This window comes from Streptomyces verrucosisporus, from assembly GCF_017114865.1.
GTDB lineage: Bacteria > Actinomycetota > Actinomycetes > Streptomycetales > Streptomycetaceae > Streptomyces > Streptomyces fenghuangensis.
Genome location: NZ_JADEYH010000009.1, coordinates 112,427 through 168,683 on the forward strand (window position 1 = coordinate 112,427; position 56,257 = coordinate 168,683).

The following is a 56,257-nucleotide window of genomic DNA, read 5'->3' on the forward strand; positions in this document are numbered from 1 at the left end:
GCGGGCCGGCCGGCTCCGACAGCCCCTCGTCGGTGACCAGGGAGTTGGCCGCGTACACCTCCGGCCGCTCCTGGGGCGGACCGAGGTAGCGCTCGGTGTAGTGGGTGTCGTACAGCCGCCAGTCGGTGACGGGAGCGCCGGCCACCGCCGCGTGGAAGACGTCGGGGCGGCGCAGCACGGCCAGCGCGGCCAGGTAGCCGCCGTAGGACCAGCCGCGGATGCCGACCCGGCCCAGGTCCAGGGGGTGGTTCTCGGCCAGTGTGCGCAGGGCCTCGACCTGGTCGTCCAGGGTGGTGCCCGCCAGATCGCCCGCGACCGCCTTCTCCCAGGCGGGGGAGTTGCCGGGGGTGCCGCGGCCGTCCGCGACCACCACGGCGAACCCCTGGTCGGCGAACCACTGCGAGGTCAGGTGAGGGTTGTGCGCGGCCACCACGCGCTGGCCGTGCGGGCCGCCGTAGGGGTCCATCAGGACCGGCAGCGCCCCGTCGCCGTCGCGGTACCCGGTGGGCAGCAGTACGGCGGCCGGAATCCGCCGGGCGCCCGCGCGCAGCAGCCGGGGGCGGGCGGTCAGCACGGGCGTCTCGGCGTGGGAGGCGATGACGGCCAGCGGCGTCGGGGCGCCCTTGCCGGTCTCCGGCAGGCGCAGCGCCTCGGCGCGGGCGCCGGGCCGGTCCAGGACCGCGGTGGACAGCACCACGGTGTCCCCGCCGCGGACGGCGGAGGCGATGTGCGCGCCGTCCTCGTGACTCACCCGCTCCCAGCCGCCCTGGTCGCCGCTGCCGCGGAACCAGGCCCGGTAGACGGCGATCTCGCCCACGGGGGAGTCCTCCGGCGCCTCCGGCCCGGCCGAGGCGGAGAACAGCACGTCCTCGTCGCCGACGTCCAGTACCGCGCGTACGTGCAGGGCGGCCGAGGTCAGCGGCCGGTCACCGACCACCAGGACGCGCGCCCCGCCCTCGTCGGCGATCCGCACCAGGCGCCCGTCGGGCGTCCAGACGGGCACGCCGGGGAAGAGCTCCAGCCACGCCGGGTCCTCGTCGGCGTGCAGCGGCGCGGTGCGGCCGGTGGCGGTGTCGACGGTCAGGTAGAGGTGGCTGCGCTGGTCGCGCGACTGGACGAGCAGCAGGGGCGGCCCGGCGGCCGACCAGTGGACGCGCGCGAGGTAGGGGTAGCGGACGCGGTCCCAGACCACCTCGGTGCGGCCCGCCTCCCCGGCCGCCTCCCCGTCCCCGACGTCGAGCAGATGGAGCGTCACCTCGGCGTTGTCCGTGCCGGCGGCAGGGTAGGCCACCTCGGCCGGCTCGCTCTCGGGATCGGCCGGGTCGGCGATCCACCAGCGGCGCACGGGTGAGTCGTCAACCCGGGCGGCCAGCATCCGGGTGCCGTCCGGAGACCACCAGAAACCCCGGGAGCGGTCCATCTCCTCGGCCGCGGCGAACTCCGCCAGGCCCCAGGTCGTACGGCCGCCGCCGCGGGTCTCCTCCGGTCCGGCCACTGCCCGGTCGCCCCCGCCGCCGAGGTCCGCCACGCGCAGGGCGCCGTCCGCCACATAGGCGACGCGCCGGCCGCCCGGACAGGGGCGGGGGTCCACCACCGGGGTGGGGGTGGACAGCTCGCGTACGGCGGCCGTGCGCAGGTCGGCGGTGAACAGCCGCCCGGACAGGGCGAAGGCCGCGGTCTCCACCGCGGAGTCGGTCGCGTAGCCGACCACCCCGGCCGACCCCTCGCGGCTCCGCTCGCGCCGGGCGCGCTCCTCGGGCGAGAGCTCCTCGTCCGCGCCGCCGAGCAGCTCCGCCGGATCGGCCACCGCGCGCTCCCGGCCCCCGTCCCCGCCCAAGCCGGGCTCGCCGGGGCCGCCGAGTTCCCGCACCCACAGCAGGTTCGCCCGGTCGGTGCCGCCGCGGGAGCGGAGGAAGACGATCCGGGAGCCGTCCGGGGCCACGGTGAAGGCGCGCGGCGCCCCCAGGGTGAAGCGCTGCGTTCTGGCGTACTGGCGTGGAAACGACATGACCATGGGGCGAGCGTACGGCGTCGCGCGGCCGTGCTCCCGCGGTGCGCCCGTCACCGGTCCCCGGGCGTCCCCCACGCGTCTTCCGGGGGGCCGTCCCGGAGCCCCGGAAGGGCCTGCGGCCGGTCGGGGGAAGGGGACGTGTCCAAGGTCACACGGGTGTGCGCCCCTCTTCTGCACCCGTGCACCGATCCGTGCCGACTCACGGAAAGTTATGATCCGTTGCGCATGGTTCGCGGCGGGGTATGTAGCTTCAGAACTGCCCTGTCGTACAGGCATCCTGATTCCGTGTCGACTGCGCGCTCTTGGAGGTGAACCGCCGTGGCACTCTCGATTTCGGCGGTGGTGCTGCTGGCGATCATCGTCTTCCTGCTGATCAAGAAATCAGGGCTGAAGACCGGACACGCACTGGTCTGCATGCTCCTGGGCTTCTACATGGCCAGCTCGTCGATCGCTCCCACCATCAGCGAACTGACATCGAACGTCGCCGGCATGATCGGCAGCATCAAGTTCTGACACCGGCGGCGTAGGCTCGCCCTCATGACCGAGCTTCCCGCGCGCCGCCTGATGCTGGTCCACGCGCACCCCGACGACGAGTCGATCACCAACGGCGTCACCATGGCCCGATACGCCGCCGAGGGTGCGCTGGTCACCCTGGTGACCTGCACGCTGGGGGAGGAGGGCGAGGTCATCCCGCCGGCCCTGGCGCACCTCGCGGCCGACCGTGAGGACGGACTGGGGCCGCACCGGATCGGCGAGCTGCGGCATGCCATGCGGGAGCTGGGTGTGGCCGACCACCGCTTCCTGGGCGGCCCCGGCCGCTACCGGGACTCGGGGATGTTCGGCACCCCGGCCAACGAGCGCCCCGACTGCTTCTGGCGGGCGGACGTCGACGAGGCCGCATCACACCTCGTCGAGGAGATCCGCCAGGTGCGCCCCCAGGTGCTGATCACCTACGACCCGAACGGCGGATACGGCCACCCCGACCACATCCAGGCCCACCGGGTCGCGATGCGCGCGGTGGAGCTGGCGGCCGATCCCGCGTACCGCACGGAGCGGGAGGGGAAGCCTCACCGGGTCGGGCGCGTCTACTGGAACTGCGCGGCGCGCTCGGCGGTCGAGGAGGGCTTCGCCCGTCTGCGCGCCCCGGGCGGCACCCCCTTCCCGGAACTCGCCTCGGCCGGGGACGTCCCCGGTGTGGTGGAGGACGCGGAGGTGGACGCCGTCGTCGAGGGAGGCGAGGCGGAGGCCGCCGCCAAGGCCGCGGCGATGCGCGCCCACGCCACCCAGATCATGGTGGCCGACTCCCCGTCCGGGTCACCGGAGTCCTTCGCCCTGTCCAACAGGCTCGGTCAGCCGCTGCTGCACACCGAGCACTTCCGGCTGGCCGACGGCACGGGGGGCCCCGGCAGGCCGCTGCGCGACCTCTTCGAGGGGCTGGTGGGGACGGCCGGGGGCGCGGAGGAAGCGAGGTGAGGGCGCGCGGGGCGCGTATCGCCGTATACGCCGTACTGGCCGTGCTGGGCGGCGCGGTGGCCGTCGCGGGCGCCCTCGTCCAGGCCGGCTGGTTCCCGCTGGGCCCGCTGCTGGCGCTCGGCGGTTCCGTGGCGCTGTTCTACGGCGGCGCGCGGCTGACGGGCACGAGGGTCGGAGCGGCGGCTCCGGGGGCCGGCTGGACGCTGGTGGTGCTGCCGCTGACCACGTCGCGTCCCGAGGGCGACTTCGTGTTCGGCACCGGGGGAGGCACCTACTTCTTCCTGCTGGGCGGGATGTTCGCCGCTGTGGTGTGCGCCACGATCACCCCCTCCGGGCAGCTTCCGCCGACGGGAACCACGGGCCCGGCGGATCTCGTGAAGGGACGGTGAAACGACCGGAGGCGGTCGGTCTCCGGTCGACAACCGGCCCCCGAGTGGCCGAGAATCCGCGCGGCGATGTGCCGGCGCGGCATTCGCACACAAGGTCCGCCGGTGCGGTGATTCGGCACTCCCGGGACCCGGGGCGGTCGGCCCCCAGTAAGGTGGTGCGCGCCGGCGAGCCGCTCGTGCGAGCCGATCGGAACCATGACGGGCGGCGAATCCAACCGGGAGATCCTGCATTGAGCCGTGAAACTGACAGTCCGTCCTCCGGGCCCCAGGCGCGGGGCGGTACCGCCCACCCGCCGGGGGGCGAGCCGTACGCCGCACCGGCGGGCGAGCCCACCGCGCAGCCGGGCGAGCCGAAGACCGAGACCACGCTGACCACCCGCATCCGGATCAACATCCCGGGTTCCCGCCCCATCCCGCCCGTCGTCGTGCGCAAGCCCGTCGGCGAGGCCGGGGGCGACAACGGCGGTGAGACGTCCGGCGCCGACGGGAACACGGCGGGGCCGGGCGGTCCGTCGGGTACCGCGAACGGCGCGGCACCGTCCACGGCGGGCGCCCCGGGACCGAACGGGGCGCCGGGCAAGCCGGATTCGACCGCTTCCGGGAGCCCCTCGGCCAACGGGGGCGGAAAGCCGACCAGTTCGTGGTTCTCCCCGCGCAAGCCTCCGTCCGGCGGCGCGCCCGCCCCGGGGGCCGAGGCCCCCGCGGGACCGCCGCGGCAGCGCACCGACACCCCGTCCCACGGCTTCCCGGCCGACCGGGTGGACGCCACCGGCCCGATCGGTGCCGTCCGCCCGGGCGGCGCGCCGCCGTCCGGCCCGGAGGGCACCCCGCCGCACGGCTTCCCCGCCGCGCCGCCGGCCCGGGGCGAGGGCCCCAGCGGGCCGACCACCGGGCCGGCCACCGGCGGGATGCCGCTGCCGCCGCCGGGGTTCCGGCAGCAGGGCGGCGCCGTGCCGCCGCCCGGCCCGGGCGACACCGGGCCGCGGCCCACCGTGTCCCCGGCCCCGAGCCCCGTCACCGCGCCCGAGCCGCCGCGCACCGGCGGACCGGCACCGGACCTCGGCGGCCCCGCCGGCGGACCCGGTTTCCCGGCGGATCCGGAGGCGGTCCCCAGCCCCTTCGAGGGGCAGGACACCTTCGAAGGCCAGGATCCGTTCGACGGGCAGGGTCCCGGCCCCTCCCACGGCAGGGTCTCCGGTGACACCCTCGTCAGCGGCATCCCGCGGGTGCCCGCGGCCGACGACGACGGCCGGCCCGCCCCCCCGGCGGACGACCACGGCGCCCGGCCGCCCGCCCCCGCACCCGCCCCCGCCAAGCGGGGCCGCTCCAAGCTGGTCCTGCTCGGCGTCGCCGCCTTCGGCGTGCTCGGCATCGCGTACGGCGCCGGCCTGCTGCTGGACCACGCCGACGTTCCCAACGGCACCACCGTGCTCGGTGTCGACATCGGCGGCACGGGCAAGGACGAGGCGATGAACAAGCTCGACGCCGTTCTCGGAGAGCGGGCCCGCATGCCACTGGTCCTGGAGGTGGAGGGCGAGCAGAAGACGCTCAAGCCGAGCGTCGCGGGCCTGTCGCTGGACACCGAGAACACCGTGCGGGGCGCCTCGGGCCGGGACTACAACCCCGTCTCCGTGATCGGGACGCTCCTCGGCGGCGCCCGGCAGGCCGAGCCGGTCTTCAAGGTCGACGAGGAGAAGCTCACGGCGGCGCTGAAGGACCTGACCGGATCGTCCGGCGGCGGCGCGCCGCAGGACGGGACGGTGAAGTTCACCGGCGGCAAGGCCGTCGGCGTCCCCGGCAAGCCGTACAAGCAGGTCGACGCCGGCAAGGGCGCGGACATGCTGGAGGACGCCTACCGGACGCAGGTCGCCACCGGCAGGGGTGAGGCCGTCGAACTGCCGGTCGCCCTCCAGCAGCCCTCGGTCGACCGGAAGGAGATCGACCGGGCGATCCGGGAGTTCGGCGAGCCGGCGATGTCCGGACTGGTCACGGTGAGGGCGGGCGACAGGTCGATCCCGTTCAGCCCCACGGGGTCGCTGCCGAAGTTCCTGTCCATGAAGCCGGTGAACGGCAAGCTCGTGGACACCTACGACCTCAAGGTGCTCGAGGAGCTGTACGGCAGCACCTTCGACGGCGTCCTGATCACCCGAGGCAACGGGTCCAAGACGCCGGTCACCCCCCAGGACGTCGTCGGCGCGCTGCGCGAGGCGCTCCGCGAGACGGATCCGGCCAAGCGGGTCGGCGTCATCGAACTCGACCCGCGGTAGCGGGCGGGGCGGACCCCGGCCTCCGGCCGTCACCGAAGCCGCGCCGGCCGGGGCCCGCCCCGGCCGGCGCGGCTGGTGCCGCGTGGGTCGGGGTTCACCCCGCTCACCGCCCCCTGCCGGGGGCGCACCCGTGCCGCGTTGGCCCAAAGCCCGGGCGGGACGAGTACACGCGGCTTCCGGCCGTCCGGCCATCGCGTCCCCTCGGCTCCTCGGCCCTGCGGGCCCGGGGAGGCCCCGGCACCCGGGGGGCTCCCGGCCGGATGCCGGGATGCCGGGGAGGGGAGCCCCGCCACCGGGCAGACCCTGCCCGACACGGCACTAGTTGAGCCGGGAGCGGGCCGCCCGCGCCTCGCGGCGCACGGTGACCGCGGCGTTGGGCTCCATGGCGGCGACCATGTCGGCGTACTCCTCCAGCTCCCGCGCGCCGCCGGTGAAGTCGCCCCGCTCCACCAGCAGCCGCGCCCGCTCGTAGCGCAGCCGGGCCGGGTGATGTGGCAGCAGCAGGGACAGTTCCACCGCCCACAGCTGGACGTCGGTGTGCTCGGGGCGGGCAGCCGCCCACGCGCGGATGTTGTTCAGCACCCGCAGCACGATCTCCACCGGGCCGGCCGGCTGGAGCATCGCCTCCGACAGCGGCGTTCCCGCCGTGCTCGCCACCAGCAGTTCGACGTCCTGCCCGGTCAGCGGCAGACCGCCCGCGAAGGGGTCGGCGAGGACGTGCTCGCCGCGGGGATCGCCGAAGCCGACCACGAAGTGCCCGGGCAGGGCGACCCCGTACACCGGCGCGCCCGCCCGGCGCGCGACCTCCATCCACACCACCGACAGCAGGATCGGCAGCCCGCGCCGCCGCCTGAGCACCTCGTTCAGCAGCGAGGAATCCAGCCGGCGGTAGTCGGCGGGCACGCCCCGGAAGCCATGGCGCCCGCCGAGCAGTTCGGCCAGGGCGTGCGCCCACTGCGCGGGGGTGCGCGAGGGGGCGTACGGCAGCAGGCCCGTCAGCCGGTCCAGTTCGATCTGGGCGGCGTCGACGAGGCCGTCCACGCCCTTGCCGCCCTCCGTGCGTATGCCGGGGTCGGCCTCGGCGCCGATCAGCAGGCACAGCAGCGCCAGGTCGGGCCGTTCGGCCCGCGCGGCCCGTGCGAAGCGGTCCCGCGCCGAGTCGGTTCCCGCGGTGTCCGGACTGTCCATCAGGCCCTCCCTGCCCGGCTCAGCCGCGCGGCGCCCGGCGGTAGTGGTAGGAGTGGTGGTCGGCGAAGCCCATCCTGGCGTACATCGCCCGTGCGGCGGTGTTCTCCGGCTCGACCTGGAGGTAGGCGGCCGAGGCCCCCTCCGCCAGCGCGGCGCGGGCCAGCTCGGCCATCACCGCCGTGGCCAGCCCTTCGCGCCGGCGCCCGGGGGCGGTCTCGACGGCGGCGAACCCAGCCCACCGGCCGTCCACCACGCACCGCCCGATGGCCGCCGGGGCGCCGGAGGGGGCATCGCCCGGCACGGTGGCGAACCACACCGACGGGCCGCCGGCCAGTACCTTCAGCGCGTCGCCGGCCGTGTCCGGGGTCCCGCGGCCGTAGGCGGACAGCCAGGCGGCGTCCGGCCGCCGCGACAGCCGGACCCGGTCGTCCGGCTCGCGGTCGGCCAGCGGCGCGAGCGCCCCGGTGCAGAGGACCGCGAACCGCTCGGCCGCCCAGCCGCGCCGCTCCAGCCCGTCGGCCAGCAGTTCGTCGGCCCCGGCCGCGCCCGTCGCGATCTGGACCAGCGCGGGCAGCCCGCGCCCGCCGTACCAGCGCACGACCTCGGCCAGGGCGGAGTCCAGGTCCGTGCCGGGGTCGCCCAGGGGGAGGACGGAGTTGGCGCGGCCGGTGAAGCCGCCGGAGGCGCGCAGCAGCCATCCGCCCAGGCGGGCGGTCTCCACCGCGGGCCAGCCCCGCGCTGCCGCCTCCGCCAGCTCCCGCACCCCCGCCGCCGGGCCGCGGCGGCGGGCGGGCTCGGCGGGCACGGTCTTCCCCGCCACCAGGGCCGACTCCTCGATCGCCACGCTCTGTCCGCCACGCCGTGTGATGGAGAGCACACCGTCCTTCCAGGATGTGAGAACACCGACCGTGTCGGTGAAGGCGGCACCGGCGTCCGCGGATCCGGTCAGACTGCGCACGGAGACACGTTTCCCCACGTCGTCGGCGCTGATGCGAAGCTCGAGTCGTCCGCCCACGGTGAACTCCACGGTCGTTGTCACCCCTCCTGTTCGTCTCCTGCCCGGGAACGGAGATACTAGGGGCGGGCATCGACGACGCCGCGCTCCCGCGCGCCATGCGGCTCAGCCACAACCGGACCGGCTGCCCGCGCCCTACCGAGGAGGAACGACAGCGTGACCTACGTCATCGCGCAGCCTTGTGTGGACCTGAAGGACAAGGCATGCATCGAGGAGTGCCCCGTCGACTGCATCTACGAGGGCCAGCGGTCCTTGTACATCCACCCGGACGAATGCGTCGACTGCGGGGCCTGTGAGCCGGTCTGCCCGGTCGAGGCGATCTTCTACGAGGACGACGTCCCGGAGGAGTGGAAGGACTACTACAAGGCCAACGTCGAGTTCTTCGACGAGCTGGGCTCGCCCGGCGGCGCCAGCAAGCTCGGCCTGATCGAGCGCGACCACCCCTTCGTCGCCGCGCTCCCGCCGCAGAGTCACGACGAGTGACCCCGCGCCACCCGCAGCACTGACCCCGGTCCCGTACGGCCCCGCCGCCGTGCGGGACCGGGGCTTTTCCAGGAAAGAGAGCGAAGCCAAGTGCCACCCCTGTCCTCCCGCCTGCCGGTCTTCCCGTGGGACCGGCTGGAGCCGTACAAGAAGACCGCGGCCGAACACCCCGACGGCATCGTGGACCTCTCCGTGGGCACCCCCGTCGACCCGGTGCCCGAGGTGGTCCGCCGGGCGCTGGCCGGGGCCGCCGACAGCCCCGGCTACCCGACGGTCTGGGGCACGGAGGAGCTGCGGGACGCGATCGTGGGCTGGAGCGAGCGGCGGCTGGGCGCGCGGGGTCTGGCGCACACCCACGTCCTGCCGGTCGTCGGCTCCAAGGAACTGGTGGCCTGGCTGCCGATCCAGCTCGGCATCGGGGGCGGGCCGGCCACCGGGGACAAGGTGGCGTACCCGCGGCTGGCGTACCCGACGTACGAGGTGGGGGCGCGGCTGGCGGGCGCCGAGCCGGTCGTCTACGACGAGTCGCCGCGCGAACTGGACCCCGAGGGCCTGCGGCTGCTGTGGCTGAACTCCCCCTCCAACCCGACCGGCCGGGTGCTGCCCGGGGAGGAACTGAGGGCCACCGTCGCCTGGGCGCGCGAGCACGGGGTGCTGGTCTTCAGCGACGAGTGCTACCTGGAGCTGGGCTGGGAGGCCGAACCGGTCTCCGTCCTCCACCCGGACGTCTGCGGCGGCAGCCACGAGGGCATCGTCGCCGTCCACTCGCTGTCCAAGCGCTCCAACCTGGCCGGCTACCGGGCGGCGTTCCTGGTCGGGGACGAGGCGGTCCTGGAGGAGCTGCTGCGGGTGCGCAAGCACGGCGGGATGATGGTGCCCGCCCCGGTGCAGGCCGCCACGGTGGCGGCGCTCGGCGACGACGCGCACGTGGCCGAGCAGCGCGAGCGCTACGCGGCACGGCGCGCGGCGCTGCGCACGGCGCTCGAGGCGAGCGGTTTCCGGATCGAGCACAGCGAGGCCTCGCTGTACCTGTGGGCGACGCGCGACGAGCCCTGCTGGGACACGGTCGGGGAGCTGGCCCGGCGCGGTGTGCTGGTCGCGCCCGGCGACTTCTACGGCCCCGCGGGCGAGCGGTTCGTACGGGTCGCCTTCACGGCCACCGACGAGCGCGTCGGGGAGGCGGTGCGGCGCCTGACCGCGTGAGGTGCGCGGGGAAACGGGCGGGCCCGGGGATCGCACGATCCCCGGGCCCGCCCGTCCGCGTTGTCGGCGCCCACCGGCGCCCACCGGTGTCGGCCGACACCGGAAGCGGTGTCAGAGCAGCGGCAGGTTCTTGCCGACCGGCGGCAGCTTGCCGACCGCCGGCAGACCGTCGGTCAGGGAGTCGGCCTTCACCTGCTTGCCGACGGCGGGCACCTTGCCCTTGGCGGACTTCACGGCCTTGCCCGCCTTGCCCTTGCCGCCGGTGGCGGGCCCGGCGGCCTCGCCGAGGAGGGAGCCGGCGGTCGCCACCGTGTCGTCGGCGGTCCTCTGCACGGCCGGGACGGCGGTCCTGCCCGCGGCTCCGACGGTCCGGCCCGCGGTCGGCACGGTCTTCTTCACGGCCTTGCTGCCGGTGTCGGCCACCTGGGTGCTCGTCTTGCGCGAGGTGTCGTCGATGGTGTCGCCCAGGTTCGCGCCGTCCAGGTTGCTCACTCCGCCCAGGTTCTTGGCGGGCGGCAGGAGTTCGGCGGCGTTCGCGGAACCGGCCGCACCGACTGCGGAGGCGGCACCCGCTGCGACCAGCAGCGCGGTCCGTGCGATCCGGCGCGAGAGGGGGAGGGACATGTTGCTCCTTCGACGGAGAAGAGGCTTGCTGAGGTTTCCCGCGGGCCGTCGGGCCCGGAGGGCGTCGTTGCGCATCCGGCCGGGGCGGCGCCCCCCGGACGCTGTGCCTATCGGGCCGGGAGGCCCGGAGGTTGCGGCCGTCCGGGTAAAGGATTGGCAATGCCCCGGTGGCCCCGGTGGCGGGGGAGGCGGGGGGCGGGGCCGCCCTCGGGGGCTCCCGAAGGGCGCCGGACCCCGGCGCGGCCATGGGTTTTCCGCGATTTGGCGGAGCCGGGCCAGGGGCCGCGCCGACGGCCTCGGAGGGCCTGGCGGCCATGGCGCACGACCCCCGTTCGGGTGACGGGGGGAGACGCCGTGCGGTGACGCGGCGGACACCTCTCAGCCCCCCGCCCCGGCGCCGCGTCGCCGCACGGAACCGGGGCGGAGGCGGCGCGCAGGCCGGCGGTCAGCGCGAGGTGGCTATGACGACCTCGGCACCCGCCTCGTCCCCGGCCGTGCGCCAGCCCTCGGCGGCCCGTCCGGCCTCCCAGACCCGCTTCCCGTAGGAGACGCGCTCGATCCCCAGCTCCTGGGAGTGGGCCACGGCCCAGTGCGCCAGTTCCCAGCCGCGGCGGTCGGCGTCCGCCCCGCCGGTGCGCGCCGGGGTGTGGACGGGGACGGAGACGACCGGGCCGGGCGCGCTGCGCCCGGCGCCGCCGCCGTCGATGCCGGGGGCATCCGGCAGGACGTCCGCGCCGAACTCGCGGATCAGCCGCTCGCGCACCCGCACCGGGTCGCCGGCGGCCGTCTCCTTCGGGGTGACCTTCGCGGGCACGCAGTTCAGGGCGGCGGCCCGGCGGCCGGTCAGCGCGGCGGCCAGGAGCGCCGCCCTCGGCTCGTGCTTGGCGTAGGCGTCGGGGAAGCCGCTGCGCTGCACCCGCTGGGCGGCGACGGTCAGGGGCAGCCGGGAGTAGCCCGGGATCTCCGCCAGATGCTCGTAGAACTTCCCGGCCGAGTACACCGGGTCCATGATCTGCTCCGCCGTTCCCCAGCCCTGGGAGGGCCGCTGCTGGAAGAGGCCCACGGAGTCGCGGTCGCCGTAGTCGATGTTGCGCAGCGCCGACTCCTGCATGGCCGTCGCCAGGGCGATGGTGACGGCCCGCTCGGGCAGGCCGCGGGCGGAGGCGACGGCCTGGATGGTCGAGGCGTTGGCGGCCTGCTGCGGTTCGATGACGTACGGCTCGCCGCCGGCCGCGGTCACGGTGCAGCGTGCCGGTCCGGACCCGCCGGGATCGTGGCGCACGAGGAGGTACCCGGCGAGTCCGAGCAGTACGACGCACGCGGCGGCCAGGCGCGGCAGCCTGCCGCGGCGTGGAGTTGAAGCTCGCTCGGACACGCGACAAAGGTACCGGCCCCGCCGTGTCCGGGACCCGGACGTGACGCGGATCCCACGGACGGACGCCAGGTAGGGTCGGCCGCATGGAGAGTGCCCCCGAAATCCCGGGAACCGCCCCCGGGGAGAGCCCGGATCCGACCCTGGACCCGACCCTGGACCCGACCCTGGACGGGGCGTCGCTGGCCGCGCGCCTGGTCGACATCCCCTCCGTCAGCGGAGACGAGAAACCGCTCGCGGACGCGATCGAGGCCGCGCTGCGCGCCCTGCCGCACCTGCGCGTGGACCGGTACGGCAACAACGTGGTCGCCCGGACCGCGCTCGGCCGGGCCGAGCGGGTCGTCCTGGCCGGACACATCGACACCGTGCCGATCGCGGGCAACGTGCCCTCGCGGCTGGAGGACGGCGTGCTGTGGGGCTGCGGCACCTCCGACATGAAGGCCGGGGTCGCCGTCCAGCTCAGGATCGCCGCCACCGTGCCCGAGCCCAACCGCGACCTGACCTTCGTCTTCTACGACAACGAGGAGGTCGCGGCCCACCTCAACGGCCTCGGCCACCTGGCGAGCGCCCACCCCGACTGGCTGGCCGGGGACTTCGCGGTACTGCTGGAGCCATCACAGGGGCAGGTCGAGGGCGGCTGCCAGGGCACGCTGCGGGTCGGGCTGCGGATGACCGGGCAGCGCGCCCACTCGGCGCGGAGCTGGAAGGGCGTCAACGCCGTCCACGCCGCCGCGCCGGTCCTGGCCCGGCTGGCCGCGTACGAGCCCAGGCGGCCGGTGGTCGACGGGCTGGAGTTCCGCGAGGGCCTCAACGCCGTGGGGATCACCGGTGGCGTCGCGGGCAACGTCATCCCCGACGAGTGCACCGTGACCGTCAACTACCGCTATGCGCCCGACCTCACCGAACAGGAGGCGCTCGCCCACGTGCGGGAGGTGTTCGCCGGCTGCGGTGTGGCGGAGTTCGAGGTGGAGGACAGCTCCGGTCCGGCGCGGCCCGGCCTGACACACCCCGCCGCGGCGGCCTTCGTCGAGGCGGTCGGCGGCGAGGTGCGGCCGAAGTACGGCTGGACGGATGTCTCCCGGTTCAGCGCGCTGGGTGTGCCCGCCGTCAACTACGGCCCCGGGGACCCGAATCTGGCACACAAACGCGACGAGAGGGTCGAAACGGCTCTGATCGGCCACTGCGAGGAGCGGCTGCGCGCCTGGCTTACCGCCTGACCCGCTGGGTATCGGCTGATCCGCGGGGCCCGCGCCGCCGGTGCGGGCCCCGCGACATCCGGTGGCCGCCGGTGCGTCCGGGGAAGTTCCGCTCCGCGTGGTCCTCACCTGCGTACCCTGGCGGCCTGTACGTCGGCGTCGACAAGGGAGTTACGGCATGGCCAGTGCGGAGGAGTTCGAGCAGGAGGACGCACCGCGGGAGCAGCGTCTCGGGCCGGTGCTGCGCCGCCACGGCCAGGTGCAGCACAGCACCACCGACCAGCGTCTGCTGGACACCGCCGGCCCCTCGGACTGGCTGCACCAGGACCCGTGGCGGGTCATGCGCATCCAGTCGGAGTTCGTCGAGGGCTTCGGCACCCTGACCGAGATCGGCCCCGCCATCAGCGTCTTCGGGTCGGCGCGCACGCCCGAGGGGTCGCCCGAGTACGAGGCCGGGGTGCGGATCGGACGGGCGCTGGTGGAGGCCGGGTTCGCGGTGATCACCGGCGGCGGCCCGGGCGCGATGGAGGCGGCCAACAAGGGCGCCAGGGAGGCGGGAGGCACCTCGGTCGGCCTGGGTATCGAACTTCCCTTCGAGCAGGGGATGAACCGTTATGTCGACATCGGCGTCAACTTCCGCTACTTCTTCGTGCGCAAGACGATGTTCGTGAAGTACGCCAGCGGTTTCGTCGTCCTGCCGGGCGGCATGGGCACGATGGACGAGCTGTTCGAGGCGATCACCCTGGTCCAGACGCGGAAGGTCACCCGCTTCCCGATCGTGCTGTTCGGCACGGACTACTGGCAGGGGCTGGTGGACTGGCTGCGCGCCACCGTCGTGCCCAGCGGGAAGATCGGCGCGCACGACATGGAGCTCTTCCACCTCACCGACGACGTGGACGAGGCGATCGCCCTGGTCACCAAGGAGACCTCCGGCAAGGGCGCGCCGGGGGACGGGTTCCGGCCGGAGGACCCGGACTGACCGGTCCGGCGCATCCCGGCCGGACCGGGGCCGGACCGGGTGCGCCGGAGAAGGGCTCAGGCCAGGCCGCGGCGGGCCACGGCCGGCGGGCGCAGACCCGCGATGGAGGCCACCATGTCGAGTACCTGACGGGTCTCGGCCACCTCGTGGACGCGGTAGACCCGCGCGCCCAGCCAGGCGGAGACCGCGGTCGTGGCCAGGGTCCCGGTCAGCCGCTCCTTGACGGGCCGGTCCAGGGTCTCCCCGACGAAGTCCTTGTTGGACAGCGACACCAGCACCGGCCACCCGGTGGCCACCATCTCCTCCAGCCGCCGGGTGACCTCCAGCGAGTGGCGGGTGTTCTTGCCGAAGTCGTGGCCGGGGTCGATCAGCACCGCGTCCCGCCGCACCCCGGCCGCGACCGCGCGTTCGGCGAGCGCGACCGTGCGGCGCAGCACGTCGGCCATGACGTCGTCGTACGCCACCCGGTGCGGGCGGGTGCGCGGCGCGGCGCCGCCGGTGTGGGTGCACACCAGCCCGGCGCCGTACCGCGCCGCCACCTCGGCCAGCTTCGGGTCCACGCCGCCCCAGGCGTCGTTGAGCAGGTCCGCGCCCGCCTCGCAGACCGCCTCGCCCACCTCGTGCCGCCAGGTGTCCACGCTGATCACCACGTCCGGCCAGCGCCGCCGCACCTCGGCGACGAAGCCCGCGGTGCGCCGCACCTCCTCCTCGGCGGAGACCTCCTCGCCGGGGCCGGCCTTCACACCCCCTATGTCGATGATGGCGGCGCCCTCCGCGACCGCCTGCTCGACCCGGTCCAGGGCCGGTCCGTCGCGGAAGGTGGCGCCCCTGTCGTAGAAGGAGTCCGGCGTCCGGTTCACGATGGCCATGACCACCGTCTCGTGCTCGCCGAACTCGCGCCGTCCCAGCCGCAGCATCAGCTGTCCTCTCCTCCCGCGCTCCCCGGCACCGCACAGTGCCCCGCAGCCGACCCTAGCTCTCCCGCCGTGGCACGATCACAGCAGACCTGTACCTGCCGTTTGGCGTGTCGGACCCGGGGAGATGGCGTGTTCTGGTTTCTGCTGATCGCGTTGGTCGTGGTGGTCGCCGCGGTCGCGCTGGCCGTTGTGGGGGGCGGCGACGGGCCGGGCCGCACCGCGACGGGCGGACTCGCCGACGCACTGCCGGACCGGACCGAGGCCTGGCTGCCGCCCGACCGCCCCCTGAACCGCTCCGACCTGGAGTCGCTGCGGCTGCCGCAGGCCGTACGGGGCTACCGGATGGAGGAGGTGGACGACGTGCTGGACCGGCTCGGCGCCGAACTGGCCGAACGCGACGCCCGGATCGCCGAACTGGAGGCGTCGCTGGCGGGTACGCAGGCGACTGCGCTCGGCGGGCCCGGCATGTTCGGCGGACCCGGCGGCGGCCCCGGGGACCGCCCCGGCACCGCGTCCGGTGGGGAGTCCGGCACTGTGCCAGGCGGAGATCTTGGCGAAGAGCCCGGCGGGCCGGGGGAGTCGCGGTGACCGCCGGGGGCGGGGCGCTCCCCGGCCCGGACGGGCGGCTGCGCTGCCCGTGGGGCCTGTCCACCGAGGACTACACCGCCTACCACGACACCGAGTGGGGCCGCCCGGTGCGCGGCGACGACGCGCTGTTCGAGCGGCTGTCCCTGGAGGCGTTCCAGTCCGGGCTGTCCTGGCTGACCATCCTGCGCAGGCGGGAGGGCTTCCGGGCGGCCTTCGCGGGTTTCCGGATCGCGGAGGTGGCAGAGTTCACCGACGCCGACCGGGAACGGCTGCTCGCCGATCCGGGCATCATCCGCAACCGCGCCAAGATCGACGCGACCATCGCCAACGCCAGGGTCGCGGCCCGGTGGGAGCCGGGCGAACTGGACGCCCTGGTGTGGTCCCACGCCCCCGACCCGGCCGGCCGTCCCGTGCCGCGCACGCTCGCCGAGGTGCCCGCGATCACACCGGAGTCCACGGCGCTGTCCAAGGAGTTGAAGAGGCGCGGCTTCCGCTTCACCGGTCCCACCACGGCCTACGCCCTGATGCAGGCGTGCGGCCTGGTCGACGACCACCTGGCGGACTGCTGCGCCCGCGCCCCGCGCCCCGCCGGCTGAACCGGCGCCCCGCGCCCGGCGTCCCCGGACGCCGGGCGCTTGCCGGCGGGGGGTCAACTTCCGCGGTAGACGGGCTTCTCCTTGGCGACGAACGCCTCCACCGCGGCCCTGTGGTCCTCCGAGGCGCCGGCCCGGGCCTGGAGTTCGGCCTCCTTCTCCAGCGTCTCGGCCAGTGAGTGCGAGGAGCCGTGGGCGAGGGACTCCTTGAGAGCGGCGTACGCGACCGTCGGTCCCTCGGCGAGCCGCCGTGCCACCTCCTCGGCCTCGGCCGCCAGCCGGTCGGCCGGGACGACCCGGTTGGCGATGCCCAGCTCCAGGGCCTCCGGCGCCTTCACGCTGCGTGGGAAGAGCAGCAGTTCGGCGGCGCGGCCCGGGCCGACCAGACGCGGCAGGGTCCAGGACACCCCGGAGTCGGCGGTGAGCGCCACCCCGGTGAAGGAGGTGTTGAAGGCGGCGGTGTCGGCGACCACCCGGTAGTCGGCGGCGAAGGCGAACCCCGCCCCGGCGCCGGCCGCGACGCCGTTGACGCCCGCCACCACCGGCTTGGGCATGGAGGCGATCGCCAGGGTGATCGGGTTGTAGTGCTCGCGCACGGTGTCCAGCGCGGCGCCGCCGCTGCGCCGCAGCTCCTCGACGTGCTCCTTGAGGTCCTGCCCGACGCAGAACGCCCGCCCGCTGCCGGTCAGCAGCACCGCGCGCACCGCCGGGTCGCCGGCCGCCTCCCGCAGGGCGTCCCGCAGCGCCTCCTTGAGCGCGGTGTCGAGCGCGTTCATGGCGTCGGGGCGGTTGAGGGTGACGGTCGCCAGCCCTCCGGAAACTTCGTAGACGACGTTGTCTGACATGGGGGCCAGCATGGCAAGGAACGGCGGGGGCCGATACGGGCCCGCATGCGAGCCGCGTGTGACCTGCGTCAAACGGCCGCGGTGCCTTTCCGGGGGAGAAAGGGCGCAGTATTGCAGCCTGATCCCCGAATTGGGTGGTTTTGCGCGAGGGTGTTGTGCAAGGGATACGGACCGATGTTGGTCATGAGGTCGTGCGATGCGGGATAATGGCCAAGAAGCAATGTGTTCGACGCCGGCGACACCTGGGTTGCCCGGCTGAGATCAGCTGGTTTCAGGAAGGGGAACGAGCATGGCGGCCATGAAGCCGCGGACGGGCGATGGCCCGCTCGAGGTGACCAAGGAGGGGCGGGGCATCATCATGCGCGTTCCGCTCGAAGGCGGTGGACGACTCGTCGTCGAGCTCACCCCTGACGAGGCGGATGCACTCGGCGAAGCTCTGAAGAAGGCCTGCGGCTGAGGAGCGATCGAAGACCTCCGGCGCACACCGCCTTCGCACCACCACCGCCGCCCCCGGGAGAGCACGGCCCCCGGGGGCGGCGGTGTGCTGCCGGCCGGCCCGTCGTCGGCCGACCGGTCCGGCGGTCGGCGGTGCCCCACGGCCGGCGGCCGCGGTCGGTGGTGTGGTCAGTGGTGGCGCTTGACCGCGCACAGCAGGCCGTCGCCCACCGGCAGCAGCGAGGGCAGCAGCGAGGTGCTGTCCCGGACGGTGCGCAGCAGCTCGCGCAGCCTGAGGACCTCCGCGGGCTGGGACGAGGAGTCGACGGTGCGGCCGTCGGCGAAGACGCCCTCGAAGCAGACCAGTCCGCCCGGGCGCAGCAGGCGCAACGATTCGCCCAGGTACTCCAGGCACTCCGTCCGGTCACCGTCGCAGAAGACCAGGTCGTAACCGCCGTCGGCGAGCCGGGGCAGGACGTCCAGGGCGCGGCCGGGGATGAAGCGGGCGCGGTTGGCCGCGAAGCCCGCGGCGCGGAACGCCTGGCGGGCGATCTGCTGGCACTCCGGCTCGGTGTCCACGGTCGTCAGCACGCCGTCGGACCGCATGCCGTGCAGCAGATGGATGCCCGACACCCCGGTGCCGGTGCCGATCTCGGCGACCGCCTTGGCGTCCACGGCCGCGGCCAGCAGCCGCAGCGCGGCGCCCGTGCCGTCCGACACCGCGCGCAGGCCCGCCTCCCGGGCCCGGTCGCGGGCCCAGCGCAGCGCCGCCGAGTGCTCGGAGCGCTCGGCGTGCTGGACGTTCTCCGCGCCGTACGCGTCGGCGAACGCCCAGCTCGTCTGCCGGTTGCCGGTAATCGCCCTCTCCTGTCCCCGTGGTGCCCGCAACCGTGACTGTATCCGCTGGCGCCGGGAACCCGCAGATGGGACCGCGCGTTGGTTGTGTGGAAGCCGTACGGCGAGTGGCGGGGGAGAACGCAGCTGGCACTCGGCCGTAAGAGGATCAAAGAAGCTTATCCGGAGCTAACGGGCGAGGTGGCTATGGTAGGGACTCCACTGGACACCACCAGAGCCGACAGGGGAGGTGCGGCTGCGGCCGGCGACCGGAGAGTGCTCAAGCGCTTCCTCAGGTCCTCCGGCGAGCCGAAATCCGTGAACGACACCGCTGACCACCACCACGCCGCCGACTCCGTGACCACCGCGACCTTCGCAACCGACGCGGACGCTCCGGCGTGGACGCCTCCCACCTGGGAGGAGATCGTCAGCACCCACAGCGCACGGGTCTACCGCCTCGCCTACCGCCTCACCGGGAACCAGCACGACGCCGAGGACCTGACCCAGGAGGTCTTCGTCCGGGTCTTCCGCTCGCTGTCCACCTACACCCCCGGCACCTTCGAGGGCTGGCTGCACCGCATCACCACGAACCTCTTCCTGGACATGGTGCGGCGCAAGCAGCGCATCCGCTTCGACGCCCTCGGCGACGACGCGGCCGAGCGGCTGCCCAGCCGCGAGCCCTCGCCGCAGCAGCACTTCAACGACACCCACTTCGACGCCGACGTCCAGCAGGCGCTGGACACCCTCGCCCCGGAGTTCCGGGCGGCGGTGGTGCTCTGCGACATCGAGGGGCTGTCCTACGAGGAGATCGCCGCGACGCTCGGCGTGAAGCTCGGCACGGTCCGCAGCCGCATCCACCGCGGCCGCTCCCATCTGCGCAAGGCCCTCAAGCACCGGTCCCCCCGGGCACGCGCCGGGCAGCGCGCTCTGGCCGGGGCCCTCCCCGGCGCCGTGGGAGGGGAGGGCGGCACCGCGTGAGCGGCACACACGACGGCGTACCCGACCCGGAGCCGACCCCGGCCGAGCAGCACCTGGGCGACCGGCTGGCGGCTCTGGTGGACGGCGAACTGGGCCACGAGACGCGCGAGCGCGTCCTGGCGCACCTGGCGACCTGCCACACCTGCAAGGCGGAGGCCGACGCGCAGCGCAGGCTGAAGAGCGTCTTCGCGGACGCCGCGCCCCCGCCGCCCTCGGAGCGGCTGCTGGCCAGGCTCCAGGGGCTGCCCGGAGGACTGGACGACGACCCCGGACGGGGCCGGGGCGGGCCGACGGGCCCCTCCGCGTCCTCGTCCCCCTGGGACTTCGAGTACCTGCCTGCCGGCAGCGTGCTCACACCCGACCGCGGATTCCGCATCCACCGGGTCCATGAGACGGACCGTTCCTCCTCACGCGGCCGCCGCTTCGCCTTCGCGGCGGCGGGCGCGGTCTCGCTGGCGGCCTTCGCCATCGGCGGCGCGCTCACCTCGGCGGCCACCGGCGGTTCCACGGTCTCCGCGGGCGGGGACGGCGGTACGAGCGCCCGCTCGCCGCGCACGGCGGCCGTCGGTACGGAGCGCGGTGGCGAGCGGAGCGGCGGCAGACCGGGACAGCGAGCGGGGAAGGGGCCGATCGGTACACCGAGCGGACCGGCCGTGGCGACGACGCGGCCGCCCGTACTGTCGGTGTCACCGCTGGAGGCCGCCTACGTTCCCCGGCCACACGATTTGACGGTGGTGCCGGTGATCGACGCGCTGCCCACCCTGCACCCGCCGCTGATACACCCCACCCAGTACGGGGCGCCGCCGGGCGAGGGACCGCCGGAGCGGTCCGAGCCCGCCAGGCAGCCGCTCATCGCGGCGACCCCCATGTCCGCGGCCCCCTCGGCCACGCCCACCGCCCCGGTGGGCGCCACTCCGGCGCCCACGCTCCCGCCGGGCCGCTGACCGTCTCCGGGGCCGCGCTGTACGGGCCGTCCGTACGCGCGGCCCGTACGTACCCCTGCATGCCACCGCGACCCCTGGTTGCCCTGCCGTCCCGGCGGTACCGCCGGGACGGCAGGGCAACCAGGGGTCCCCGCGGGGGAAACCCCGTGGGGACCGGCCGGTCCGGCTTCGCCGACGGGGGCGGAACTGGTTGAATCGTGGGCAGGTGGTGCGAGTCCGCACGGAGCGCGACGCGGGCCGATGCTGGGGAGAACATGGACGAGGGGAAGGCCGCCGGGCAGCGGCCGACGTGGTGGAGCCGCCCACGCGGGGTATCGGCCCCGCGCCCGGTGGCGGGAGGCGCCCGTACGCCCCGGGGCGCACCGGTCCCGCTGCACGGAGAGGATCCGTACGGCACCCCGCCCTACGGCGGCCCCGGCCCCTGGGCCCCGGCCCCGCCCGTCCAGCGGCCCACGGCCACACCGGCCCGTGGCACCCTGCTGCCGCCCCAGGCGCAGGCCGCCGTGCCCGCCCCGGAACGCGCCACCGGCCCCGCCGCGCCGGAGGACGCCTTCGCGCGCTACGACCCATGGGCGCCGCCGTCCGCTGCCGCCCCGCACCGGGCCGCCCCGCGCCCCGCGCCCCCGCCGCACCGGGAGGCCTCCGCGCCGCGCCGCGGCCGACCGGGTACGGCTGTCGCCGGGGCCGTCCTGCTGGCGCTGGTCGCCGGAACGGTGGGCGGCGGCATCGGTGCGTACGCGCAGCGCCGGGGCGACGTCGGCACCGTCCGGCTCTCCCAGGCACCGGTACAGGACACCGGCCGGGCCCCGGACAGCGTGGCCGGCATCGCGGAGCGGGCCCTGCCGGGCGTGGTGACCGTCCAGGTGCGCGGCGCCGGGGAGTCGGGCACCGGCACAGGTTTCGTCCTGGACGGCCGCGGCCACCTCCTCACCAACCACCATGTTGTGGAGCCCGCCGGGGGCGGGGGTGGAAACGGCGGCATCAGGGTGGTCTTCCACGGCGGGGAGAGCGCCACGGCCGAGATCGTGGGCACCGACAGCGGCTATGACCTCGCCGTGCTGAGGGTGGAGGGGGTCAGCGGCCTCAGCCCGCTGCCGCTGGGCAACTCCGACTCCGTGCGGGTGGGCGACCCGGTCGTGGCGATCGGCGCGCCGTACGGTCTGGCGGGCACGGTCACCACCGGGATCGTCAGCGCCACCGAGCGCCCCGTCACCGCGGGCGGCGAGGGGGACGGCGGCGGGGGCGGCGACCTCAGCCACGTGGAGGCGCTGCAGACCGACGCCCCGATCAACCCCGGCAACTCCGGCGGCCCGCTGATGGACGCCGGGGGCCGGGTGATCGGCGTCAACAGCGCGATCCGCTCCGCGGGCGGCGACCTGCCCCGGGCGGACACCGGCGGCAGCATCGGCCTGGGTTTCGCCATTCCCGTCAACCAGGCCAGGCGGGTGGCCGAGGAACTGATCAACACCGGCCGCGCCACCCATCCCGTGATCGGTGTCACGGTCGACATGGGACACCCCGCGGAAGGCGCCCGGGTCGGCCTGCCCGCCGGGCGCGAGGGCACGGCGGTCGTGCCGGGAGGACCGGCCGACACGGCCGGCATCGAGGAGGGCGACGTGATCACCGAGGTGGACGGCGCCCGGGTGCGCAGCGGCGAGGAGCTGATCGCCAGGATCCGCGCCCGGCGCCCCGGCGACCGGCTGGAGCTCACGGTCGAGCGCGGTGGCGGCCGGCGCTCGGTGGAGGTGGTCCTCGGTTCGGCGGCCGGCCCGTGAGACCCGTCACGCCTGCCGCCACGACGGCCGTTGTTCGCCCCGCCGACTCCCAACCCGCCCCCGCGCCGGGTACCGTGACTGTGGCCGTACGGGTCGTGGACGCACATGAGGGAGCTGAACGGTGTTCTTCGACATAGGACCCCTCGAGCTGATCGCTCTCGTCATCCTCGCGATCCTCGTCTTCGGTCCGGAGAAGCTGCCGAAGGTGATCCAGGACACCGCGCGGTTCATCCGCAAGGTCCGGGAGTTCTCCGACAGTGCCCGGGACGACATCCGCAGGGAACTGGGACCGGAGTTCAAGGACTTCGACTTCGAGGACCTCAACCCCAGGAACTTCGCGCGCAAGCACCTGCTGGAGAACGAGGACCTGGGGCTGAAGGAGATCCGCAACGGCTTCGACCTGCGCCAGGAGCTCGCCGAGGTCACGGACGCGGTCAACGGCAGGGAGATCACCTCGGGCGGCCCGTCCGCCTCCTCCGAGGGCGGCTCCGCGGTCGGTCTGCGCAAGGACGGCCCGTCGCCCGCGGTCGATCTGCGCAAGGACGCCCCGTCGCCCAGGACCGACCCCCCGCCGTACGACGCCGACGCCACCTGAGGCCGCCGGGGGCCGCCCCGCCGGTGAACCGGGAGGGCCACCTCCCGTACTCCGCAGCCGGTCCTGCCCGGTTCGGCGCACAAGGGTGGCTATCCTCCCTGTGTCCGGGGTCGGGCCGTCCGAGGGGGGCGGGCCTCCCACGACACGGGGCACACGAGGAGGCGTCGCACAGATGGAGAAGACGGGCCGGGCAGGGCCGAGAGACGCACCCGCGTCCGGGGCGGACCGGGTGGTCGACGGCTACCTGATGGCCGGCTTCCCCTGGTACGGCCTCGACGAGGCCTTCACCGGCCCGCGCTGGCTGATGCGGGTGGGAGCCGCCGCGGACGGAACGGTCGAGCACGGCTCGACCGGCCACGGGGACGAGCCCTCCTTCCGGGCCGAGTCCGGTCCGGAGGGCCGGCGCTTCGCCGTCGTCGTGACGGTCGCCGACCGCCCGGTGCGCAGCAGTCCGGACGGCACGGGGGTCCTGGAGGCCACCTCGGTCTCGTCGGCCGCCTGGCTGGCCGGATCGGGGCTGCTGTCATGCACCTGGCCATCACAGATGGAGCGCGGCCTCAGACAGAGCTGGCTCGACCAGCAGACGGCGGTCGCCTGGGAACTGGCGGACGACCTGGGCGGCTCCGCCTGGTCCACCCTCTCGCTGCCGGTCGACGGCGTCCCCACCGACTTCCGCTACCGGGAGTCGGAGTACGGGTGGGTGCTGGCCGGCCCCGCGCACGAGGGCGTGCACATCGGCGCCTACGGGCGGGGGATGAGCGCGTACGGGCTGGGCTTCTCGGTGATCAAGGACCTCGGCGAGTACGAGCGCTGAACACCCGCCCGCCCCGGCGCCCGTACGCCCGCCCGGGTGCGCGGGCGTACGGGGAGGTGCGCGGTAGGGCCTTTCAGAACTTGTTGCGCGGGGTGATTCCCAGCGACATGCCCGCCAGCCCGCGCTGGCGCCCGCCCAGCTTGCCCGCGACCGAGCGGATCGCCGAGCCCGCGGGGGAGTCCGGGTCGGTCAGCACGACCGGCCTGCCCTCGTCGCCGCCCTCGCGCAGCCGCACGTCGATCGGGATGGAGCCGAGCACGGGCACTGTGGTGCCGGTGGTCCGGCTCAGCCCGTCGGCGACGCGCTGGCCGCCGCCGGTGCCGAAGACGTCCACCATCTCGTCGCAGTGCGGGCAGGGCAGCCCGGACATGTTCTCGACCACGCCCACGATCTTCTGGTGGGTCTGCACCGCGATGGACCCGGCGCGCTCGGCCACCTCGGCGGCCGCCTGCTGCGGGGTGGTCACCACCAGGATCTCGGCGTTGGGGACGAGCTGCGCGACCGAGATGGCGATGTCGCCCGTGCCCGGCGGCAGGTCCAGCAGCAGCACGTCCAGGTCGCCCCAGTAGACGTCGGCCAGGAACTGCTGGAGCGCGCGGTGCAGCATCGGCCCGCGCCACACCACCGGGGCGTTGCCCGGGGTGAACATGCCGATCGAGATGACCTTCACGCCGTTGGCGGACGGCGGCATGATCATGTTCTCGACCTGGGTGGGACGGCCGTCGGCCCCCAGCATGCGCGGCACCGAGTGGCCGTAGATGTCGGCGTCCACGACGCCCACCTTCAGACCGTCGGCCGCCATCGCCGCCGCCAGGTTGACCGTCACCGAGGACTTGCCGACGCCGCCCTTGCCGGAGGCGATCGCGTAGACGCGGGTCAGGGAGCCGGGCCTGGCGAACGGGATCTCCCGCTCGGCCTGCCCGCCGCGGAGCGTGGCCGCCAGCTCGCGGCGCTGCTCGTCGCTCATCACGTCCAGGGAGACCGTCACATCCGTGACGCCCGCCACACCGCGGACCGCCCGGGTCACGTTCTCGGTGATCGTCTCGCGCATCGGGCAGCCGGACACCGTCAGGTAGACCGTGACCGCGACCGAGCCGCCGTCGCCGATCTCCACCGACTTCACCATGCCCAGATCGGTGATCGGACGGTGGATCTCGGGGTCGTCGACGGTCGCGAGCGCGGCGCGGACCGCGTCCTCGGTGGGGGCGGGGCTGGATGCCGCGGACGTGTCAGTAGCCATGCCCCGATGGTACGGCGCACCGGCGTCGGCACCGAAGACGGCGGATGAGACGCGGGTCACCGCTTCCCGGGACGCGGTCCACCGCCCCGGGGGCGCCGGGCCGGGGCGGGGCGCGTGCCCCGGACGCGCCGGGTACGGGACCGGATCACCGCTCGCGGTCGGGCGGCGGCTCCAGGGCGCCGCGCTGCTCCAGCTCCTTGAGCAGGTCCTGGAGCTCGGAGCGGATCCAGTCCCGGGTGGCGACCTCGCCCATGCCCATCCGCAGCGCGGCGATCTCCCGGGTGAGGTACTCGGTGTCGGCCATGGAGCGCTCGCCGCGCTTGCGGTCCTGCTCCAGGTTCACCCGGTCCCGGTCGTCCTGCCGGTTCTGGGCCAGCAGGATCAGCGGGGCCGCGTACGAGGCCTGGAGTGACAGGGCCAGGGTCAGGAAGATGAACGGGTACTCGTCGAAGCGCAGGTCCGGCGGGGCCACGATGTTCCAGACGACCCACACCACGATGGTGAACGTCATCCAGACGATGAACCGCCCGGTCCCCAGGAAGCGGGCGATCCGCTCCGACAGCCGCCCGAACGCCTCCGGGTCGTACTCCGGCAGCGGGCTGCGGCGCGGCACCATCGGCTGGTCCAGCCTGGTGCGGGCCGCGCGCCCGGTGGCCGGCGGAAGGCTCCGCTCGCGTTCCCTGCGCGCCATGCGCTCGTCCCGTTCCCTGTCACCCATCGGCGGTCCCCCGGCCGTCCCGCAGGCTCTCCATCGGCTCGTGCACTCCGAACGTCTCCCGGGCGGCGGCCTCCCGCCAGTCGTCGGGCAGCAGGTGGTCCAGTACGTCGTCGACGGTGACGGCGCCCAGCAGCGACCCGCTCTCGTCCACCACCGGCACCGACACGATGTTGTACGCGGCCAGGTAGCTGGTCAGCGTGGGCAGCGGGGTGTTTGGCGGCAGCGGCCGCAGGTCGGTGTCCACGACCGAGCCGACCAGGGTGCCGGGCGGTTCGCGCAGCAGCCGCTGGAAGTGCACCAGTCCCAGGTACTTGCCCGTCGGGGTCTCCTCCGGCGGCCGGCACACGTACACCTGGGCGGCCAGCGGGGCCGAGAGGTCCTGCACGCGCACCCGGGCCAGTGCGTCGGCGACCGTGGCGTCGGGCCGCAGCACGATCGGCTCGGTGGTCATCATGCCGCCCGCGGTGTGCTCCTCGTACGTCAGCAACCGCCGCACCGGGGCCGCGTCCTGCGGCTCCATCAGCTCCAGGAGCCGGTTCATGTCGCCCTCCGGCAGCTCGGACAGCAGGTCGGCGGCGTCGTCGGGGTCCATCGCCTCCAGCACGTCCGCGGCGCGCTCCTCCTTGAGCTTGCCGAGGATCTCCACCTGGTCGTCGTCGGGCAGCTCCTCCAGCACGTCCGCCAGCCGGTCGTCGTCCAGCGCGGCGGCGACCTCCGCCCGGCGCTTGGGCGACAGGTGGTGCAGGACGTTGGCCAGGTCGGCCGGGCGCAGCTGCTCGAAGGTGGCCAGCAGGTTGGCCGCGCCCTGCCCCTCCTCCTCCAGCGACAGGCCGGTCACGGCCGACCACTCCGCGGTCAGCGTCTCGCCCGACCGCCGCCGGCGCAGCCCGCCGCCGCCGCGGCGCACGAAGACCTTGTCGATCAGCCAGTCGCGGCGCCCGGGGACCTGGGTGAGGCCGATGTCGAGCACGGTGACCTTCTCACCCGTCTCGACCAGCGTCACCTGGCGGTCCAGCAGCTCGCCCAGGACCAGCGTCTCGGTGGGCCGCTGCTCGAAGCGCCGCATGTTGACCACGCCGGTGGTGATCACCTGTCCCGACGCGACGCCGGTCACCCGGGTCATGGGAAGGAAGATCCGCCGCCGGCTGACGACCTCGACGACCAGTCCGAGCACGCGCGGCGGACGCCCGCCGACGCGCAGCATCGCCACCACGTCCCGCACCCGGCCGACCTGGTCCCCGACGGGGTCGAAGACGGCCACGCCGGAGAGGTGCGAGACGAAGACCCGCTGGGCGCCCAGCACCATGGTCCATCCTCCGCTTCCCACTCGTGTCCGGCGCGCGCCGGGTCTCCCGCCCGCCGTGCGCGCCGTGCCTGCCGTGTGTGTGCCCGTGTACCCGCGTGTGACCGGATGCCCGCATGTGGGACGTGAACCGAATGCGGTTTTCAGGCTACGCGCACCGCTGCCGGCCCCGTGCGGCGGCACCGGCCGTACGGTCGCCCGCGACCCGCTCCGAGGCCCCCGGTAGGGTGCCGTCGTCCTGCCCCGGCATCAGGAGGAAGAGCTGACGTGACTGCGTGGGTCCACGGTGTTCGCGCCCGGAGTAAGGCCGTGTCGGTGGGAGCGGTCTGCGCGGTCCTTCTGACCCTGCTCACGGGGTGCGGTTCGAAGGACCCGAACGAGGGGACCAACGGGGTCGGCAGGCTTCCGGCCGCCGAGATCGAGAAGAGGGCCGGCAAGGCCGCCCGTGCGGCGCGGTCCGTACGGCTGTCGGGCAGTGTGGTCAGCAAGGGCCGCACCTACCGGCTGGACATGCGGCTGAAGGACGACGGCGGCCTGGGCGAGGTCTCGGCCAGGGGCGGCCCCCGCTTCGAGCTGCTGCGGGTCGGAGAGGACCTCTACCTCAAGGCGAACGCCGACTTCTGGGCCGACCAGGGAAAGGACGGCGAGAAGCCGGACGAGGCCGACCTCGCGGCGGCCCACAAGCTGGAGGGCAAGTACGTCAAGGTGCCGCCCGGCGACCCCGCCTACAAGCAGCTCAGCGGATTCACGGACAAGGACGTGCTGCTGGACGGGCTGCTCAACCTGAACGGCGAGCGCGGGACCGGGGAGCACGGCGAGGTCGACGGCGTGCGGACGGTCGAGGTGCGGGCCGCCGAGGGCGACGGCGGGATACTCAGCGTCTCGCTGATCGGCACGCCGTACCCGCTGCGGCTGGAGCGCGGCGGAGACGCGGGCGTGGTCCAGATGCTGGAGTGGGACAAGGAGTTCACCCTGCGGGCCCCGGAGAAGGACCAGATCGTCGACTACGGCAAGAAGATCTCGGCGGCCGAGTGACGTCCGGGCCTCCCGCCCGGTTCCTTCCCGTCGGCTCATTCCCCCGGCGCCCCGGTGCTCCCCGCCGGCCCCTACCGGCCCTTCCTCCCCGGCCGGCCGCGGCGCAGCAGTCTCGGCAGCGCGGCCGGGGCCGGGCGGCGCGTGGTCGCCGGCGACGGCGGTGGGACGGCGGCACGCAGGTCCTCCGCCATGGAGCCGGGTCCTTCCCGAAGCGGCCCGGCCGGTTCCAGCCTCAGCACACGGCACTCGCGGGCCCAGCGCTCGGCGATCGTCGTGGCGTCCGGCGCGTTGAGCCGCTTGCCCGCCAGCCCGGCCACCGCCTCCCGCCACTGTTCGCCGCCCGGCGGCAGCTCCACCACCCGGGCGGGCCAGACGGCCAGCAGCCCGCCCTTGTCCTTGCTGCGCACCGAGACCGTGGAGGTGGCGCCGTCGGCGAGCCCCAGGGGCTCCAGCGGCTGTTCCGCGGGACCGTCGCCCACCAGGTGCACGGCGCCGTCGTGCCAGACGTGCCACAGCGCGCGCTGCGGCCCCCGGGGGCCGCGCACCCACACCAGCGCGGACTTCTTCGCCGACTCCTCGATCAGCGCCCGGTCGGACACGGACAGGGGCGCCCGGGACGTCCGGGAGTCGGCGGGAACGGACGGATCGGCCATGGGACGACCCTACCGCCGCGCCCGGCGCCCGCACCGTGCGTGCCGTGTTCCCGGGGCGGTCCCGACAGCCGGACGGTCAGTACCGCGTCATGGTCACGCGCCTTACGCTGGTGGCCGGCGGCGCGGCCGACACAGCGCCCCGACCCGTTTCGCGCTCCGAACCCGGGCCCCGGAAGCCCCGGCTCGGACCCCAGCAGCCCCGGAGAGGAGCCCCGTGCGCGCCGTCAGGACCCGTACCGCCGCGCCCCGACAGGCAGACGGAACCGTGGCGGGAGGTCCGGGCACCGGCCTGGACCTGTTCCTGCTGGCGGTCGCGGTGTCCGGCATCTCCCTGTCCGCGCCCCTGATCGCGGCCACCGCCGCCCCGGCCCTGGCCATCGCCTTCTGGCGCAACGCCATGGCGGTAGGCGTCCTCACTCCGCTGGCCCTCGTCCGCCACCGGGCCGGGCTGCGCGCCATGGGGCGCCGCAACGTGCTGCTGGCCGCCGCCGCCGGGGCGCTGCTCGCGCTGCACTTCGCACTGTGGCTGCCCAGCCTCCACATGACCTCGGTCGCCTCCTCGACCGCGCTGGTCACCACCACCCCGATCTGGACCACCCTGCTGCTGCGGCTGCGCGGCCGGAGCTCGCCCGGCCTGGTCTGGGCGGGCACGGCGGTCGCCTTCGCCGGAGTGGTGATCCTCACCGGGGTCGACCTGTCGCTCTCGCCGCGGGCGCTGGCGGGCGACGCCCTGGCGCTGGGCGGCGGCATGGCGGCGGCCGGATACGTCCTGCTGGGGGCGGAGGTGCGCCGCACGGTCTCCACGACCGCGTACACCTACGTCTGCTACACCACCACCTCCGTGCTGCTGCTGGCCGCCTGCCTGGTCTTCGGCGCCGACCTCGGCGGCTACAGCGGCGAGACCTGGATCAAGCTCGCCGTCCTCACCGTCACCGCGCAACTGCTGGGCCACTCGCTGCTCAACCGGGTGGTGCGCGGACTGGGACCGTCGGTCACCTCCACCGCGATCCTGCTGGAGACACCGGGCGCGGCGCTGATCGCGGCGCTCTGGCTGGGCCAGAACCCGCCGGCGGCCGTCTACGGTGCGCTGGCGGTGATCCTGCTCGGCCTGGCCCTGGTGGTCCGGGGCAACGCCGGGCCCGCGCGCGGCGCGCGGGCCTGACGCACCGTCCGCTCCCGCCCTTCCCGCTCCCGCCCTTCCCGTTCCCGACCTTCCGAGACCTGCGGGCCGACGGGCCCTACAGCCAGCCGTTGCGCTTGAAGCCGCGGTGGATGGCGTAGCAGATCCCGACGATCACGGTCATGACGGCCGGGTAGCCGTAACGCCACTGGAGTTCCGGCATGTACTCGAAGTTCATGCCGTAGATCCCGGCGATCATCGTCGGGACGGCGAAGATCGCCGCCCACGAGGTGATCTTGCGCATGTCCTCGTTCTGCGCGACCGTCGCCTGGGCCAGGTTCGCCTGGAGGATGGAGTTGAGCAGGTCGTCGAAGGAGAGCACCTGCTCGTTGACCCGGGTCAGATGGTCGGCCACGTCGCGGAAGTACTTCTGGATGTCGGGGTCGACCAGCCGCATCGGCCGCTCGCTCAGCAGCTGCATCGGCCGCAGCAGCGGCGAGACCGCCCGCTTGAACTCCAGCACCTCGCGCTTGAGCTGGTAGATCCGCCCGGCGTCGCGGCCCCGGCGGCCCCTGCCCGCGCTCTCGGAGAAGACCTGGATCTCCACCTCGTCGATGTCGTCCTGCACCGCGTCGGCGACCGCCAGGTATCCGTCCACCACCTGGTCGGCGATGGCGTGCAGCACGGCCGAGGGCCCCTTGGCCAGCAGCCCGGGGTCGTCCTCCAGCCGGTGGCGCAGGGTGCGCAGCGAGCCCTGGCCGCCGTGCCGGACGGTGATGACGTAGTCCCGGCCGGTGAAGCACATCACCTCACCGGTCTCCACCACCTCGCCGGAGTCGGTCGGTTCGGTGTGCCCGACGTAGTGGATCGTCTTGAAGACGGTGAACAGGGAGTCGTCGTACCGCTCCAGCTTCGGCCGCTGGTGCGCGTGCACCGCGTCCTCCACGGCGAGCGGGTGCAGGCCGAACTCGCGGGCGATGCCGGAGAACTCACGCTCGGTGGGCTCGTGCAGGCCGATCCACACGAACGCCCCGCCGCCCCGACCGTCCTGCCGGCCCTGCTGTCCCCGGGCTTCCCCCGGCTCGCGGTGGCGCAGGGAGCGCAGGGCCTCGGCCGGGGTCATGTGCCGCGACTCGCGGCGGCCGTCCCGGTAGACGGCGCAGTCCACCACCGCGCTGGTCGCGGTGGTGTCGGCGACGGGGCCGCCGTGGGCGTAGGGGTAGGCGGAGCGGCCGCCCCGGCGCAGGGCGGGGCGGACCGCGGCGCGCAGGTCACGGATCATCGACATGCTGGGCTCCTTCGCGTGCCGAGCCGCCGGTGAACGGGCGCAGCGCTGCCCGGAATGGGGGCCTACGGGGCCGGAGGACGGGAAGTCCACGGGCCGGAGGTCTGCAAAGCGGGCACCACGCGGGACCGTACGCACAGGCGGCATTCGCTGAGAACGTCGGTCGAGCAGGGGATTCACGCGCTCTTCCGCGAAGCCGGTCCGCAGGAGGAAAAGAAGGGGACTTCCAGGGTTTCACCGCCCGGCGGTGGGGGGAGGAAGGCCCTCAGGCAAGGGGACGTGGCTGCCGTGCGGAAGAGCGGCTGGTACTGCACGGTCGACTCGGATCCATCGCAGCCCCACCTCCTCCGGCCGGTCCCCGCTGGGGGAAATCCGTGTACACGCCTTGACCAGCGGTCAACGGTAGCACTCGCGGGCGCCCGCCCGTCCCGTTCCGGGGCCGACGCGTACCCTCTTTGCCTGATCAATACACGATCTATGCTCGCCGTATGGCACACGTTCTGGAACTGGTCGAGGCCCGGCTGCGCAGCGTCCTGGGAGAACCCGACGCGCGGGCGGCGGTGACCTTCCTGGGCGCCGACCGGATCGAGGTGCTGCGCTTCCCCGCCACCGGGGAGGGCCCCGGCGGCGGAAGCGGTCTGGTGCGCTACGCCACCCTGGGGATGTCCGCGGCCCCCATGGCCGACCCCTCCGACATGCTCGCCGACCCCGAACGGGGGCCCCGCGCCGAGCTGGTGCTGACGGTGCGCGCCGGGGCGGCCGACACCGACAAGGCGCTGCGCCCGCTCGCCGTGCTCGCCGCCTCCCCCCAGGTCGAGGGCGTGGTCGTGGCCCCCGGCGCCTCGCTGGACGTGGGCGAGCCGCTGTGGCCGGGCGCCCCCTTCACCTCCGTGCTGGTCGCCGAGCCCGGGGGTCTGGTGGAGGATCTGGAACTCGATCCGCCGATGGAGCCGGTGCGCTTCCTCCCCCTGCTGCCGATGACGCCCAACGAGGCGGCCTGGAAGCGGGTGCACGGCGCGGCCGAACTCCAGGAACGCTGGCTGGCCCGCGGCACCGACCTGCGCGATCCGCGGCGGTCGTCCGTGCCCCTGACGGACTGAGCCGGCCTGTCAGGGACGCGCCCGATCCGTACGGGTGATCGTCCTTGACGCGCGGCTTTCCGGGGAGGACCGTGGGGCTCATGAGGGGCGAACCCAGTTGCCCGAAGTGCGGCGGCCGTGTCAGGGCGCCCGGTCTCTTCACCGACTCCTGGCAGTGCGACGTGCACGGCGCGGTCCATCCGCTGCAGCCGGTCCTCCCACCGAGCGTCGAGGCGCTCGGCGTGGTCCTCCACAGAGCCCAGGTCCCGGTGTGGGTGCCCTGGCCCCTGCCGATCGGCTGGCTGTTCACCGGGATCGCCTACGCGGGCGACGACCGCAGCGGCGGCCGCGCCACGGCCGTGGCCTGCTCCGGTCCCGGCCCGCTCGGCGGCCCCGGCGAACTGCTCCTGGTCGCCGAGGAACTGGGCGTCGGGCTCGGGGCGCGCTACGCCGGAGTGCCCGGCCCCGACCCCGGCCCGCTGATCGACGTGGACCGGCCCCCGCACGCGAAGGTGCTGGCCGGCGGACGGCCCACCCCGCTGTGGCTGGTGGGCGAAGCTCCCGGGGACCGCGCGGTGTTCGCGGGGGAGGCGCGCGGCCTGTGGCTGTGGGCGATCGTCTGGCCCGAGCAGTCCGGGATGCTGATGTACGACGAGCTGGTGCTCACGGACCTGCGGGAGGCGGGCGCCGAGGTGGAGCTGGTGCCGTGCGGGGCGCTCTCCCCCCAGCTGCTCGCACGGCCCGGGGCCTGACCGGCCTTCGGGGTCCGGCGGCAGGCGGACGCGGGACGGACCGGGCGCGCGTCTGTTCTACCCTGGAGTGTCCGCCTCAGCCGTCCGCCGTGGGAGCTACGTACCGTGCGCATAGACCTGCACACCCACTCCACCGCTTCGGACGGCACCGACACCCCCGCCGAGCTGGTGCGCAACGCCTCCGCCGCCGGGCTGGACGTGGTGGCGCTGACCGACCACGACACGGTCGCCGGACACGGCGAGGCGATCGCCGCCCTCCCCGCGGGCCTCACCCTCGTCCCCGGCGCGGAACTCTCCTGCCGCCTGGACGGTGTGAGCCTGCACATGCTGGCCTACCTGTTCGACCCGGACGAGCCCGAGCTGGCACGTGAGCGCGAACTCGTCCGCGACGACCGGGTGCCGCGTGCGAAGGGCATGGTCGCCAGGCTCCGCGAGCTTGGCGTGCCGATCACCTGGGAACGGGTCGCCGGGATCGCCGGGGACGGCTCGGTCGGCCGCCCTCACATCGCGAGCGCGATGGTGGAGCTGGGCGTCGTCGAGACCGTCTCCGACGCCTTCACCGCCGAGTGGATCGCCGACGGCGGCCGCGCCTACGTCGGCAAGCACGAACTGGACCCGTTCGAGGCGGTCCGGCTGATCAAGGGCGCCGGCGGTGTCTCGGTCTTCGCACACCCCCTGGCCGTCAAGCGCGGGCGGTGCGTGCCGGAGAGCGCCGTCGCGGAACTGGCCGCAGCCGGACTCGACGGCATCGAGGTGGACCACATGGACCACGACACCGCGGCCCGCGAGCGGCTGCGGGGCATGGCCCGCGACCTCGGTCTGCTGGCCACCGGCTCCAGCGACTACCACGGCAGCCGCAAGACCTGCCGGCTGGGGGAGTACACCACCGATCCGGACGTCTACGCCGAGATCGCCGCCCGCGGATCAGGCGCGGCACCCGTCTCCGCCTGAACCGCCCTCAGATCACCACCGCGCGCACCGCGCACCTCACGCAAGGCAGCACCGTGTTCGACGTCGCCCTCTTCGGATCCGTCTTTGTCACACTTTTCGTGATCATGGACCCGCCCGGCATCATCCCGATCTTCCTCGCCCTCTCCTCCGGACGCCCGGTCAAGGTCCAGCGCAGGATGGCGCTGCAGGCCACCGCCGTCGCCTTCGGGGTGATCGCCGTCTTCGGCCTGCTGGGGCAGCAGATCCTGGACTACCTGCACGTGTCGATCCCCGCGCTGATGGTCGCGGGCGGTCTCCTGCTGCTGCTGGTCGCCCTGGACCTGCTCACCGGCAGGGCGGAGGAGCCCACCCAGACCAAGGACGTCAACGCCGCGCTGGTGCCGCTGGGCATGCCCCTGCTGGCCGGGCCCGGCGCGATCGTCTCCGTCATCCTGGCCGTGCAGCGGGCGGACGGGCCGGCCGACCACGCCGCGGTGTGGACGGCCATCGCCGCGCTGCACATCGTGCTGTGGCTGGTGATGCGGTACTCGCTGCTGATCATCCGCGTCATCAAGGACGGCGGCGTGGTCCTGGTGACCCGGCTGTCGGGGATGCTGCTGTCGGCGATCGCGGTCCAGCAGATCGCCAACGGGGTCACGCGGTTCATCCAGGGCGGCGGCTGAGTCAGGCCTGGCCGGAACCGGTTCCGGCTCCTTCCCCGGCCTCTCCTCCGGCTCCGGCCCCTTCCCCGGCCCCGGTTCCCGCCCGGCTTCCGCGGTCGTGCCAGAAGGCGGCCAGCGCCCGGGCCGTCTCCCCCGGGCGCTCGGCACCCGGCGAGTGCTCGGCGCCCGCCACCACCGTGCGCCGGGCGTCCAGCCGTCGCGCCATCTCGTCCATCAGCGGCACCGGCCAGGCGTAGTCCACCTCGCCCGACAGCACGTGCTTGGGCAGCGGCACGGCCGCCAGCGCCCCGACCCGGTCCGGCTCGGTCAGCAGCTGGCGGCCGGTGGCGACGAGCTGCTCGGGGACGGTGGCCAGCCAGCGGCGGTGCAGGAACCCGGCCACCGCCGTGTCGGTGGCCTCGTCCGCGGCCTCCGGCGGGTCCAGATCGCGCATCGCCCGCCACACCGACTCCATGTCCAGCACCGCCAGCGCCTCGATCAGCATCCTGGTGCGCTCCTGCTGGAGATGCGTGATGGCGGCGGGTCCGGAGCTCATGATCGTCAGCGAGCGGAAGGGGGCCGCGTCCCGCAGCACGGCGGCGCGGGCGATCAGCCCGCCCAGGGAGTGCCCCAGCAGATGGACGCCCCCGGCTTTCCCGGCGCCCCCGCCGAGCGCCTCCGCCTGGGCCAGCACGTCCATGGCCAGTTCGTCCTGGGCGTACGCGCCGAGCTCGCGCGGCCCCTCGCTCTCGTACTGCCCGCGGCCGTCCACGGCCACCACGCGGAAGCCCGCGCGGGCCAGCGGGGCGAGCAGGGCGATGAAGTCCTCCTTGCTGCCGGTGAACCCGGGCACCAGCAGGGCCGTACCGGCGCGCGGCTCACCCGCGTCGTGCACGGCGAACTCGCCGCGAGCGGTCTTCAGACGGTACGCCCGGGCGCCGGGGGGCAGGGTCAGGGTCGGCGGCTTGCTCATGAGGCGAGGCTAGCGGCCCTCCGCCCGCGCCCATGAGTGCGCCCGCGGCCATGACGGCGCCCGCCCCCGCCGCGGATGCGGCGGGGGCGGGCGCCGTCATGATCACGGGCGTGCGGCGGCTGTGTACGCCGCCGCGCACCCGTCAGCTCTCCGGGGCGGCCTCCGTGGCCGCCGGGCGGGCACCGGTTCCGCCGCGGGTACGACGGCGGCGGCGCGGCCTGCGGGCCTCACCGGAGGAGTCCCCCGGCCCGTCCGCGGGAACGCCCTCGCCGCCCTGCGCGGCCGGGGCCTCGGCGTCCCGGCCTGCCTGGGGAGCGGCACCGGCACCGGCGCGGGTGCGACGGCGGCGGCGCGGCCTGCGGACCTCGCCCGGGGCGTCAGCCGGCGCACCGGAGTCCTCCGCCTCACCGGCCGGTGAGGCCGCGGCGTCGGCGCCGGGGTGCTCCAGGCTCTGGCCGGCGCGGGTACGGCGGCGCCGGCGCGGGGTGCGGGTGCGCGGCGCGGGCTCCTCGGCGGCGGGGGCCGAGGCCCCGCGGCCGCGGCCCCTGCCGCGTCCCCCGGTCTCGCCCAGGTCCTCGACCTCCTCGGCCGCGAGCCCGGCACGGGTGCGCTCGGTGCGCGGCAGTATCCCCTTGGTGCCCTCGGGGATGCCCAGCGCCTCGTGCAGGTGCGGGGAGGTGGAGTACGTCTCCGGCGGGTCGTTGAAGTCCAGGACGAGCGCCTTGTTGATCAGCTGCCAGCGCGGGATGTCGTCCCAGTCGACGAGGGTGACGGCCGTACCCGTGTTGCCCGCGCGGCCGGTGCGGCCGATGCGGTGCAGATAGGTCTTCTCGTCCTCCGGCGTCTGGTAGTTGATCACATGCGTGACACCTTCGACGTCGATGCCGCGGGCGGCGACGTCGGTGCAGACGAGCACGTCGATCTTGCCGTTGCGGAAGGCGCGCAGCGCCTGCTCGCGCGCCCCCTGGCCGAGGTCGCCGTGCACCGCGCCCGCGGCGAAACCGCGGCGCGAGAGCTGGTCGGCCACATCGGCGGCCGTCCGCTTGGTGCGGCAGAAGATCATCGCCAGTCCGCGGCCGTCGGCCTGCAGGATCCGGGAGACCATCTCCACCTTGTCCAGCGAGTGCGCCCGGAAGACGTGCTGCGCGGTGTTGGCCACCGTCGCGCCCTCGTCGTCGGGCGCGGTGGCGCGGATGTGGGTGGGCTGCGACATGTAGCGCCGGGCCAGGGAGATGACCTGCCCCGGCATGGTCGCGGAGAACAGCATCGTCTGCCGCTTGACGGGCAGCTGCTGGATGATCTTCTCGACGTCCGGCAGGAAGCCGAGGTCGAGCATCTCGTCGGCCTCGTCCAGCACCAGGGCGCGGATGTGCGCCAGGCTCAGCTTGCGCTGGCCGGCCAGGTCCAGGAGACGGCCGGGGGTGCCGACGACCACGTCGACGCCCTTCTTCAGCGCCTCGACCTGGGGCTCGTAGGCGCGGCCGCCGTAGATCGCCAGCACCCGGACGTTGCGGACCTTGCCCGCGGTCAGGAGGTCGTTGGTGACCTGCTGGCACAGCTCGCGGGTGGGGACGACCACGAGCGCCTGCGGGGCGTCGGTCAGCTGGTCCGGTGCGGCCCGGCCGGCGTCGACGTCGGCGGGGACGACGACGGACTCCAGGAGCGGCAGGCCGAAGCCGAGGGTCTTGCCGGTGCCGGTCTTGGCCTGGCCGATGACGTCCGAGCCGGACAGTGCGACCGGGAGGGTCATCTCCTGGATGGGGAACGGGGACGTGATGCCGACGGCTTCCAGCGCCTCGGCGGTCTCGGGAAGGATCCCGAGCTCTCGGAATGTGGTGGTCAGGATGCTTGCCTCTTCCGTGAGACGCGGGACGGGGGAGCGAGGGCGCACCCCGGGGGAGCGGGGTGGGTCGTACCGCGCCGGACGCCGGCTGCCTGTCGGGCGGCCTCGCGGCGCAGGACCCGGGCTCTCGCTCAAGCGCTCGTACCGCGCGAGCGGGCCCCTCACCGTGGCCCGTGCGGAACGCCCGGCTGCGTGTGTCCACAGCCGGCACTCCGCATACGGCCCACGTGGAGGGCGGTCGTGTCGGAGCCGATCGGGCCACCGACCGGGCATCCGTTACGGGCCCGGAGAACGTCCCCGGGGCCCGGATAACACAGTATGCGCAGAACCCGCTGTCAGGAAGCGGGCCCAATATCACTGTACCCCCTGATCCCGCATCCGCGCCCGGCCGATCTCCGCAGAAGGCCGCCGCCAAGGCGGCGCCGGACCGCGCCGGACGCCTCCCGGGCAGGTCGGACGGCCTGGCGGCGGGCTATTGTGCCCGGCATGGAGACGTCTGACACATCCCCCGCCGGCCCCGAGGGAACCGGGAGCGCCGAGAGGGCCGCAGGAGCCGAGGACACCGAGGGGACCACCGTCCAGGACTGGGCATCGGCCTCGGCCGACCCCCAGTACCGGGCGGCGGTCGTGGACCTGCTGGGCGCGCTGGCCTATGGGGAACTGGCCGCGTTCGAACGGCTCGCGGAGGACGCCAAACTGGCCCCGACCCTGGTGGACAAGGCGGAGCTGGCCTCCATGGCGTCGGCGGAGTTCCAGCACTTCGAGCGGCTGCGCGGCCGGCTCGCGGAGATCGGCGAGGACCCAGCGGCGGCGATGGAGCCGTTCGCCGCCGCGCTGGACGAGTTCCACCGCCAGACCGCGCCGTCGGACTGGCTGGAGGGTCTGATCAAGGCATACGTCGGCGACTCGATCGCCTCCGACTTCTACCGGGAGGTCGCCGCCCGCCTCGACTCCGACACCCGGGCCCTGGTGCTGGGCGTGCTGGACGACACCGGGCACTCCGGCTTCGCGGTGGAGAAGGTGCGCGGGGCCATCGAGGCCGACCCCCGGGTCGGCGGCAGGCTCGCCCTGTGGGCCCGCCGTCTGATGGGCGAGGCGCTGTCGCAGGCCCAGCGGGTGGTCGCCGAGCGCGACGCGCTGTCGATGATGCTGGTCGGCGGGGTCACCGCGGGATTCGACCTGGCCGAGGTCGGCCGGATGTTCTCGCGGATCACCGAGGCGCACACCAAGCGCATGGCCGCGCTGGGGCTGGCGGCCTGACGTGTGCGCCCCGCCGGGTGCGGTGGGGCGCGCCCCGGCCGCGCCGCCTCAGACCGCGCCCACGTGAGGCCGGCCGGCCGCCGGACCGCCGCGGGGGCGGACCAGCAGGGACAGCAGGGCCACCGCGACCAGGGCGGCGACCACGAGGGTGGGAAGCGCGTATCCGGGGCCCAGCACCACACGTGTGATCACGCCGCCGCAGAAGGCGGCCGCGGGCCCGGTGACCAGAACCAGGGACCTGTCGCGGAACCGGTCCGCGAAACGGCGGCCGGCGACGAGGGCGACGGCGAGACCGACGAGCGCCGAGCCGAGCACTTCCCAGAGCATTGGGTCCTCCCGCGGGCCGGTGGGGTGCGCATCGGGCTACTCGGTCCTACCCAGGGCGCCCCGAGTGCGAAACGGAAAGGACGCGGAGGGCCGGGCGGAATCCCGCCCGGCCCTCCGCGCGCTGCTCACTGCGCCGCTCGCGCCGGCCTCGCGGCCGGTGGTCTCCTCACCGGGCCCCAGAGCCCCGCGGAGCTTCACCGAAGCCCCTCGCGGGTCCCTGCGGGTCCCTGCGGGTCCCTACAGGGCCCCGAAGCCCACCTTGCGGCCGCTGGGCTCGCCGATGTCCACGTAGGCCAGCCGGTCGGCCGGGACGACCACCCGGCGACCGTGCTCGTCCACCAGGCTGAGCAGCTGCGACTTACCGGTCAGCGCCTCGGCGACGGTGCGCTCGATCTCCTCGGCCGTCTGCCCGCTCTCCAGAACGATCTCGCGGGGCGCGTGCTGCACGCCGATCTTGACCTCCACGGCTATGTCCCTTCCGAACGGTTGGTGATTCTCCCTGGCCGAGCCGGGGAGGGGTGCGCGGGCGGGCCGCGCCGTCATGCCAGCAACATTAGCCCTCGCGGGGACGGTGGGCCGCCCGCGACCGCACGCCGACAGCGAACACCGGGCGGCCGCACGCCGTGGGCGGCCGGGCTCAGCCGTGCATCGGGAAGCCCGCGATGCCCCGCCAGGAGAGCGACGAGATGAGTTTGGTGGCGGTGTCGCGCGGGACCTTCTGCCCGGCGCTCAGCCAGTACCGAGCGGTGATCTGCGCCATGCCGCACAGCCCGACGGCCAGCAGCATCGCCTGGTCCGGAGGCAGGTCGGTGTCCTCGGAGATCACCTCGCTGACCGCCTCGGCGCAGTCCAGGCTGACCTTGTCCACCCGGTTGCGGACCTCGGGCTCGTTGGTCAGGTCGGACTCGAAGACGAGGCGGAAGGCCCCGCCCTCGTCCTCCACGTACGCGAAGTAGGCGTCCATCGTCGCCGCGACCCGGTGCTTGTTGTCCGAGGTCGAGGCCAGTGCCGCGCGCACCGACTGGACCAGCGCCTCGCAGTGCTGGTCGAGCAGGGCCAGGTACAGGTCGAGCTTGCCGGGGAAGTGCTGGTACAGCACCGGCTTGCTGACACCCGCGCGTTCGGCGATGTCGTCCATGGCCGCGGCGTGGTAGCCCTGGGCGACGAACACCTCCTGCGCCGCACCGAGCAACTGGTTGCGTCGGGCCCGGCGTGGCAGCCGTGTGCCACGCGGGCGTGCCTCGGTCTGCTCGATGGCTGTCACGCTCGCCTCCTGGGGTCTCCCTGGAACGCCTCCCGGGCAGGGCCCGGACCGAGCCCCGAGGGGGTCCGGGGGCCCGGGGATCCGGAGAGAGGTCGTCGGTACTTCCGCGCGCGGGGTGCGCTGCGCCCGCCATCGTACTTTTGGGTAAACCTTCTGTGCGTCCGGCGGGCACAGAAATCCGCGTCCCGAACGCGCGATGTCGTGGTTTAGCGGTAATCGTCCTCGTCGAGTTCGACGACACGTGCCTGCTCGGCGGCGTCCGCGGGGTTCACCTCCGGTGAGCCGGCGGCCGGCAGCCGCGCGTTCCCGCGGGGCAGGACCTCCGCGTGCTGTTCGGCCGCGTCCGCCTCGGGAGCCTCGACTCCGAACCGCTCGGCCGCGGGCCTGCCGTCCTCGTCGTCGAACCGGTCGAAGGTGTCGGGATCGGTGGGGTCAACAGACATGACGATCCTCTTTCCAGGCTGAGGGGGTCCCACACGAGTCCGGGAGAGGGGAATTACGGGGGACGGGAAGGTGTGACCCCGAACACGTGAGAGCGGCAGTGATCGTCTCGTAACATTGCCCCATGTCATCGACCGAGCGGCCACAGGCGGCGACCCCGTTCGAGGTCCCCCCTTCGGGCCGGTCGCGCGCCGGGGAGGGCGAGACGCACAGATCCGTGTCACTGCCCGGCCTGACCCTGTCGGTGCGCGGGCGGCCGGGCCGGCGCCCGGGGCTGCCCGCCGCGCTGTACGTCCACGGTCTGGGCGGGTCCTCCCTGAACTGGTCCTCGCTGATGCGGGAGCTGGCCGACGAGGTCGACGGCGAGGCGGTCGACCTGCCGGGCTTCGGTCACTCGCCGCCGCCCGACGACGGCGACTACTCGGTCTCCGGGCACGCGCGCGCCGTCATCCGCTACCTCGACTTCTCCGGGCGCGGGCCGGTGCACCTGTTCGGCAACTCCCTGGGCGGCGCGGTCGCCACCCGGGTCGCGGCGGTCCGGTCCGACCTGGTGCGCACCCTCACCCTCGTCTCGCCCGCCCTGCCCGAACTGCGTCCGCAGCGCACCGCGGTGCCCACAGCCCTGCTGGCGGTGCCCGGGGCCACCAGGCTCTTCGGGCGGATGACCCGTCACTGGACGGCCGAGCGGCGCACCCGGGAGCTCCTGGCGCTGTGCTACGGCGATCCGGCGGCGGTGTCGCGGGAGGAGCTCGAGGCGGCCGTGGCGGAGTACGAGCGCCGCCTGGCGCTGCCGTACTTCTGGGACTCGCTCTCCCGGTCCGCGCGCGGCCTGGTGAACGCCTACACCCTCGGCGGCCAGCACGCGCTGTGGCGCCAGGCCGAGCGGGTGCTGGCGCCGACGCTGCTGGTCTACGGCGGGCGGGACCTGCTGGTCTCGTTCCGCATGGCGCGCAGGGCCGCCGCCGCGTTCCGCGAATCGCGGCTGCTGGCGCTTCCCGACGCCGGGCACGTGGCGATGATGGAATATCCGGAGGCGGTGGGGGACGCCTTCAGGGGTCTGCTGGGAGAAACCGATACGGGCAGGGGTTGACGAGTCGTGGGACGTCACAGTCGCCGGGGCCGGCCGGGCAGCGGCAAGCCGACGGCCATGGTCACCGGGCAGCGGCCCGCGGCCGGGCCGGCGGTCCCGGAGGAGACCCCGCGTCCCCGTCCGGCGCAGGCTCCGCCGTACCCCCAGTCCGAGGGGCGTACCGCAGGCCGGCGCGGTGTACCACCGGTCCGCGGCGGCCACCCCGAGCAGCGCGAACCGGGCGGCGGCTGGGGTCTGCCGCCGCGGCGGCCACCCGCCCCGGGCGCCGGGCGCGGGCCCGCCGGACCGCCGCGGGAGACGGTCTACGGCACGGGACGGATGCCGCGGCGCGAGTACGTCGAGGCGTTCGACGACGGCGTCTTCGGCTCGCCGGGTGCACCGCGCGCGGACGAGTCCGGGCCGGAGCCCTCGGCGGAGGCCGGCCGGCCGGCCGGTACCCCCCGGCCGGGTGAGACGGACGGCGAGGACGGTGACGGCGGCCGGGACGGACGCGGCGCACACGGTGCGCCTAGCGGGCGCGGTGGGCGCGGCCGGGCCTTCACCGGGGTCGCGGCGGCTGCCGTGACCACCGTGCTGGCCGTCGTGGTGGCCGGACAGGTCGCCGACGGCCGAAGCGGCATGGACCGCCAGTTGCGGGCCGGCGGCGAGGCCCAGCGCGAGGACGCCCCGGACGCCTCCCGGTTCGAGACCCGGCCCGCCCCCTCGGGCGGAGCGGACGGGGGGAAGGCCCCGTCCGGGACGCGGGCCTCCTACGGCGAGCGGATGGAGCGGCTGTACGACCTGGCCCCGGACTTCAAGGGATCCGGGCGGCTCACCGCCGTCGCGGGGCGGGACGAGGCGTCCGGCGAGGGGGAGGTCGTCCGCTACCGGGTCGACGTCGAGGACGGGCTGCCGCTGGACGGGGAGCTGTTCGCCGAGGCCGTCCACCGCACCCTCAACGACGAGCGGAGCTGGAGCCACGGGGGCGCCCGCACCTTCGAGCGGGTCTCCGGCGAACCGGGGAAGTCCGAGAAGTCCGAGGGGGGCGACCCGGTCTTCGTGATCACGCTCGCATCTCCCCCCACCACCGCGAAGTGGTGCGCCAGATCGGGCCTGGACACCACGGTCGACAACGTCTCGTGCGACTCGGCCTCGACCGAGCGCGTCATGATCAACGCCTACCGGTGGGCGCGCGGTGCGGAGACCTTCGGGCCGGACCGGATCCGGGAGTACCGGGAGATGCTCATCAACCACGAGGTGGGCCACCGGCTCGGCAAGGGCCATGTGAACTGCCCGGAGGAAGGCGCCCTGGCGCCGGTGATGATGCAGCAGACGAAGTACCTGACGGTGGGCGGGGCGACCTGCCGGCCCAACGCCTGGCCCTTCCCCGACGCCTGACGGCCCTTCGGCTCCGGCCCGCGGTAGACGACCGAACGTTCAATCGCTTCGAAAGTCACGGTAGTTCACCCCTTCCGGTGGTGTGACGGACAACCGTCCGCCGCGCCGCCCCGCCTCGCGCATAACGTCTTCCCGCGACGCCACGGCGACGGTCGGTGGCCCGGAGGAGGAACGGGGGTGGACAGGTGCGCATCGCACTGCTCACGGAAGGTGGCTATCCCTATCCGCGCGGTGACTCGTACGCGTGGTGCGACCGGCTGGTGCGCGGCCTGGGCGGCCACGACTTCGAGGTCCACGCGCTCGGCCGCGACGAGCGGCACAGGGAGGGTTCCTGGCCCGCGCTGCCGGAGAACGTCCGGAGGGTGCGCACCGCCCCGCTGTGGGGCCCCGCTCCCGGGGGCGGGGGGCACCGGAGCGGATACGGGCGCCGCCTCGGGCGCCGCTTCGGTGAGCACTTCGCGGAGCTGGCCCGCGCGGTCTGCGCAGGTGCGTACGGCGGGGGAACGGAAGGCGCGGCGGCCGGGGGCGGAGGGGCCGCCGCAGAGGCGGACCGTTTCGCCGACGGCCTCCACGGGCTGGCCGACCTGGCGCGGGAGCACGGCGGACTCGCCGCGGCCCTCCGCTCCGAGCAGGCGGTCCGGCTGCTGGAGGTGGCGTGCCGCGCCCCCGGCGCGCTGCGGGCCGCGCGCTCCGCGACACCGGCCGACCTGCTCACGGTCGCCGAGCAGTTGGAGAGGGCGCTGCGGCCCCTGTCGCTGGACTGGTACGGGGCCGGGGAGACTCGCGGGCTCGCGGCCGCGGACGTCTGCCACGCGGTGGGTGCCGGTCCCGCCGCGCTCCCCGGTCTGCTGGCCCGGCGCCTCTTCGGCACCCCCCTGCTGGTGACCGAGTACGGCGTGCGGCTGCGCGAGCACTACCTCGCCAGCGCCGCGCACGCCGTCGCGCCGGACGCCGTGAGCGCACCGGTGCGCGCTCTGCTCGCCTCCTTCCACGGGAACCTGGCGCGCGAGGCGTACCGCCGCGCCGAGATCGTCACCTCCGGCAACCTCCACGCCCGGCGCTGGCAGGAGAGGTGCGGGGCGGAGCGCGGGAGACTGCGCACGGTCTACCCGGGCATGGACGCGCCGGAGCTGACCGGGATCGAGGAGGACGCGGGACGCTCCGGGCCGGATCCGGTGCTGGTGTGGGTCGGGCGGACCGGTCCCGCCAGGGATCTGGTCGGCCTGCTGCACGCCTTCGCCGAGGTCCGCAGGGCGGTGCCCGGCACCCGGCTGCTGATCGCCGAACGGCCCGGCGGCCCGGCTCCGGAGGAGGACCCGGAGTCGGCCCGGTACCTGGCGCACTGCCGGGCGCTGGCCGCGCAGCTCTTCCCCGACGAGGCCGCCGGCCCCCTCAGCGTCGGGGAGAACCCGGTCTGCTTCGCGCGGATCGGTGGTTCCGCGCTTCCCCGCCTCGCCGACGCCTACGCCGCCGCCGACGTCACGGTGCTCTCCAGCGTGGTGGAGGGCTTCCCGGTCCCGCTGGTCGAGGCGATGCTCGCCGGCCGCGCCACGGTCTCCACGGACGTCGGCGCGGTGTGCGAGGTCATCGGCGGCACGGGGCTCGTGGTGCCGCCGCGCAACCCCCGCGCCCTGGCGGAGGCCTGCACGGCCCTGCTGCGCGACCCGGCCCGCCGAGCCAGGCTGGGCGCCGCGGCGCGGGCCCGGGCGCAGGAGCTGTTCACCGCGGAGCAGAACGTCGCGGCGTTCCGCGGCGTCTATCTGGAGCTGCTCTCACAGCGCCCGCTGCCCGACGGCCCGGCCGTCGCCGCGCTGCCGTTCGCCCGGCCGCCCGAGGCCAGCCTCCCCGGCCGCTGGACCGCGCCCGCGGCTCCCGCCGTGACCGCGCCCGCGGCCCCCGCGGCCGCCCGCTCCGCCGGACGTCCGGCCCGCGCCCCGAGCTGGGCCCGTACGGCCGCGGCGGGCGTGCCCGCCGGGCAGGGCAGGGGGAGCCGGTGAGCGCCCCGCCGTACCCGCGCCGGCCCGCCGACCCCGTGCGCTCGCTGCTGCACCGCCACCGGGAGCTGTGCGCGCGGGCCGTGGACCCGCTGGAGATCGCCGCGGCCCTGGAGGCGCACGGGATCACCGACCGCACCGCGGCGCGCTACCGGCACCGGGACGTGTTCTCGCTCTCCGAGGAGCTGTACGCGCGCACCCCCCGCGCGGACGAGACCGGCGGCGCCCGCGGAGGCGGCGGAGCACGAGAAAGCGGCGGGCCCCGCGGAGCAGGCGGAGCGGACGAGGCCCGGGAGGCGTACGGCCCCGGCACCGGGCGGCCCGGGGGCGAGGCGCCCGCCGCCCGGCCCTCCCGCAGCGGCCGGGGGGCCGGAGGGGCGCACCCGGCGGGAACCGCGCTGCTCCCCCTGCTGCCCGGCGGGCTGTGCGCGGCGGCGCCGGCCGCACACGCCCTCACCGCCGGCCTCCCGGCACCCGCCCGTGCCGCCGCCGGCGCGGCCGGAGTCCTGCTCGTCCTGCTGTCCGTGCGGCTGTGCCTGCGCGGTACGGGCCTGAACCGGACCGCCGTGCTGGGCGGCTGCCTGCTGACCGGGCACGCACTGGCCGGCGGTCTTCCCCTGGCCTGGGCGCTGGACGGCCGCTCGCCCGCGGCGGACGCCTTCCCGGGCGAGTGGTGCGTGCCGCTGGGCCTGGCGCTGGCCGTCGCGCCCGCCGTGTGGTGCGCACGCTGGTTCGCCGGGCGGGCGAGGCGGCGGCTGGGCACCAGCCGCGGCCTGGAGGAGTTCGCGGCCCGGACGCGTCCGCTGCTCGCCGCCGCCGTCGCGCTGTTCACGGTCGCCCAGCTCACGGTGCTGGCCGTCGCGCACGCGGCCGTGGACGGCGGTCTCACCGGAGGCCTCACCGGCGGCCCGTCCGCCGCCGTGACCGCCGCAGTGACCGGACCGGAGGGCGCGCGGATCGCCGAGGCGGCCGCGCTGGGCATCCTGCTGTTCACGGCCCTGCTGCTGTCCGCCCACGGCTTCCCGGCCGCCGCAGCGGGAGGCGTCGTCGCGGCCTGCGTACTGGAGGCCGCGGCACTCGCCGCGGCGGCGGCCTCCGGCCACCTGGGCCTGGCGCTTCCGGGCCGCCTCGTGGCGGCGCCGGCCACCGCCTGGGGGCCGGCGGCCGTACCCGCCGCGGCCTGCGCCTGCGCGGCCCTGGCCCTGTCGGTGTTCGCCGCCTCCCGCCTCACCGGCGCGTCCGCCCACCACCGGGAGGAGCCGTGACCCGGCCCTGGCCCCCTCCCGCCCCACCCGACCCCTTCCCGCGGCGCACACACCCTCGCGCGCCGCGCACCACCGACCAAGGAGCACACCCGATGACCGTTCCGAGCGCCACCGGCGTCACCGCAGCAGTACGGGAGGACGTCCGATGAGAGTGCTGTTGATCGGTGCGAACGGATACCTCGGCCGCCACGTGGCCGACCGCCTGCTCGCCGACCCCGCCGTCCAGCTCACCGCCCTGGGCCGGGGAGACGACGCCGACGTCCGCTTCGACCTGTCCACCGGCAGCCCCGGAGCGCTCACCCGCTTCCTGGACGCCGTCCACCCCGGAGTCGTCGTCAACTGCGCCGGCGCCACCCGCGGCGGCGCACGTGACCTGATCCGGCACAACACCGTGGCCGCCGCCACCGTCTGCGAGTCGCTGCGCCGCAGCGGCTGCGGGGCCCGGCTGGTCCATCTGGGCTGTGCCGCCGAGTACGGGCCCTCTCCGGCCGGCTCCTCCACCGGGGAGGACGCGGTGCCGCGGCCCGGCAGCCCGTACGGTGTCAGCAAGCTCGCCGCCAGCGAGCTGGTGCTGGGCTCCGGGCTGGACGCCATCGTGCTGCGCGTCTTCTCCCCGGTGGGCCCCGGCACCCCCACCGGTTCGCCGCTGGGGCGGCTGGCGGAGGCGATGCGCCGGGTGATGCAGCAGGGCGAGGGCGAGCTCAGACTGGCCGGGCTGGCCGTCCAGCGCGACTTCGTGGACGTGCGGGACGTGGCCCGGGCGGTGCACGCCGCCGCCCTGTCGGCCGCCCAGGGCGTGGTCAACATCGGCTCCGGCCGCGCGGTGCGGCTGCGTGAGGTGGTCTCCGTGCTGGGCAGGGTGGCCGGCCACACCGGCGCGGTGCACGAGATGGACGAGCAGCCCCCGGCCGGCGGCGGCCCGCAGGTGCCCCCGTACCCCGACGGCTGCGGCCCCTGGCAGCAGGCGGACGTGCGCAGCGCGCGCGACCGGCTCGGGTGGCGGCCCCGGATCGGACTGGAGGAGTCGCTCGCGGACATCTGGATGGAGGCGGCATGCCGTATCTGACCAGTTCCGGCCGGCGCAGACCGGCCGCCGGAGTGCCCGGCCGGCTCGGCGTCGGGGTGCCCGGTTACGCGCACCCGATGGTGGCGCCCGTGGAGTGGGCCGAGCTGACCCGGCCGGGCGCACCGGTGCACTGGGCGGTGCTCAACGTGGCGCGCGGGCCGGGGGAGCGCTCCGACCCGTACTGCGCGGCGGCCGTCACCGGGCTGCGCGAGGCCGGAGTGCGCGTGCTGGGCCATCTGGACCTGCGGCACGGCACTCGCGACTTCGGCCCGCTGGTCCACGACGCGCACCGCTTCCTGGACTGGTACGGGGTGGACGGCTTCCACCTCGGCCGCTGCCCGGGCGACCGGGCCGCCCTGCCGGAGGTGAGCCGGGTGACGGCCGCGCTGCGCGCCCTGGGCGGGGACGCCCACATCGTCCTCGGGCACGGCACCCACCCCTTCCCCGGCTACGCGGAGGTGGGCGACCAGCTCGTGACGTTCTCCGGGTCGTGGTCCGACTACCGCTGGTCGCAGGTGGCCGAGTGGACGGCGGACCACTCGCCGGAACGCTTCTGCCATCTGGTGCACGGGGTGCCGCGCACCCATCTGGAGGAGGCCGTGCGCATCGCGCGCTGGCAGGGCGCGGGCACCGTCTGGTTCACCGACCGCACCCGCCGCGGGCGCCGGGGCGAGGCCGTGGACCCCTGGGAGGCCATGCCCGGTTACTGGGACGAAATCGTCTCGCGTCTCGGACCGGGTGTCTCGGAATGAGATAGGGCGTGGCAGTGTTGCGGAAGGAACAACCGTCCACCGACCAACCCTGTTGAGGTCTCCGTGTCGCTGCCACCCCTGGTCGAACCGGCCTCCGAGCTCACTGTCGACGAGGTCCGCAGATACTCCCGCCACCTGATCATCCCGGATGTCGGGATGGACGGGCAGAAGCGTCTGAAGAACGCCAAGGTGCTCTGCGTGGGCGCGGGCGGCCTCGGCTCGCCCACCCTGATGTACCTGGCCGCCGCGGGCGTGGGCACGCTCGGCATCATCGAGTTCGACGAGGTCGACGAGTCCAACCTCCAGCGCCAGGTCATCCACAGCCAGGCGGACATCGGCCGCCCCAAGGCCGAGTCCGCGCGGGACACGGTGCTCGGGATCAACCCGTACGTGAAGGTCAACCTCCACACCGAGCGGCTGGACTCCTCCAATGTGATGGAGATCTTCGCCGACTACGACCTGATCGTGGACGGCACCGACAACTTCGCCACCCGCTACCTGGTCAACGACGCGTGCGTGCTGCTGAAGAAGCCGTACGTGTGGGGCTCGATCTACCGCTTCGACGGCCAGGCGTCGGTCTTCTGGGCCGAGCACGGGCCGTGCTACCGCTGCCTGTACCCCGAGCCCCCGCCGCCGGGCATGGTCCCCAGCTGCGCCGAGGGCGGCGTCCTGGGCGTGCTGTGCGCGTCCGTCGGCTCGGTCCAGACCACCGAGGCGATCAAGCTCCTGGCGGGCATCGGCGAGCCGCTGCTCGGCCGTCTGATGATCTACGACGCCCTGGAGATGAGCTACCGCCAGGTCAAGGTCCGCAAGGACCCCGAGTGCGCGGTGTGCGGCAAGAACCCGACGGTCACCGAGCTGATCGACTACGAGGCGTTCTGCGGTGTGGTCTCCGACGAGGCCCAGCAGGCCGCGATGGGCTCGACCATCACCCCGCAGCAGCTCAAGGAGTGGATCGACGAGGGCGAGAACATCGACATCATCGATGTCCGCGAGCCCAACGAGTACGAGATCGTCTCCATCCCGGGCGCGCGCCTGATCCCGAAGAACGAGTTCCTGATGGGCAACGCGCTGGGTGAGCTGTCCCAGGACAAGCGGATCGTCCTGCACTGCAAGACGGGTGTCCGCAGTGCGGAAGTCCTCGCCGTCCTGAAGAACGCGGGCTTCTCCGACGCCGTCCACGTCGGCGGCGGCGTCGTCGGCTGGGTCACCCAGATCGAGCCGGAGAAGCCGGTCTACTGAGACCCCCCCTGTGGCGGGGTGCGACGACGCGCCGCACCCCGCCACAGTGCTGTCGGAACGCGGTCGTCACCTGCCGTCGTCAGCCGCGCCCGGCAGTCCCCCGACGCCCCGGACAGTGACAGGGGCGTGATCGCCGGACGACCGTGGCGCCCTCGGCCGCGCCGCACGGCTGGGCCCGAGGAGCCGTCGGCCGCGCGTGTCAGCGCGAGTGGCCCGGCCAGCGTCCGCGCAGTGCGATCAGGACGGCCGCCGCCACGGCGAGCAGCAGCAGCGAGACGGCGGTGGCGGCGGCCGGGTCCTGCTGGAGGAGCAGATAGACCTGGAGCGGCAGGGTCTGGGTGACACCCGGAAGGTTGCCCGCGAAGGTGATCGTCGCGCCGAACTCGCCCAGTGCCCGCGCCCAGCACAGCGCGGCGCCCGCCGCCAGGGAGGGCGCCACCATCGGCAGGGTGACGTGGCGCAGGGTCTGGGGGAGGCCGGCGCCCATGGTGGCGGCGGCCTCCTCGTAGCGCGGGTCGATCCCGGCCAGCGCCCCCTCCAGGCCGATGACCAGGAACGGCATCGCCACGAAGGCCGCGGCGACCACCGCGCCCGCGGTGGAGAACGGCAGCGTCACCCCCACCGCCTCCAGCGGTCCGCCCAGCAGCCCGCCGCGGCCGAAGCCGCGCAGCAGGGCGACGCCCGCCACGGTCGGCGGCAGCACCATCGGCAGCAGCACCAGGCTGCGCACCAGCGCCTTGCCGGGGAAGTCGGCGCGGGCCAGCAGCCACGCCAGCGGCACGCCCAGGACGAGGGAGAGCAGCAGCGCCAGGACGGAGATCAGCAGGGAAAGCCCCAGCGCCCGGAGCACGTCGGGCGAGGTGAGCCGCCCGGCCAGGTCCCGCCAGGGCGTGTGGGCCAGCACCCCGGCCAGGGGCACGGCCAGGAAGGCCGCGGCCAGCGCGGCAGGCCCGCCGAGCGCGACGGGTGTGCGGGGGCGCGCGGCGGGCGTGCGACTGCGGGCACGTGACGGCCGGGCGCGGGATCCTGTGCGGTGGTTCACGGCAGCAGGAAACCGGCTTCCCGCAGCAGGCGGCGGGCCGGTTCGGAGCCCAGCCAGCCGACGACGTCCGCGGCCTGCCCGGGATGGGCGGCCTCCTTCAGCGGCGCGGCCGGGTAGCGCACGGCGGAGCCGCCGCCGGGGACGGGCACGGCCTCGACGCGGCCGGCGGAGGCGGCGGCGTCGGTGGCGTACACCAGCCCGGCGTCCGCCTCGCCCAGCTCCACCTTGCTCAGCACGGCCCGCACGCTCGGCTCCCGGGAGACCGGGCGCACGGTGACGCCGTGCCGCTCCAGCAGCCGCTGCCCGTACCGCCCGGCGGGGACCTCGGGGGCGGCGAGCACGGTCTTCACCCCCTCGCGGGCGAGGTCGTCCGGCGACTCGACGCCCAGGGGGTTGCCGGGGGCGGTGGCGATGACGAGCCGGTTGCGGGCGATCACGGTGGACGGGCCGGTGAAGTCCCGCAGGGACTCCATCGTCGCGGTGTCGGCGGTGACGACCAGATCGGCGGGCGCGCCCTGGCGGATCTGCGCGGCCAGCTCCTGGGAGCCGGCGAAGGACAGGCGCAGCCGTACGCCGGGGTGCTCCTCCTCGTACGCGGCGCCCGCCCCGGTGAGGACGTCGGTGAGGGAGGAGGCGGCCAGGACCGTCACGGTGGTCCGCGTGGTGCCGGACGCCCCGCCCCCGCAGCCGGCCGTGAGGGCCGCCACCAGGGCCAGGACGGCGGGCAGGAGGACGGTGCGGAGTCCGCGGCGTGTGCGGCGGCGGCGGCGAAGGGGCATGCCGGTCCGCCTCACGCCCGGTCGACGTGGACGTTGGTGGACTTCACCCGGGCCACGGCCTCCATGCCGACCGCCAGCCCCAGTTCCTCCACGGCCTCCCGGGTCAGCAGGGAGACCAGCCGGTGGGGGCCCGCCTGGATCTCCACCTGGGCCGCGACGTCGCCGAGGCGGACGGCGGTGACGATGCCGGGGAAGGAGTTGCGGACGCTGGTGTGCGGCCCGTCGTCCTCGCCTTCGGCGGCGTCCGCGGCGAGTGCCGCGGCGAAGGCGGCCAGGTCCTCGCCCGCCACCAGCCGCCTGCCGCCCTCGTCCCGGCTGGTGGGCAGCCGTCCGGCGTCCGCCCAGCGGCGCACCGTGTCGGGGCTGACGCCGAGCAGCCGGGCCGCCCGGCCCATGGAGTAGGAACGCATGTGCACGACGTTATGGCGCAGAGGCTCGCACATGCAAGGCGGACAGGGCCCTGTCCCTCGCACCCGCGAGGGGCAAGGGGTGGCGGGACCGCACCGGCTCGGACGGTCAGAGCGCCTCCCGGCGCGTGAGGTGGGTGAAGGAGAGCCAGCCGGGCAGGACCGGCAGCCAGAAGGTCATCAGACGGAACAGCAGGACCGCCGGGGTGGCGATCTCGTACGGCAGCCCGAACGCGACCAGACCCGCGATCAGCGCCGTCTCCACCGCGCCCAGACCACCCGGGGTGGGCGCCGCCGAGCCCAGCGCGTTGCCCGCCAGGAAGACCACCGCGATGCTCGCGTAGCTCAGCTCACCGCCGAAGGCGCGCACCGAGGCGTCCAGGCACAGCACGAACGACACCGTCAGCAGCAGCATGCCGCCGATGCCGCTGAGCAGCTTCTGCGGACGCTGGACGACGTCCAGCATCCGCGGGACGACGCCGGCGAACAGCGCCCGCACCCGTTCCACCACGAACTTCCGCAGCGCCGGGACCGCCGCCACGATCAGGGACAGCACCGCCGCCGTCAGCAGCCCCGCGATCACCGTGCGGGACGGGGAGAGGGTCGGGGTGCGCTCGGTGCCCGTCAGATAGCCGAAGACCAGCAGCAGGAGGATGTGGCTGCCCAGGCCGAACAGCTGGGAGGCGCCGACGCTGGCGACCGCGTGGCCGGGCCGGACCCCGGCGCGCTGCAGGAAGCGGGTGTTGAGCGCGACGCCGCCGACCGCCGCCGGCGCCACCAGCTTGACGAAGGAGCCCGCCACCTGGGCGACCACCGTGCGCGGGAAGGGGACCTTCTCGGGCACGAAACCGAGCAGGCTCATCGCCGCCGCGAAGTACGTCAGGGCGGAGAACAGCAGCGAGGCGGCCACCCAGCCCCAGTTCGCCTCGACGACGACCTGCCGGAAGCTCACATGGGTGAGCTGGGAGAGCAGGAAGTACGCGGCGAAGGCCCCGGCAATGAAGCTGATCAGCGTACGCGGCCGGACGCGTTCCAGCCGGGCCGGCTGTATCGGGGCCTGCGGTCGGACCAGAAGCACCTGCCCGCGGATCTGCGCCAGCAGGTCCTCCTCGCGCGCCTCCTCCAGGGCCTCCATGACCGCCTGCTTCTCGGCGTGCTTCTCCGCCCGGAGCGACTTGCGGTCGCCGGCGGGCGGGTGTCCCTGGGCGTGGCGCGTCTCACGGCTGTGGCGGGACGCCTCGATGGCCGCCTCCCGCTCGCGCTGCGCCCGCTCCTTGGCCAGTCTGCGCAGGGTGGCCCGGGTGCCGCGGCTGAGCGCGATCGGCTGGAGCAGCGGAAGGCTGTCGGCCACCGCGTCCGGACCGAGTACCTCCACCGCCGCCGCGACCGAACGCTCGGCGCCGGCGCGCAGACCGAATGTGGTCAGCAACTGCGCCACGTCCATCCGCAGCACCAGATCGCCGGCCGCGATCTCGCCGGCGCTGAGGTCGGTGAGGAACACCTCGCCGGAGGAGGCCACCAGCAGGGCGTCGTCCTCCAGCCGGCGGTGGGCGATCCGCCGCGACTGGAGCGCGCGCACCTGCCGCCAGACCGCGCGCATCAGCTCGTCGGTGACCTCCTCGTCGGGCAGGGAGCCCAGACCGTCCCCCTCCACGTGCTCGTAGACGAGCATGACGGCGTCGGGGCCCAGCTCGGAGGTGGCGATCAGCTTCGGGGCGTTGGCCCCGGCGGCGATGGCCGCGTACGCCAGCAGGGCCTCCTGCTCCAGCGCCTGCCGCAGCGACAGGAGGCTGCGGCGCTGGGTGATGCCGCGCAGCGCGAGACGGCGCCAGGCGCGGTAGAAGTAGCCGTGCGCCTGCTGCTCGCGGTCCACGACGGTGACGTCGAGCGGCGGGCCCTCCTCCAGGGTGACCAGATAGCGCCGGGCCCGGTCGCTCTGCTCGGCCCGCTCGGAGTCCACGGGGTCGGCGGGGTCCAGCCGCAGCGCCCTCACCGGCCTGAATCCCACCCGCCGCAGCCCGGCCAGCAGGTTCTGGCCGGTGGGCCGGACGTTGGGGGAGCCGACGGCGTAGAGGGTGCCGTAGGCGACGGTCCAGCCGATCAGCACGGTGACCAGGATCGAGAACGGTGTGGTGTAACCGCCGACGAGCACCGCGAAGGCGTCCAGCAGCAGCACCACCCACAGCAGCACCCGCCAGCGCGGCCGGCGGGCCATACCGACGGCCGTCATGTAGGCGATGACGGGCGCCAGATAGCCGTGCACCGGATCGGTGAGCCCGCCGCCCGGCGCCGGGCTGGTCAGGGCGTTCCGGATGGATCCGGGGGCCTGCTCGGCGACCCACAGGTCGGTGGCGAGCGACGCGCCGTGCGCCAGGACGGCGGCGAGGACGCCGTCGGCGATCCGCAGCCCGTCGCGTTTGATCAGCCGCTCCAGCGCGAAGGCCACCGGCACGATGAGCACGGCGACGCTGGAGGCGAAGCCGGCGAAGCTGATCAGCAGGGGAGGGGCCTGGCCCGCGCCCTTGCCGATGTCCTGCTCCAGGCCCGCGGTGGTGCCGTGCGCGAAGGCGGCGACGACCAGGACGACGGCGATGCCCAGGACCCCGAGCAGCAGCCGCATCAGGTCGGAGGGGCGGTGCACCCGGGCGGGGAGGATCGGCTCGTCGCCGTCGACGTGCTCCTGACCCGTCTCTCCGCCGGTCCTGCCGGTGTCCCGCCGTGCGGACTCCCGGCCGGTGTCACCGGTGTGCGGGGAGGAGGGAGCGGAACGGGGCTCCTCCCGCGGAGGGGGCCCGCCCTGGTCCTCGGACCGCTCCCCGGTCCCTTTTCGCTCTCGTATCACCTGTCACCGCCGGGACGATGGTGGCACGAGGAGGTGGCGGACCGGCGAGGGAGGTCGCTTTTCTCCGCGGAAAGCCGAGTTTGCGCGTGTCGTGCGGGCCCGCGCGCCGCCGCCGGTGCGGGCCGGCGGCCGTATGGGGCACCATGGCCGCCATGACCGGGCCCGCCGGCGAGCTGCCGGACTACGCGGAGAGGGTGCTGGCCGTGGTGGAGCGCATCCCGCCCGGCCGGGTGATGACGTACGGCGACGTGGCCGAGTGGCTGGAGGAGGGAGGCCCGCGGCAGGTGGGCCGGGTGATGTCCCTCTACGGCGGCGCGGTGCCGTGGTGGCGCGTGGTGCGGGCCGACGGGACGCCGCCGCCCTGCCACGAGGGCCGCGCGCTGGCCCACTACCGGCAGGAGGACACCCCGCTGCGCGGCGGCCGGGAGGGCGCGGCCGGCCGCACCGCCGGTGCGGTGCGCATCGACATGCGCCGGGCCCGGTGGGACGGGGAAGCGGGCGGGAGCGGGAACGGGGCCGGCGCCGGCGAGCGGTCCGCCCGGCGTTCCTGACCGCCCGGCTGTGGGACTCCTCACACGTACCAGCTTCCGCCATGGCCCCGCCGTACACGTCGCCGTACACGTCGCCGTGCACGCGGTGAGCCGTCCGGACCGGACGCGGGCGGGGGCGCGACGCCGTGCGCCACGACTGCCCCCTGGCGTACCGTCTGCACCATCCAGCACAGCGACCAGGACCGGCGATCCACGTGAGTTCCTCCCTCAAGTCCGATACGTACCGGTTGGTGCGTACCCCGCCCGGTCCGGCGAGCCTCCCTGCCTTGGACGCGGCCCAGCGCTCGGTGGTTGACCACCGCGGCGGACCGCTGCTCGTCCTGGCCGGGCCCGGCACCGGCAAGACCACCACCCTGGTGGAGTCCGTCGCCGAGCGCGTGCGGCGCGGAGGCGATCCGGAGCGCATCCTCGTACTGACCTTCGGCCGCAGGGCGGCGGTCGAACTGCGGGACCGGATGGCGGCCCGCCTGGACGGGCCCGCGCCCCGCACCCCGCAGATCACGACGTTCCACTCGTACTGCTACGCCCTGGTCCGCGCCAACCAGGACGCCGATCTGTTCGCCGAACCGCTGCGGCTGCTGTCCGGACCCGAGCAGGACCTGCGCATCCGCGAACTGCTGGCCGGCCAGGCGGAACTGGAGGACACCGGCCGGGAGCGGGCCCGCTGGCCCGGGGAACTGCGCGCCTGCCTGACCACGCGCGGCTTCGCCGACGAACTGCGGGCCGTCCTCGCCCGCAGCCGCGAACTGGGCCTGGGACCGGACGCGCTGGACGCCTTCGCCCGCCGCGCAGGCCGCCCCGACTGGCGGGCCGCCGCGGCCTTCCTGGCCGAGTACCTCGACGTGCTGGACCTCCAGGGCGTGCTCGACTACGCCGAACTGGTCCACCGCGCGGTGCTGCTCGCCGAACGGGACGAGGTGGGGGCGGACCTCGCCGCGCGCTACGACGCGGTGTACGTCGACGAGTACCAGGACACCGATCCGGCGCAGGTGCGGCTGCTGCGCGCGCTGGCCGGCCAGGGCCGCACCCTGGTCGCCTTCGGCGACCCCGACCAGGCGATCTACGCCTTCCGCGGCTCGGACGTCAACGGCATCCTCGACTTCCCCGGTGTCTTCCGGCAGCGCGACGGGGCCCCTGCCCCGGTGGCGGTGCTGCGCACCGGCCGCCGCTCGGCCTCGGTGGTGCTGGAGGCCACCCGGCGGATCACCCACCGCATGCCGCTCACCCGGCTCCCGGCCGAGGCCGTACGCGCCCACCGGGGGCTGACGGCGGCCCGGGAAGGCGGCCGGGTGGAGGTGTACACCTATCCGACCCCCGGGGCCGAGCTGGACAACATCGCCGACCTGCTGCGCCGCGCCCGCCTGGAGGAGGGCGTGCCGTGGCGGGAGATGGCGGTGCTGGTGCGCGCCGGCCACCGCACCGTCCCCGCGGTGCGGCGGGCGCTGAC

The 56,257-nt window shown here is 74.8% G+C and carries 54 protein-coding genes and 1 pseudogene (2 of these 55 cut by a window edge); 32 read left to right on the forward strand and 23 right to left on the reverse strand.

The annotated features are described in order from the left end of the window. On the reverse strand, positions 1–2,008 hold the 5' portion of the coding sequence (locus IQ279_RS12800) for a S9 family peptidase (protein ID WP_241028015.1). Its footprint begins 212 nt before the window's first position; 2,008 of the gene's 2,220 nt are visible here — the first part of the coding sequence; its start codon is at positions 2,006–2,008; the stop codon falls past the left edge of the window. Between the two features lie 321 nt (positions 2,009–2,329). On the opposite strand from IQ279_RS12800, the gene IQ279_RS12805 reads away from it, so the two are divergent. The 4 genes from IQ279_RS12805 (at position 2,330) to IQ279_RS12820 (ending at position 6,140) form a co-directional block, all read left to right on the forward strand. Next, positions 2,330–2,524 (forward strand): hypothetical protein, encoded by a 195-nt coding sequence (locus IQ279_RS12805; protein WP_093661216.1) that lies wholly within the window; start codon positions 2,330–2,332, stop codon positions 2,522–2,524. A gap of 24 nt (positions 2,525–2,548) precedes the next feature. Then, on the forward strand, positions 2,549–3,484 hold the full coding sequence (mshB, locus tag IQ279_RS12810; RefSeq protein ID WP_206348587.1) for an N-acetyl-1-D-myo-inositol-2-amino-2-deoxy-alpha-D-glucopyranoside deacetylase: 936 nt from the start codon (positions 2,549–2,551) through the stop codon (positions 3,482–3,484). After that, entirely contained in the window at positions 3,481–3,873 is a 393-nt protein-coding gene (locus IQ279_RS12815) for a DUF6113 family protein (protein ID WP_307792331.1), read from the forward strand. The genes mshB and IQ279_RS12815 overlap by 4 nt, the downstream gene beginning before the upstream one ends. 230 nt (positions 3,874–4,103) lie before the next feature. Beyond that, complete coding sequence (locus tag IQ279_RS12820; protein WP_206348596.1) at positions 4,104–6,140, forward strand: peptidoglycan binding domain-containing protein; 2,037 nt, start codon at positions 4,104–4,106, stop codon at positions 6,138–6,140. Positions 6,141–6,458: 318 nt separating this feature from the next. Here IQ279_RS12820 and IQ279_RS12825 read toward each other — a convergent pair whose 3' ends face one another. Together IQ279_RS12825 and IQ279_RS12830 are read right to left on the reverse strand one after the other, a co-directional pair. Beyond that, positions 6,459–7,328, reverse strand: a complete 870-nt coding sequence (locus IQ279_RS12825) for a transglutaminase family protein (RefSeq protein WP_206348598.1) — start codon at positions 7,326–7,328, stop codon at positions 6,459–6,461. Positions 7,329–7,347: 19 nt separating this feature from the next. Then, positions 7,348–8,355, reverse strand: coding sequence for a GNAT family N-acetyltransferase (locus tag IQ279_RS12830; protein WP_206348725.1), 1,008 nt, complete (start codon positions 8,353–8,355; stop codon positions 7,348–7,350). A 144-nt stretch (positions 8,356–8,499) separates the two neighbouring features. Between IQ279_RS12830 and fdxA the strand changes: the two genes are divergently transcribed. Beyond that, complete coding sequence (gene fdxA, locus IQ279_RS12835) at positions 8,500–8,826, forward strand: ferredoxin (protein ID WP_093661226.1); 327 nt, start codon at positions 8,500–8,502, stop codon at positions 8,824–8,826. Positions 8,827–8,916: 90 nt separating this feature from the next. Next, entirely contained in the window at positions 8,917–10,029 is a 1,113-nt protein-coding gene (dapC, locus tag IQ279_RS12840) for a succinyldiaminopimelate transaminase (protein WP_206348600.1), read from the forward strand. 111 nt (positions 10,030–10,140) lie between these two features. Here dapC and IQ279_RS12845 read toward each other — a convergent pair whose 3' ends face one another. Together IQ279_RS12845 and IQ279_RS12850 are read right to left on the reverse strand one after the other, a co-directional pair. After that, positions 10,141–10,653, reverse strand: coding sequence for an ATP-binding protein (locus IQ279_RS12845; RefSeq protein WP_206348603.1), 513 nt, complete (start codon positions 10,651–10,653; stop codon positions 10,141–10,143). 445 nt (positions 10,654–11,098) lie between these two features. Beyond that, positions 11,099–12,028, reverse strand: coding sequence for a VldE C-terminal domain-containing protein (locus IQ279_RS12850; protein WP_206348605.1), 930 nt, complete (start codon positions 12,026–12,028; stop codon positions 11,099–11,101). A gap of 83 nt (positions 12,029–12,111) precedes the next feature. On the opposite strand from IQ279_RS12850, the gene dapE reads away from it, so the two are divergent. Together dapE and IQ279_RS12860 are read left to right on the forward strand one after the other, a co-directional pair. Beyond that, the gene (dapE, locus tag IQ279_RS12855) at positions 12,112–13,242 is read left to right on the forward strand and encodes a succinyl-diaminopimelate desuccinylase (protein ID WP_206348607.1); all 1,131 of its coding nucleotides are present in this window, start codon (positions 12,112–12,114) and stop codon (positions 13,240–13,242) included. 157 nt (positions 13,243–13,399) lie between these two features. Further along, positions 13,400–14,200: an LOG family protein gene (locus IQ279_RS12860; protein WP_206348609.1), complete on the forward strand. Its 801-nt coding sequence runs from the start codon at positions 13,400–13,402 to the stop codon at positions 14,198–14,200. Between the two features lie 56 nt (positions 14,201–14,256). On the opposite strand, the gene folP is transcribed toward IQ279_RS12860, so the two are convergent. Continuing rightward, positions 14,257–15,117 carry a dihydropteroate synthase gene (folP, locus tag IQ279_RS12865; RefSeq protein ID WP_206348618.1) on the reverse strand — a complete coding sequence of 287 codons (861 nt, stop codon included), beginning with the start codon at positions 15,115–15,117 and terminating at the stop codon, positions 14,257–14,259. A 129-nt stretch (positions 15,118–15,246) separates the two neighbouring features. Between folP and IQ279_RS12870 the strand changes: the two genes are divergently transcribed. Continuing rightward, positions 15,247–15,705: a DivIVA domain-containing protein gene (locus IQ279_RS12870; protein WP_206348620.1), complete on the forward strand. Its 459-nt coding sequence runs from the start codon at positions 15,247–15,249 to the stop codon at positions 15,703–15,705. After that, a complete protein-coding gene (locus tag IQ279_RS12875; protein ID WP_206348622.1) occupies positions 15,702–16,301 on the forward strand; it encodes a DNA-3-methyladenine glycosylase I in 600 nt (199 codons plus the stop codon). The genes IQ279_RS12870 and IQ279_RS12875 overlap by 4 nt, the downstream gene beginning before the upstream one ends. Positions 16,302–16,354: 53 nt before the next feature. Here IQ279_RS12875 and IQ279_RS12880 read toward each other — a convergent pair whose 3' ends face one another. Continuing rightward, positions 16,355–17,143, reverse strand: coding sequence for an enoyl-CoA hydratase/isomerase family protein (locus tag IQ279_RS12880; protein ID WP_206348624.1), 789 nt, complete (start codon positions 17,141–17,143; stop codon positions 16,355–16,357). Between the two features lie 289 nt (positions 17,144–17,432). Here IQ279_RS12880 and IQ279_RS12885 point away from each other — a divergent pair, with 289 nt between their 5' ends. Further along, a complete protein-coding gene (locus IQ279_RS12885; RefSeq protein ID WP_014137929.1) occupies positions 17,433–17,600 on the forward strand; it encodes a DUF3117 domain-containing protein in 168 nt (55 codons plus the stop codon). A 167-nt stretch (positions 17,601–17,767) separates the two neighbouring features. On the opposite strand, the gene IQ279_RS12890 is transcribed toward IQ279_RS12885, so the two are convergent. Further along, positions 17,768–18,466 carry an O-methyltransferase gene (locus IQ279_RS12890; protein ID WP_206348626.1) on the reverse strand — a complete coding sequence of 233 codons (699 nt, stop codon included), beginning with the start codon at positions 18,464–18,466 and terminating at the stop codon, positions 17,768–17,770. A 153-nt stretch (positions 18,467–18,619) separates the two neighbouring features. Here IQ279_RS12890 and sigE point away from each other — a divergent pair, with 153 nt between their 5' ends. The 5 genes from sigE to IQ279_RS12915 all read left to right on the forward strand — a co-directional run bounded on the left by sigE (position 18,620) and on the right by IQ279_RS12915 (position 23,518). Next, on the forward strand, positions 18,620–19,390 hold the full coding sequence (gene sigE, locus IQ279_RS12895; protein ID WP_206348635.1) for an RNA polymerase sigma factor SigE: 771 nt from the start codon (positions 18,620–18,622) through the stop codon (positions 19,388–19,390). Then, a complete protein-coding gene (locus IQ279_RS12900; protein WP_206348637.1) occupies positions 19,387–20,334 on the forward strand; it encodes a zf-HC2 domain-containing protein in 948 nt (315 codons plus the stop codon). The genes sigE and IQ279_RS12900 overlap by 4 nt, the downstream gene beginning before the upstream one ends. Positions 20,335–20,588: 254 nt before the next feature. Next, entirely contained in the window at positions 20,589–22,109 is a 1,521-nt protein-coding gene (locus tag IQ279_RS12905; protein WP_206348638.1) for a S1C family serine protease, read from the forward strand. 121 nt (positions 22,110–22,230) lie between these two features. Next, positions 22,231–22,704, forward strand: coding sequence for a sec-independent translocase (locus IQ279_RS12910; protein WP_206348640.1), 474 nt, complete (start codon positions 22,231–22,233; stop codon positions 22,702–22,704). Between the two features lie 172 nt (positions 22,705–22,876). Beyond that, complete coding sequence (locus IQ279_RS12915; RefSeq protein ID WP_206348642.1) at positions 22,877–23,518, forward strand: hypothetical protein; 642 nt, start codon at positions 22,877–22,879, stop codon at positions 23,516–23,518. 73 nt (positions 23,519–23,591) lie between these two features. Here IQ279_RS12915 and IQ279_RS12920 read toward each other — a convergent pair whose 3' ends face one another. The 3 genes from IQ279_RS12920 to IQ279_RS12930 form a co-directional block, all read right to left on the reverse strand. Continuing rightward, complete coding sequence (locus tag IQ279_RS12920; RefSeq protein WP_206348645.1) at positions 23,592–24,758, reverse strand: Mrp/NBP35 family ATP-binding protein; 1,167 nt, start codon at positions 24,756–24,758, stop codon at positions 23,592–23,594. A 145-nt stretch (positions 24,759–24,903) separates the two neighbouring features. Continuing rightward, entirely contained in the window at positions 24,904–25,449 is a 546-nt protein-coding gene (locus IQ279_RS12925) for a DUF1003 domain-containing protein (RefSeq protein WP_206348726.1), read from the reverse strand. A gap of 19 nt (positions 25,450–25,468) precedes the next feature. Next, positions 25,469–26,782 (reverse strand): magnesium transporter MgtE N-terminal domain-containing protein, encoded by a 1,314-nt coding sequence (locus tag IQ279_RS12930; protein WP_206348647.1) that lies wholly within the window; start codon positions 26,780–26,782, stop codon positions 25,469–25,471. A 306-nt stretch (positions 26,783–27,088) separates the two neighbouring features. Here IQ279_RS12930 and IQ279_RS12935 point away from each other — a divergent pair, with 306 nt between their 5' ends. Next, the gene (locus tag IQ279_RS12935) at positions 27,089–27,814 is read left to right on the forward strand and encodes a hypothetical protein (RefSeq protein WP_307792332.1); all 726 of its coding nucleotides are present in this window, start codon (positions 27,089–27,091) and stop codon (positions 27,812–27,814) included. 71 nt (positions 27,815–27,885) lie between these two features. On the opposite strand, the gene IQ279_RS12940 is transcribed toward IQ279_RS12935, so the two are convergent. Continuing rightward, positions 27,886–28,467 carry a hypothetical protein gene (locus IQ279_RS12940; RefSeq protein ID WP_206348651.1) on the reverse strand — a complete coding sequence of 194 codons (582 nt, stop codon included), beginning with the start codon at positions 28,465–28,467 and terminating at the stop codon, positions 27,886–27,888. 214 nt (positions 28,468–28,681) lie between these two features. Between IQ279_RS12940 and IQ279_RS12945 the strand changes: the two genes are divergently transcribed. Beyond that, positions 28,682–29,629 carry a DMT family transporter gene (locus tag IQ279_RS12945; RefSeq protein ID WP_372445126.1) on the forward strand — a complete coding sequence of 316 codons (948 nt, stop codon included), beginning with the start codon at positions 28,682–28,684 and terminating at the stop codon, positions 29,627–29,629. A gap of 76 nt (positions 29,630–29,705) precedes the next feature. Here the strand turns inward: IQ279_RS12945 and IQ279_RS12950 are convergent, their stop codons facing one another. After that, positions 29,706–30,875: a magnesium and cobalt transport protein CorA gene (locus IQ279_RS12950; RefSeq protein ID WP_206348655.1), complete on the reverse strand. Its 1,170-nt coding sequence runs from the start codon at positions 30,873–30,875 to the stop codon at positions 29,706–29,708. Between the two features lie 485 nt (positions 30,876–31,360). Here IQ279_RS12950 and IQ279_RS12955 point away from each other — a divergent pair, with 485 nt between their 5' ends. The 4 genes from IQ279_RS12955 (at position 31,361) to IQ279_RS12970 (ending at position 34,316) form a co-directional block, all read left to right on the forward strand. Then, on the forward strand, positions 31,361–31,972 hold the full coding sequence (locus IQ279_RS12955; RefSeq protein WP_206348657.1) for a suppressor of fused domain protein: 612 nt from the start codon (positions 31,361–31,363) through the stop codon (positions 31,970–31,972). 80 nt (positions 31,973–32,052) lie between these two features. Next, on the forward strand, positions 32,053–32,703 hold the full coding sequence (locus IQ279_RS12960) for a DUF6758 family protein (protein ID WP_206348659.1): 651 nt from the start codon (positions 32,053–32,055) through the stop codon (positions 32,701–32,703). Positions 32,704–32,808: 105 nt separating this feature from the next. Beyond that, on the forward strand, positions 32,809–33,654 hold the full coding sequence (locus IQ279_RS12965; RefSeq protein ID WP_206348661.1) for a PHP domain-containing protein: 846 nt from the start codon (positions 32,809–32,811) through the stop codon (positions 33,652–33,654). Positions 33,655–33,707: 53 nt separating this feature from the next. Continuing rightward, on the forward strand, positions 33,708–34,316 hold the full coding sequence (locus IQ279_RS12970; RefSeq protein ID WP_093847891.1) for a MarC family protein: 609 nt from the start codon (positions 33,708–33,710) through the stop codon (positions 34,314–34,316). 1 nt (position 34,317) lies between these two features. Here the strand turns inward: IQ279_RS12970 and IQ279_RS12975 are convergent, their stop codons facing one another. After that, positions 34,318–35,268, reverse strand: coding sequence for an alpha/beta fold hydrolase (locus IQ279_RS12975; RefSeq protein WP_206348663.1), 951 nt, complete (start codon positions 35,266–35,268; stop codon positions 34,318–34,320). 142 nt (positions 35,269–35,410) lie between these two features. Continuing rightward, positions 35,411–37,018, reverse strand: a complete 1,608-nt coding sequence (locus IQ279_RS12980; RefSeq protein WP_241028017.1) for a DEAD/DEAH box helicase — start codon at positions 37,016–37,018, stop codon at positions 35,411–35,413. Positions 37,019–37,597: 579 nt separating this feature from the next. Between IQ279_RS12980 and IQ279_RS12985 the strand changes: the two genes are divergently transcribed. Beyond that, positions 37,598–38,371 carry a ferritin-like fold-containing protein gene (locus IQ279_RS12985; protein WP_206348667.1) on the forward strand — a complete coding sequence of 258 codons (774 nt, stop codon included), beginning with the start codon at positions 37,598–37,600 and terminating at the stop codon, positions 38,369–38,371. 48 nt (positions 38,372–38,419) lie between these two features. Here IQ279_RS12985 and IQ279_RS12990 read toward each other — a convergent pair whose 3' ends face one another. The 4 genes from IQ279_RS12990 to IQ279_RS13005 form a co-directional block, all read right to left on the reverse strand. After that, positions 38,420–38,698, reverse strand: coding sequence for a hypothetical protein (locus IQ279_RS12990; RefSeq protein WP_206348669.1), 279 nt, complete (start codon positions 38,696–38,698; stop codon positions 38,420–38,422). 237 nt (positions 38,699–38,935) lie between these two features. After that, the gene (locus IQ279_RS12995) at positions 38,936–39,163 is read right to left on the reverse strand and encodes a DUF3107 domain-containing protein (protein WP_093661275.1); all 228 of its coding nucleotides are present in this window, start codon (positions 39,161–39,163) and stop codon (positions 38,936–38,938) included. Between the two features lie 172 nt (positions 39,164–39,335). After that, positions 39,336–39,962 carry a TetR/AcrR family transcriptional regulator gene (locus tag IQ279_RS13000; RefSeq protein WP_206348671.1) on the reverse strand — a complete coding sequence of 209 codons (627 nt, stop codon included), beginning with the start codon at positions 39,960–39,962 and terminating at the stop codon, positions 39,336–39,338. Between the two features lie 206 nt (positions 39,963–40,168). After that, positions 40,169–40,405, reverse strand: coding sequence for an Rv3202a family protein (locus tag IQ279_RS13005; RefSeq protein ID WP_206348673.1), 237 nt, complete (start codon positions 40,403–40,405; stop codon positions 40,169–40,171). Positions 40,406–40,527: 122 nt separating this feature from the next. On the opposite strand from IQ279_RS13005, the gene IQ279_RS13010 reads away from it, so the two are divergent. The 7 genes from IQ279_RS13010 (at position 40,528) to moeZ (ending at position 49,189) form a co-directional block, all read left to right on the forward strand. Continuing rightward, positions 40,528–41,493: an alpha/beta fold hydrolase gene (locus tag IQ279_RS13010; protein WP_206348675.1), complete on the forward strand. Its 966-nt coding sequence runs from the start codon at positions 40,528–40,530 to the stop codon at positions 41,491–41,493. 6 nt (positions 41,494–41,499) lie between these two features. Continuing rightward, on the forward strand, positions 41,500–42,870 hold the full coding sequence (locus tag IQ279_RS13015; RefSeq protein WP_307792333.1) for a DUF3152 domain-containing protein: 1,371 nt from the start codon (positions 41,500–41,502) through the stop codon (positions 42,868–42,870). A 185-nt stretch (positions 42,871–43,055) separates the two neighbouring features. After that, a complete protein-coding gene (locus IQ279_RS13020; RefSeq protein WP_206348677.1) occupies positions 43,056–44,867 on the forward strand; it encodes a DUF3492 domain-containing protein in 1,812 nt (603 codons plus the stop codon). Then, positions 44,864–46,129: a hypothetical protein gene (locus tag IQ279_RS13025; RefSeq protein ID WP_206348729.1), complete on the forward strand. Its 1,266-nt coding sequence runs from the start codon at positions 44,864–44,866 to the stop codon at positions 46,127–46,129. Before IQ279_RS13020 ends, IQ279_RS13025 begins: the two co-directional genes overlap by 4 nt. A gap of 145 nt (positions 46,130–46,274) precedes the next feature. After that, the gene (locus IQ279_RS13030) at positions 46,275–47,195 is read left to right on the forward strand and encodes an NAD-dependent epimerase/dehydratase family protein (protein WP_206348679.1); all 921 of its coding nucleotides are present in this window, start codon (positions 46,275–46,277) and stop codon (positions 47,193–47,195) included. Further along, complete coding sequence (locus tag IQ279_RS13035) at positions 47,183–47,947, forward strand: spherulation-specific family 4 protein (protein WP_206348681.1); 765 nt, start codon at positions 47,183–47,185, stop codon at positions 47,945–47,947. Before IQ279_RS13030 ends, IQ279_RS13035 begins: the two co-directional genes overlap by 13 nt. Positions 47,948–48,010: 63 nt before the next feature. Further along, positions 48,011–49,189, forward strand: coding sequence for an adenylyltransferase/sulfurtransferase MoeZ (moeZ, locus tag IQ279_RS13040; protein ID WP_206348683.1), 1,179 nt, complete (start codon positions 48,011–48,013; stop codon positions 49,187–49,189). A gap of 211 nt (positions 49,190–49,400) precedes the next feature. Here moeZ and IQ279_RS13045 read toward each other — a convergent pair. The 4 genes and pseudogenes from IQ279_RS13045 to IQ279_RS13060 form a co-directional block, all read right to left on the reverse strand. Beyond that, positions 49,401–50,129 (reverse strand): annotated as a pseudogene (locus IQ279_RS13045) (ABC transporter permease); the annotation flags it as partial. A gap of 98 nt (positions 50,130–50,227) precedes the next feature. Next, positions 50,228–51,010 (reverse strand): molybdate ABC transporter substrate-binding protein, encoded by a 783-nt coding sequence (modA, locus tag IQ279_RS13050; RefSeq protein ID WP_206348685.1) that lies wholly within the window; start codon positions 51,008–51,010, stop codon positions 50,228–50,230. Between the two features lie 11 nt (positions 51,011–51,021). Then, the gene (locus IQ279_RS13055) at positions 51,022–51,420 is read right to left on the reverse strand and encodes a TOBE domain-containing protein (RefSeq protein WP_206348687.1); all 399 of its coding nucleotides are present in this window, start codon (positions 51,418–51,420) and stop codon (positions 51,022–51,024) included. Positions 51,421–51,526: 106 nt separating this feature from the next. Next, the gene (locus IQ279_RS13060; RefSeq protein WP_241028055.1) at positions 51,527–54,037 is read right to left on the reverse strand and encodes a lysylphosphatidylglycerol synthase transmembrane domain-containing protein; all 2,511 of its coding nucleotides are present in this window, start codon (positions 54,035–54,037) and stop codon (positions 51,527–51,529) included. Between the two features lie 365 nt (positions 54,038–54,402). Between IQ279_RS13060 and IQ279_RS13065 the strand changes: the two genes are divergently transcribed. Both IQ279_RS13065 and IQ279_RS13070 read left to right on the forward strand, forming a co-directional pair. After that, positions 54,403–54,810, forward strand: coding sequence for an MGMT family protein (locus IQ279_RS13065; protein WP_206348691.1), 408 nt, complete (start codon positions 54,403–54,405; stop codon positions 54,808–54,810). Positions 54,811–55,076: 266 nt separating this feature from the next. Further along, positions 55,077–56,257 carry the beginning of an ATP-dependent helicase gene (locus tag IQ279_RS13070; protein ID WP_241028018.1) on the forward strand. 2,122 nt of this gene lie beyond the right edge of the window, so only the first 1,181 of its 3,303 coding nucleotides appear in the window; the start codon lies at positions 55,077–55,079; the stop codon falls past the right edge of the window.

Coding starts and splice junctions, on each gene's coding strand:
- mshB (WP_206348587.1), top strand. CDS start 2,549: ATGACCGAGCTTCCCGCGCGCCGCCTGATGCTGGTCCACGCGCACCCC.
- IQ279_RS12825 (WP_206348598.1), bottom strand. CDS start 7,328: ATGGACAGTCCGGACACCGCGGGAACCGACTCGGCGCGGGACCGCTTC.
- IQ279_RS12845 (WP_206348603.1), bottom strand. CDS start 10,653: ATGTCCCTCCCCCTCTCGCGCCGGATCGCACGGACCGCGCTGCTGGTC.
- dapE (WP_206348607.1), top strand. CDS start 12,112: ATGGAGAGTGCCCCCGAAATCCCGGGAACCGCCCCCGGGGAGAGCCCG.
- IQ279_RS12860 (WP_206348609.1), top strand. CDS start 13,400: ATGGCCAGTGCGGAGGAGTTCGAGCAGGAGGACGCACCGCGGGAGCAG.
- folP (WP_206348618.1), bottom strand. CDS start 15,117: ATGCTGCGGCTGGGACGGCGCGAGTTCGGCGAGCACGAGACGGTGGTC.
- IQ279_RS12880 (WP_206348624.1), bottom strand. CDS start 17,143: ATGTCAGACAACGTCGTCTACGAAGTTTCCGGAGGGCTGGCGACCGTC.
- IQ279_RS12885 (WP_014137929.1), top strand. CDS start 17,433: ATGGCGGCCATGAAGCCGCGGACGGGCGATGGCCCGCTCGAGGTGACC.
- sigE (WP_206348635.1), top strand. CDS start 18,620: ATGGTAGGGACTCCACTGGACACCACCAGAGCCGACAGGGGAGGTGCG.
- IQ279_RS12905 (WP_206348638.1), top strand. CDS start 20,589: ATGGACGAGGGGAAGGCCGCCGGGCAGCGGCCGACGTGGTGGAGCCGC.
- IQ279_RS12915 (WP_206348642.1), top strand. CDS start 22,877: ATGGAGAAGACGGGCCGGGCAGGGCCGAGAGACGCACCCGCGTCCGGG.
- IQ279_RS12920 (WP_206348645.1), bottom strand. CDS start 24,758: ATGGCTACTGACACGTCCGCGGCATCCAGCCCCGCCCCCACCGAGGAC.
- IQ279_RS12925 (WP_206348726.1), bottom strand. CDS start 25,449: ATGGCGCGCAGGGAACGCGAGCGGAGCCTTCCGCCGGCCACCGGGCGC.
- IQ279_RS12930 (WP_206348647.1), bottom strand. CDS start 26,782: ATGGTGCTGGGCGCCCAGCGGGTCTTCGTCTCGCACCTCTCCGGCGTG.
- IQ279_RS12940 (WP_206348651.1), bottom strand. CDS start 28,467: ATGGCCGATCCGTCCGTTCCCGCCGACTCCCGGACGTCCCGGGCGCCC.
- IQ279_RS12950 (WP_206348655.1), bottom strand. CDS start 30,875: ATGTCGATGATCCGTGACCTGCGCGCCGCGGTCCGCCCCGCCCTGCGC.
- IQ279_RS12955 (WP_206348657.1), top strand. CDS start 31,361: ATGGCACACGTTCTGGAACTGGTCGAGGCCCGGCTGCGCAGCGTCCTG.
- IQ279_RS12960 (WP_206348659.1), top strand. CDS start 32,053: ATGAGGGGCGAACCCAGTTGCCCGAAGTGCGGCGGCCGTGTCAGGGCG.
- IQ279_RS12975 (WP_206348663.1), bottom strand. CDS start 35,268: ATGAGCAAGCCGCCGACCCTGACCCTGCCCCCCGGCGCCCGGGCGTAC.
- IQ279_RS12980 (WP_241028017.1), bottom strand. CDS start 37,018: ATGACCCTCCCGGTCGCACTGTCCGGCTCGGACGTCATCGGCCAGGCC.
- IQ279_RS12985 (WP_206348667.1), top strand. CDS start 37,598: ATGGAGACGTCTGACACATCCCCCGCCGGCCCCGAGGGAACCGGGAGC.
- IQ279_RS12990 (WP_206348669.1), bottom strand. CDS start 38,698: ATGCTCTGGGAAGTGCTCGGCTCGGCGCTCGTCGGTCTCGCCGTCGCC.
- IQ279_RS13005 (WP_206348673.1), bottom strand. CDS start 40,405: ATGTCTGTTGACCCCACCGATCCCGACACCTTCGACCGGTTCGACGAC.
- IQ279_RS13010 (WP_206348675.1), top strand. CDS start 40,528: ATGTCATCGACCGAGCGGCCACAGGCGGCGACCCCGTTCGAGGTCCCC.
- IQ279_RS13030 (WP_206348679.1), top strand. CDS start 46,275: ATGAGAGTGCTGTTGATCGGTGCGAACGGATACCTCGGCCGCCACGTG.
- IQ279_RS13035 (WP_206348681.1), top strand. CDS start 47,183: ATGCCGTATCTGACCAGTTCCGGCCGGCGCAGACCGGCCGCCGGAGTG.
- modA (WP_206348685.1), bottom strand. CDS start 51,010: ATGCCCCTTCGCCGCCGCCGCCGCACACGCCGCGGACTCCGCACCGTC.
- IQ279_RS13055 (WP_206348687.1), bottom strand. CDS start 51,420: ATGCGTTCCTACTCCATGGGCCGGGCGGCCCGGCTGCTCGGCGTCAGC.
- IQ279_RS13060 (WP_241028055.1), bottom strand. CDS start 54,037: ATGCGGCTGCTGCTCGGGGTCCTGGGCATCGCCGTCGTCCTGGTCGTC.
- IQ279_RS13065 (WP_206348691.1), top strand. CDS start 54,403: ATGGCCGCCATGACCGGGCCCGCCGGCGAGCTGCCGGACTACGCGGAG.